Source organism: Caballeronia sp. GAFFF1, from assembly GCF_023630705.1.
Lineage (GTDB): Bacteria > Pseudomonadota > Gammaproteobacteria > Burkholderiales > Burkholderiaceae > Caballeronia.
This window is the reverse complement of record NZ_JALQEM010000030.1, coordinates 56,171-112,560: the sequence shown is the minus strand read 5'-3', so window position 1 is coordinate 112,560 and position 56,390 is coordinate 56,171. Positions and strand designations below refer to the sequence as shown.

General features: G+C 62.2%; 54 protein-coding genes (2 of these 54 running past the window's edge). 34 read left to right on the top strand and 20 right to left on the bottom strand.

Annotated features, from left to right (window positions below; all coding sequences use genetic code 11):
• Positions 1-1,320: the 3' portion of a peptidase domain-containing ABC transporter gene (locus tag NCR37_RS16665; protein WP_250473960.1), read on the top strand. Its footprint begins 1,740 nt before the window's first position; only the last 1,320 of its 3,060 coding nucleotides appear in the window; its start codon lies beyond the left edge, outside the window; its stop codon occupies positions 1,318-1,320.
• Positions 1,317-2,618 (top strand): sigma-54 interaction domain-containing protein, encoded by a 1,302-nt coding sequence (locus tag NCR37_RS16660; protein WP_250473959.1) that lies wholly within the window; start codon positions 1,317-1,319, stop codon positions 2,616-2,618. The genes NCR37_RS16665 and NCR37_RS16660 overlap by 4 nt, the downstream gene beginning before the upstream one ends.
• Positions 2,619-2,629: 11 nt before the next feature.
• Here the strand turns inward: NCR37_RS16660 and NCR37_RS16655 are convergent, their stop codons facing one another.
• Positions 2,630-3,400: a PP2C family protein-serine/threonine phosphatase gene (locus NCR37_RS16655; protein ID WP_250473958.1), complete on the bottom strand. Its 771-nt coding sequence runs from the start codon at positions 3,398-3,400 to the stop codon at positions 2,630-2,632.
• A 52-nt stretch (positions 3,401-3,452) separates the two neighbouring features.
• On the bottom strand, positions 3,453-3,743 hold the full coding sequence (locus NCR37_RS16650) for a hypothetical protein (RefSeq protein ID WP_250473957.1): 291 nt from the start codon (positions 3,741-3,743) through the stop codon (positions 3,453-3,455).
• A 383-nt stretch (positions 3,744-4,126) separates the two neighbouring features.
• Between NCR37_RS16650 and NCR37_RS16645 the strand changes: the two genes are divergently transcribed.
• The 3 genes from NCR37_RS16645 to NCR37_RS16635 all read left to right on the top strand — a co-directional run bounded on the left by NCR37_RS16645 (position 4,127) and on the right by NCR37_RS16635 (position 6,165).
• Positions 4,127-4,657 carry a lecithin retinol acyltransferase family protein gene (locus NCR37_RS16645; RefSeq protein ID WP_250473956.1) on the top strand — a complete coding sequence of 177 codons (531 nt, stop codon included), beginning with the start codon at positions 4,127-4,129 and terminating at the stop codon, positions 4,655-4,657.
• Between the two features lie 11 nt (positions 4,658-4,668).
• Positions 4,669-4,917: a hypothetical protein gene (locus NCR37_RS16640; RefSeq protein WP_250473955.1), complete on the top strand. Its 249-nt coding sequence runs from the start codon at positions 4,669-4,671 to the stop codon at positions 4,915-4,917.
• Between the two features lie 144 nt (positions 4,918-5,061).
• Complete coding sequence (locus NCR37_RS16635) at positions 5,062-6,165, top strand: 4-hydroxyphenylpyruvate dioxygenase family protein (protein WP_250473954.1); 1,104 nt, start codon at positions 5,062-5,064, stop codon at positions 6,163-6,165.
• A 27-nt stretch (positions 6,166-6,192) separates the two neighbouring features.
• Here NCR37_RS16635 and NCR37_RS16630 read toward each other — a convergent pair whose 3' ends face one another.
• A complete protein-coding gene (locus tag NCR37_RS16630; protein ID WP_250473953.1) occupies positions 6,193-6,564 on the bottom strand; it encodes a cupredoxin domain-containing protein in 372 nt (123 codons plus the stop codon).
• Positions 6,561-7,460 (bottom strand): metallophosphoesterase family protein, encoded by a 900-nt coding sequence (locus NCR37_RS16625; RefSeq protein WP_250474001.1) that lies wholly within the window; start codon positions 7,458-7,460, stop codon positions 6,561-6,563. The genes NCR37_RS16630 and NCR37_RS16625 overlap by 4 nt, the downstream gene beginning before the upstream one ends.
• Before the next feature lie 267 nt (positions 7,461-7,727).
• On the opposite strand from NCR37_RS16625, the gene NCR37_RS16620 reads away from it, so the two are divergent.
• From NCR37_RS16620 to NCR37_RS16610, 3 genes are all read left to right on the top strand, one after another.
• Positions 7,728-8,363, top strand: a complete 636-nt coding sequence (locus tag NCR37_RS16620) for an RNA polymerase sigma factor (RefSeq protein WP_206468310.1) — start codon at positions 7,728-7,730, stop codon at positions 8,361-8,363.
• A complete protein-coding gene (locus NCR37_RS16615) occupies positions 8,353-9,072 on the top strand; it encodes an anti-sigma factor (protein ID WP_250473952.1) in 720 nt (239 codons plus the stop codon). Before NCR37_RS16620 ends, NCR37_RS16615 begins: the two co-directional genes overlap by 11 nt.
• Before the next feature lie 87 nt (positions 9,073-9,159).
• Positions 9,160-11,190 carry an acyl CoA:acetate/3-ketoacid CoA transferase gene (locus NCR37_RS16610; RefSeq protein ID WP_250473951.1) on the top strand — a complete coding sequence of 677 codons (2,031 nt, stop codon included), beginning with the start codon at positions 9,160-9,162 and terminating at the stop codon, positions 11,188-11,190.
• On the opposite strand, the gene NCR37_RS16605 is transcribed toward NCR37_RS16610, so the two are convergent.
• Positions 11,187-12,695, bottom strand: a complete 1,509-nt coding sequence (locus tag NCR37_RS16605; RefSeq protein WP_250473950.1) for an amino acid permease — start codon at positions 12,693-12,695, stop codon at positions 11,187-11,189. The genes NCR37_RS16610 and NCR37_RS16605 overlap by 4 nt on opposite strands.
• Positions 12,696-13,024: 329 nt before the next feature.
• Here NCR37_RS16605 and NCR37_RS16600 point away from each other — a divergent pair, with 329 nt between their 5' ends.
• Entirely contained in the window at positions 13,025-13,681 is a 657-nt protein-coding gene (locus tag NCR37_RS16600) for a peroxiredoxin (protein WP_206468306.1), read from the top strand.
• Between the two features lie 52 nt (positions 13,682-13,733).
• Here NCR37_RS16600 and NCR37_RS16595 read toward each other — a convergent pair whose 3' ends face one another.
• Positions 13,734-14,207, bottom strand: coding sequence for a ferritin-like domain-containing protein (locus NCR37_RS16595; RefSeq protein ID WP_244849209.1), 474 nt, complete (start codon positions 14,205-14,207; stop codon positions 13,734-13,736).
• 99 nt (positions 14,208-14,306) lie between these two features.
• Positions 14,307-15,197 (bottom strand): FadR/GntR family transcriptional regulator, encoded by an 891-nt coding sequence (locus NCR37_RS16590; protein ID WP_250473949.1) that lies wholly within the window; start codon positions 15,195-15,197, stop codon positions 14,307-14,309.
• A 242-nt stretch (positions 15,198-15,439) separates the two neighbouring features.
• Here NCR37_RS16590 and NCR37_RS16585 point away from each other — a divergent pair, with 242 nt between their 5' ends.
• The 4 genes from NCR37_RS16585 to NCR37_RS16570 all read left to right on the top strand — a co-directional run bounded on the left by NCR37_RS16585 (position 15,440) and on the right by NCR37_RS16570 (position 19,943).
• A complete protein-coding gene (locus tag NCR37_RS16585) occupies positions 15,440-16,333 on the top strand; it encodes a ketopantoate reductase family protein (RefSeq protein ID WP_250473948.1) in 894 nt (297 codons plus the stop codon).
• Between the two features lie 93 nt (positions 16,334-16,426).
• Positions 16,427-16,756 (top strand): DUF4148 domain-containing protein, encoded by a 330-nt coding sequence (locus NCR37_RS16580; protein ID WP_250473947.1) that lies wholly within the window; start codon positions 16,427-16,429, stop codon positions 16,754-16,756.
• Positions 16,757-17,481: 725 nt separating this feature from the next.
• Complete coding sequence (locus NCR37_RS16575; protein WP_250473946.1) at positions 17,482-17,883, top strand: hypothetical protein; 402 nt, start codon at positions 17,482-17,484, stop codon at positions 17,881-17,883.
• A gap of 257 nt (positions 17,884-18,140) precedes the next feature.
• Positions 18,141-19,943, top strand: coding sequence for a serine aminopeptidase domain-containing protein (locus NCR37_RS16570; RefSeq protein ID WP_250473945.1), 1,803 nt, complete (start codon positions 18,141-18,143; stop codon positions 19,941-19,943).
• A gap of 6 nt (positions 19,944-19,949) precedes the next feature.
• Here NCR37_RS16570 and NCR37_RS16565 read toward each other — a convergent pair whose 3' ends face one another.
• Entirely contained in the window at positions 19,950-21,044 is a 1,095-nt protein-coding gene (locus tag NCR37_RS16565) for an aldose epimerase family protein (RefSeq protein WP_250473944.1), read from the bottom strand.
• 21 nt (positions 21,045-21,065) lie between these two features.
• Positions 21,066-22,253 carry a XylR family transcriptional regulator gene (locus tag NCR37_RS16560; protein WP_250473943.1) on the bottom strand — a complete coding sequence of 396 codons (1,188 nt, stop codon included), beginning with the start codon at positions 22,251-22,253 and terminating at the stop codon, positions 21,066-21,068.
• A gap of 222 nt (positions 22,254-22,475) precedes the next feature.
• Here NCR37_RS16560 and xylA point away from each other — a divergent pair, with 222 nt between their 5' ends.
• The 5 genes from xylA to NCR37_RS16535 all read left to right on the top strand — a co-directional run bounded on the left by xylA (position 22,476) and on the right by NCR37_RS16535 (position 29,309).
• The gene (gene xylA, locus NCR37_RS16555) at positions 22,476-23,792 is read left to right on the top strand and encodes a xylose isomerase (RefSeq protein ID WP_250473942.1); all 1,317 of its coding nucleotides are present in this window, start codon (positions 22,476-22,478) and stop codon (positions 23,790-23,792) included.
• Positions 23,793-23,976: 184 nt separating this feature from the next.
• On the top strand, positions 23,977-25,005 hold the full coding sequence (xylF, locus tag NCR37_RS16550) for a D-xylose ABC transporter substrate-binding protein (protein ID WP_175941540.1): 1,029 nt from the start codon (positions 23,977-23,979) through the stop codon (positions 25,003-25,005).
• A gap of 62 nt (positions 25,006-25,067) precedes the next feature.
• The gene (xylG, locus tag NCR37_RS16545) at positions 25,068-26,639 is read left to right on the top strand and encodes a D-xylose ABC transporter ATP-binding protein (protein WP_250473941.1); all 1,572 of its coding nucleotides are present in this window, start codon (positions 25,068-25,070) and stop codon (positions 26,637-26,639) included.
• Complete coding sequence (locus tag NCR37_RS16540) at positions 26,636-27,838, top strand: sugar ABC transporter permease (RefSeq protein ID WP_250473940.1); 1,203 nt, start codon at positions 26,636-26,638, stop codon at positions 27,836-27,838. Before xylG ends, NCR37_RS16540 begins: the two co-directional genes overlap by 4 nt.
• Before the next feature lie 88 nt (positions 27,839-27,926).
• Positions 27,927-29,309, top strand: a complete 1,383-nt coding sequence (locus tag NCR37_RS16535) for a 3-deoxy-D-arabino-heptulosonate 7-phosphate synthase (RefSeq protein ID WP_250473939.1) — start codon at positions 27,927-27,929, stop codon at positions 29,307-29,309.
• 13 nt (positions 29,310-29,322) lie between these two features.
• On the opposite strand, the gene NCR37_RS16530 is transcribed toward NCR37_RS16535, so the two are convergent.
• Entirely contained in the window at positions 29,323-29,865 is a 543-nt protein-coding gene (locus tag NCR37_RS16530) for a cytochrome b (protein ID WP_250473938.1), read from the bottom strand.
• Positions 29,852-30,898, bottom strand: a complete 1,047-nt coding sequence (locus NCR37_RS16525) for a catalase family peroxidase (RefSeq protein WP_250473937.1) — start codon at positions 30,896-30,898, stop codon at positions 29,852-29,854. The genes NCR37_RS16530 and NCR37_RS16525 overlap by 14 nt, the downstream gene beginning before the upstream one ends.
• A gap of 185 nt (positions 30,899-31,083) precedes the next feature.
• On the opposite strand from NCR37_RS16525, the gene NCR37_RS16520 reads away from it, so the two are divergent.
• The 5 genes from NCR37_RS16520 to NCR37_RS16500 all read left to right on the top strand — a co-directional run bounded on the left by NCR37_RS16520 (position 31,084) and on the right by NCR37_RS16500 (position 35,132).
• A complete protein-coding gene (locus tag NCR37_RS16520; protein WP_250473936.1) occupies positions 31,084-31,395 on the top strand; it encodes a DUF4148 domain-containing protein in 312 nt (103 codons plus the stop codon).
• A 100-nt stretch (positions 31,396-31,495) separates the two neighbouring features.
• On the top strand, positions 31,496-32,191 hold the full coding sequence (locus NCR37_RS16515) for an anti-sigma factor family protein (RefSeq protein ID WP_250473935.1): 696 nt from the start codon (positions 31,496-31,498) through the stop codon (positions 32,189-32,191).
• Positions 32,192-32,219: 28 nt separating this feature from the next.
• On the top strand, positions 32,220-32,738 hold the full coding sequence (locus NCR37_RS16510) for a sigma-70 family RNA polymerase sigma factor (protein WP_206469523.1): 519 nt from the start codon (positions 32,220-32,222) through the stop codon (positions 32,736-32,738).
• The gene (locus tag NCR37_RS16505; protein WP_250473934.1) at positions 32,735-33,628 is read left to right on the top strand and encodes an anti-sigma factor family protein; all 894 of its coding nucleotides are present in this window, start codon (positions 32,735-32,737) and stop codon (positions 33,626-33,628) included. The genes NCR37_RS16510 and NCR37_RS16505 overlap by 4 nt, the downstream gene beginning before the upstream one ends.
• 115 nt (positions 33,629-33,743) lie before the next feature.
• Positions 33,744-35,132: an FAD-binding oxidoreductase gene (locus tag NCR37_RS16500; RefSeq protein ID WP_250474000.1), complete on the top strand. Its 1,389-nt coding sequence runs from the start codon at positions 33,744-33,746 to the stop codon at positions 35,130-35,132.
• A 372-nt stretch (positions 35,133-35,504) separates the two neighbouring features.
• Here the strand turns inward: NCR37_RS16500 and NCR37_RS16495 are convergent, their stop codons facing one another.
• The 7 genes from NCR37_RS16495 to NCR37_RS16465 form a co-directional block, all read right to left on the bottom strand.
• Positions 35,505-37,349 (bottom strand): glycoside hydrolase family 15 protein, encoded by a 1,845-nt coding sequence (locus NCR37_RS16495; RefSeq protein ID WP_250473933.1) that lies wholly within the window; start codon positions 37,347-37,349, stop codon positions 35,505-35,507.
• A 99-nt stretch (positions 37,350-37,448) separates the two neighbouring features.
• Complete coding sequence (locus NCR37_RS16490; RefSeq protein ID WP_250473932.1) at positions 37,449-37,679, bottom strand: hypothetical protein; 231 nt, start codon at positions 37,677-37,679, stop codon at positions 37,449-37,451.
• A 195-nt stretch (positions 37,680-37,874) separates the two neighbouring features.
• Entirely contained in the window at positions 37,875-38,192 is a 318-nt protein-coding gene (locus NCR37_RS16485; RefSeq protein WP_250473931.1) for a four-helix bundle copper-binding protein, read from the bottom strand.
• 27 nt (positions 38,193-38,219) lie between these two features.
• The gene (locus NCR37_RS16480; protein WP_250473930.1) at positions 38,220-38,420 is read right to left on the bottom strand and encodes a hypothetical protein; all 201 of its coding nucleotides are present in this window, start codon (positions 38,418-38,420) and stop codon (positions 38,220-38,222) included.
• Positions 38,421-38,494: 74 nt separating this feature from the next.
• The gene (locus NCR37_RS16475; protein WP_250473929.1) at positions 38,495-39,736 is read right to left on the bottom strand and encodes a glycosyltransferase family protein; all 1,242 of its coding nucleotides are present in this window, start codon (positions 39,734-39,736) and stop codon (positions 38,495-38,497) included.
• 289 nt (positions 39,737-40,025) lie between these two features.
• The gene (locus NCR37_RS16470; RefSeq protein WP_250473928.1) at positions 40,026-41,414 is read right to left on the bottom strand and encodes an MFS transporter; all 1,389 of its coding nucleotides are present in this window, start codon (positions 41,412-41,414) and stop codon (positions 40,026-40,028) included.
• Positions 41,415-41,690: 276 nt separating this feature from the next.
• Positions 41,691-41,978 carry a hypothetical protein gene (locus NCR37_RS16465; RefSeq protein ID WP_250473927.1) on the bottom strand — a complete coding sequence of 96 codons (288 nt, stop codon included), beginning with the start codon at positions 41,976-41,978 and terminating at the stop codon, positions 41,691-41,693.
• Positions 41,979-42,196: 218 nt separating this feature from the next.
• Between NCR37_RS16465 and NCR37_RS16460 the strand changes: the two genes are divergently transcribed.
• From NCR37_RS16460 to NCR37_RS16410, 11 genes are all read left to right on the top strand, one after another.
• Positions 42,197-43,201, top strand: coding sequence for a hypothetical protein (locus NCR37_RS16460; RefSeq protein WP_502800538.1), 1,005 nt, complete (start codon positions 42,197-42,199; stop codon positions 43,199-43,201).
• Positions 43,202-43,276: 75 nt separating this feature from the next.
• Positions 43,277-43,996, top strand: a complete 720-nt coding sequence (locus NCR37_RS16455; protein WP_250473925.1) for a PIG-L deacetylase family protein — start codon at positions 43,277-43,279, stop codon at positions 43,994-43,996.
• The gene (locus NCR37_RS16450) at positions 43,993-44,973 is read left to right on the top strand and encodes a glycosyltransferase family 2 protein (protein ID WP_250473924.1); all 981 of its coding nucleotides are present in this window, start codon (positions 43,993-43,995) and stop codon (positions 44,971-44,973) included. Before NCR37_RS16455 ends, NCR37_RS16450 begins: the two co-directional genes overlap by 4 nt.
• A gap of 197 nt (positions 44,974-45,170) precedes the next feature.
• Entirely contained in the window at positions 45,171-46,460 is a 1,290-nt protein-coding gene (locus NCR37_RS16445) for a glycosyltransferase family 4 protein (RefSeq protein WP_250473923.1), read from the top strand.
• Complete coding sequence (locus tag NCR37_RS16440) at positions 46,457-47,035, top strand: D-glycero-alpha-D-manno-heptose-1,7-bisphosphate 7-phosphatase (protein WP_250473922.1); 579 nt, start codon at positions 46,457-46,459, stop codon at positions 47,033-47,035. The genes NCR37_RS16445 and NCR37_RS16440 overlap by 4 nt, the downstream gene beginning before the upstream one ends.
• Positions 47,032-48,216, top strand: coding sequence for a lipopolysaccharide heptosyltransferase II (gene waaF / locus NCR37_RS16435; protein ID WP_250473921.1), 1,185 nt, complete (start codon positions 47,032-47,034; stop codon positions 48,214-48,216). Before NCR37_RS16440 ends, waaF begins: the two co-directional genes overlap by 4 nt.
• A 12-nt stretch (positions 48,217-48,228) precedes the next feature.
• Positions 48,229-49,974: a carbamoyltransferase family protein gene (locus tag NCR37_RS16430; RefSeq protein ID WP_250473920.1), complete on the top strand. Its 1,746-nt coding sequence runs from the start codon at positions 48,229-48,231 to the stop codon at positions 49,972-49,974.
• Positions 49,971-51,026, top strand: coding sequence for a glycosyltransferase family 2 protein (locus NCR37_RS16425; protein WP_250473919.1), 1,056 nt, complete (start codon positions 49,971-49,973; stop codon positions 51,024-51,026). Before NCR37_RS16430 ends, NCR37_RS16425 begins: the two co-directional genes overlap by 4 nt.
• Complete coding sequence (locus NCR37_RS16420; RefSeq protein WP_250473918.1) at positions 51,023-52,087, top strand: glycosyltransferase family 9 protein; 1,065 nt, start codon at positions 51,023-51,025, stop codon at positions 52,085-52,087. Before NCR37_RS16425 ends, NCR37_RS16420 begins: the two co-directional genes overlap by 4 nt.
• Positions 52,074-53,033 carry a glycosyltransferase family 4 protein gene (locus tag NCR37_RS16415; RefSeq protein ID WP_250473917.1) on the top strand — a complete coding sequence of 320 codons (960 nt, stop codon included), beginning with the start codon at positions 52,074-52,076 and terminating at the stop codon, positions 53,031-53,033. The genes NCR37_RS16420 and NCR37_RS16415 overlap by 14 nt, the downstream gene beginning before the upstream one ends.
• A 36-nt stretch (positions 53,034-53,069) precedes the next feature.
• Positions 53,070-54,053, top strand: coding sequence for a UDP-glucuronic acid decarboxylase family protein (locus NCR37_RS16410; protein ID WP_175941718.1), 984 nt, complete (start codon positions 53,070-53,072; stop codon positions 54,051-54,053).
• Here the strand turns inward: NCR37_RS16410 and NCR37_RS16405 are convergent.
• Both NCR37_RS16405 and NCR37_RS16400 read right to left on the bottom strand, forming a co-directional pair.
• Entirely contained in the window at positions 54,043-54,645 is a 603-nt protein-coding gene (locus NCR37_RS16405) for a ParB/Srx family N-terminal domain-containing protein (protein WP_250473916.1), read from the bottom strand. The genes NCR37_RS16410 and NCR37_RS16405 overlap by 11 nt on opposite strands.
• Positions 54,646-54,654: 9 nt before the next feature.
• Positions 54,655-56,390: the 3' portion of an ATP-binding cassette domain-containing protein gene (locus NCR37_RS16400; protein WP_250473999.1), read on the bottom strand. The gene runs 931 nt beyond the window's last position; only the last 1,736 of its 2,667 coding nucleotides appear in the window; its start codon lies off the right edge, out of view; it ends in the stop codon at positions 54,655-54,657.

Below are 56,390 nucleotides of genomic sequence, written 5' to 3'. Positions count from 1 at the left end.
AACCTGTTGATGATCTTCATCTACTTCACCATCATGTTTCTCTACAACGTCAAGCTGACGTTGTTGCTGATTGCGTTCATCGTTCCTCTGATGGCGCTGACCGTACTCGCCACGCCTCGCATCAAGCAAAACGCGCGTGAGACGTTCTCGTCGGGAACGGACGCGCGGTCGTATCTGATGGAAGCGCTGGGCGGCGCCGAGACGGTCAAGGGGATGGGCATCGAGCGGGCCGTTCGCCTGAAGTGGGAGAAGAAGTACGCCAAGTCACTCGAGATTCAATATAAATCTCAACGCTTCAATATTGCGGTCGGCTTCTGTAGTCAATTGTTGAATGCTGCCACGACCATTGCAGTGCTATGGGCAGGCGCCAATCTGGTGCTCGCACGCGAGTTGACCATCGGCCAGCTCATCGCGTTCAACGCATTCATGGGAAGCGTATTGTCGCCGCTCATGGGCCTCATCAATCTCTGGAGCCTGCTCAACGATGCCGGCGTCGCCATGGAGCGTCTCGGCGATGTGCTCGACATCGAGCCCGAGCAGAAGCCAGCGGACATGCAGCAACGCGTGATGCTACCCGACCTTCAGGGCGACATCCGGTTTAACGGGGTCTACTTCCGATACGGCGAGGGGGACGCGCCTTACGTGCTCGAAAACATCAGCTTCGATATCAAGCCGGGCGAACTGATTGCAGTGGTCGGGCGCAGCGGATCAGGAAAGACGACGCTCGCCAAGCTGCTCGTCGGCTTCTATGCGCCGACGGAAGGCAAGATGACGGTGGATGGCTACGACATCAATGTGATCGACAAAGGCTTCTATCGCGCGCAGATCGGTTATGTGATGCAAAGCAACCTGCTCTTCTCCGGCACCATCGCCGACAACATCGCAAGCGGCGACGAAGCGCCGGATCGCAAGCGCATAGAGGAAGTCGCGAAGATGGCCGACGCGCACGGTTTCATCAGCAAGATGCCGCTCGGCTATGAGCAGGTGGTCGGCGAACGCGGCGTGGGGCTATCGGGCGGTCAGATGCAACGTCTGTGCATTGCACGCGCGCTCTATCATGATCCGCGCCTGCTGGTATTCGACGAAGCGACCTCCGCGCTAGATACGCAATCCGAAAGCAATATCCTCGGCAACATGCAGGAGATTTTGAAAGGGCGAACGGCCGTCATCATCGCGCACCGCCTGTCGACGATCATGCGCGCCGACAAGATCCTCGTGCTCTACGAGGGCGGCATCGTGGAGCAGGGCAAGCATGATGAGCTTGTCGCGAGAAAAGGCATGTACTACCAACTCGTGCAGAAGCAATTGAGCGCAGCATGAAGATACTCGACCAACCGGAAAGCGACAGCAACGTACCTGCATCGGCTATTTCGTATGCGGGTCTCATCGAGAAGATCGAGATATTGCGTTCGACGCTACGGTGGACCTCGCGCCTCGAACGTCCCGAGATCGAGAAGCTGTTACGACAGGCGAGCGCGCTGCGCGACGAGGTCATGCAGCTCTCGCACAAAGAACGTTTCGTACAGGCCGCGGCATCGGAGCCGAAGCGGGAGATGTCCGCGGGCGCCAGGCGACAGGCACTCCTGGAACGCAGCTTCATCTTCGAAGGCACATTCGGCGATAACCCGAAGCTGCTCGAGGCACTGGAAATCGCGGAAAAAGCGGCGCCGACCGATCTGCCGGTGCTGATCGACGGTGAGAGCGGGACCGGTAAGGAATTGATGGCCAAGGTCATTCACGCAAACGGCTCGCGTGCCGACAAGCCGTACATTTCCGTGAACTGTGGCGCGATTCCGGAGAATCTCATCGAATCGGAACTGTTCGGCCATCGCAAGGGGGCGTTCACGGGCGCCACGAACGACCGCAAAGGAAAATTCGAGAGCGCGCATACAGGGACCATCTTCCTCGACGAGATCGGCGAGTTGCCGCTGTCAGGCCAAGTCAAGTTGCTGCGCGTGCTAGAAGCGCATGAAATACAGCGCGTCGGCTCTGACGAGCCTATTGCAGTCGATACGCGTATCGTCGCGGCGACGAATCGAAATCTACGGCGCTGGTGCGAGGAAGGCCGGTTTCGCGAAGACTTGTTCTATCGCTTGAGTGTCATTCATTTGACGCTGCCGCCATTGCGTGAACGTCGCGATGAGATTCCGCTGCTGCTCGCCTATTTCGGCGACGAAGCGGCGGCTGCGCTCAAGCGCCGTCCGGTGAAAATGTCTCCGCGGTTGCGGGACTTCCTGCGCAGTTACGACTACCCGGGCAACATCCGCGAGTTGCGCAACATGGTGTATCGGCTTGCTTGCCTCGCAGGCGATATGGCGGATATCGAGCATCTGCCGGTGGACATACGCCCGAAGTCATCGCTCGCCATTGCAATGGGAGCGCCTTCGGCAAGCGGCGAAGGTGTCGCCATGGCCGGCTCGCTGAGCGAAGCGAAGCGTGTAGCAAGCGACGAAGCAGAGCGGGCGTTTCTCGAACGCGGCTTGCAGGAAGTGGGCGGCACGGTAGCGGAACTTGCGCGGCGCTACGACATGAACCGCTCTCACTTGCAAATGCTCCTGAAGAAGCACGGGCTTCATTCGAAAGACTTCAGGCTCGCAGCGCAGCGAAACAAACAGTAAGCAAGCGCGGCTCACAGAGTGGGATTCACTTGCGTTCTGTCCGACCCGAGAACGTCTTCAGCGTGAGCGACGACGAGTGAAATGTTATCTCGTCCACCGCGCTCCAGCGCCATCTCCAGCAGCCGCTGCGCCGCAGCCTCGCAATTGCCCGGCGCCAGTTCGCTCGCCATTTCGGCTTCGGTCACTTCGTTGGACAAGCCATCGCTGCATAGCAGGAACGTATCGCCGTCGGCCAGCGCGACGCTGCTTTCGTCGAGTTCCAGTGTGTCGAGCGCGCCTACGGCACGCGTAATCAGATGCTGCGCGGGATGATGCAATGCTTCTTCCGCCGTCAACTGGCCGCGTGCCTTGAGTTCTTCCACATGACTATGATCGCGCGTCAACTGCGCGAGGCGGCCGTTCCGGAATAGATAGATGCGGCTATCGCCCGCCCACAGATAAGCGCACGCGCCGCCGCGCGCCGCGAGCAATACCACGGTACTGCCTATGCGCGATACCTGTCGCCGTGCTGCCTCTGCACGCAGTTCATCGTTCACTCGCAGAAGCTGATCTCGTGCTTCTGCGATGACGTGTCCCAATGCGCCGCCTGTCGATAAGCTAGCGAGACGCTCGATCACCATGCGGCTTGCGAGATCGCCCACTGCGTGTCCGCCCATGCCGTCGGCCACGGCCCATAGACCCTGCTCGGGCGAGTTGAGCACCGCGTCTTCGTTGACTAAGCGGACGCACCCCACGTCCGAGCGCGCGGCGGATGTCCATCCGAACTCTGTTGAGAAGGTCACGCCAGTCTCCTTGAACGGACGCTAGAGCAGTGCAATCTTGCTGCGCGCGACGTCAGCCTGCGCGATTCGCCGATATTGCGTTGGGCGTCACCGTGAGGCTCGCTCCATCGCCGGAATTCTGCACGTCGACGGACTGAAACTGATTGATCATTTGGCCGGCTGTGAAGTTGTTCGTAATGTCGTAGACGTTGACGACCCCGCCGAAGTTCGCGTGACGGTCCGCTATGAACGGCGTGATCCAGCCGTAAACCCATGGCGCGCCGCCCCCTCCGGCAATCGCGGACATTGCCGTGTGGTCGAGCCGGCGGTCGAAGGCGAGATCGGTGATGGTGAGCGTGGCCATTGTGCCTCTCCAGGCTGAGTCTTAGGAACGCACGAAGTAAATGCAAGGCTCGTGCCGATTCAGTGCGCCTCGCGAGCGGGCGAATCGACGGACTTCCGCGCTCTTACACCAGCGGCGATGTTAGCGGCTCGCCAACATTGTCTGCCGAAGAGAACGCTATAAACCAACACCGCCTCAGAGCCCTAACTGACGCTGGACACCCAACAAACTGTCCACACAGCGTTGGCTTAGCCTCAACACATCTGGCTGGAAGAAGGCATCGCACGCTTCGCTGAAGCCCGCAAATCGAGGCTCCGCAACGACTGGCAAGAAAGCTGCAAACGACATGGCAAACAGGCGCGAAACGAACACATCGCGCCAAGCCTGCGAGACTGGAGCGAGCCATGTCAATCACGTCAACGTCGATAAGGACCGATCAGGCGCCCGTAACGCGCGTGCTTCCGTTCGATGACGAACCGCCGGTCGGCAGCGAACTGATCACGCGCCGCTGCGGCTATGAACACCATGGCATCTATGCGGGCAACGGCAAGGTCATTCACTATGCGGGCTTCGCCAAGTCGTTGCACCGCGGTCCCGTCGAAGAAGTGACAGTCGCGCAGTTCGCAGACGGCTACGGCGTGATCGTTCGTCAACACGCTTCAGCGTACTTCGTCGGCGTCGAAGCGGTGCGTCGCGCGCGCAGCCGTCTTGGCGAGAACCGCTATCGCCTCCTGACCAACAACTGCGAGCACTTCGTCTCGTGGTGTCTGTTCGGCGAGGCGCGCAGCACGCAAGTGCGCGCCTGCCTCGTTCATCCTCGCGTCGCCATTCACGCGGTGAGAGGGCTCGTTCGAGCCTATATCGCCGCACAGCGTCGCCGTCGCGCGAATTCACTGCCTGCCTGCGCCACGGATTGCGCCGCACTGGCCATGTAAAGGAGACCATCATGCACGCTTCGGCAAACTCATTGCACAGCGCCGTCGACAAATGGCTCGCGCCGACGGTCGCCCATCCCGCGCGCGTCGCGCAACTGTGCCGCTCGCAAGTCACCGGTATCCGCTACGTGCGCATCGAGGGCTGGCATGGCGGGACGTTGATCGACATCATTTTCTTTCGTCACGACGACGGCACATGGAACGTGTTTCCGCCTCAGGCACGCCGTCCCTCGATGAATGCTCAGAGGCTTGCAGCTTGAGCCGAGCAATGCCTCGCTTTGACACGGGCGACGTGCTGCCGCTACGCTTGGCACGACCGCCCGCGTCCGTTGTGGCGTACGATGGGGCAGTCATGGTACTTTTTACGTCCGTGAACCAGCTCGTACATTTTCGAGGTATTGTCGATGACCCAGCCGCAATCCGCTGACCTTTCCACGGCCGCCGGCGCGATCCCCGATTCCGAAGCCGGGAACAACCCGCTCGGTATTGCGGGGCTGGAATTCGTGGAGTTCTCGAGCCCGGATCCGCAGGGCCTTGCCGCGCTGTTCGAACGGCTAGGCTTCGTGCCAGTGGCGCAGCACGTAAGCAAGGCCGTGACGCTTTATCGTCAGGCCAGCATGAATTTCCTGCTCAACGCCGAGCCCGATTCCTTCGCCACGCGTTTCGCAGAGACACATGGGGTGGGCATTGCGGCCATCGGCATTCGCGTGGTGAACGCGCAAATCGCTCATGAACGCGCGGTGGACTACGGCGCGTGGGACTTCGAGGGAGAGAAGATCGGCCCTAACGAACTCGCCATTCCCGCTATTCAGGGTATCGGCGATTCGCATATCTATTTCGTCGATCACTGGCCCGGCAAGAACAGCGGCGAAGCCTCGATTTATGACATCGACTTTCGGCCGCTCGATCATGAGCCCACTGGGCTCGGCGGTACGGGCCTGCTGGAAGTCGATCACTTTACGCAGACCGTCGGCGCGGGCCGCATTCGAGAGTGGCTCGACTTCTACCGGGAAGTACTGCATTTCGAAGAGATTCACGAGGTGCATCCTGACTGGCATGTGTCGCAAGATTCGGCTGTCACGGTTTCGCCGTGCGGCTCCATTCGCATTCCCGTGTATGAAGAGGGCACGTATCGCACGGATCTCATGCAGCAGTATCTGCCGGACCATGAAGGCGAGGGCGTGCAGCATATCGCGCTTGCGTCATCGGATATCTTTGCTTCTGTCGATGCGCTGCGCGCACGCGGAGTGCGCTTTCTCACGCCCCCGCCGCGCTATTACCACGAAATCGACACCCGTTTGCCGGGACATGGCCTCGATATCGAGCAACTGCGTACACGCGGCATTCTCGTCGACGGAGAAATACTTCCGGACGGCACGCCGCAACTCTTTCTTCAAACGTTTCTCGAACGCCGGCCCGGCGACATGTTCTTCGAGATTGTCGAGAGACGCGGGCATCATGGCTTCGGTGAAGGCAATCTGGATGCGATAGCAAAGGCGCAACGCTGAGAGCGCGCGTCTTTGCCTTGTCTGCAATCACCGCACGACGATGGTTCCCGTCATATGCGGATGCAACGAGCAGAAGTACTTGTACGTGCCCGGCCGATCGAACTCATGCGAGAAAGTGTCGCCGCTATCAAGCGGGTCCGATTTGAACGACTTCGCTTCATCCACGACGGTATGCAGCATGTCGTCGCGATTGATCCACGTCACCTTCGTTCCCGCCGGGACCGTGAGCGTCGGCTGGCTGAACGCGAAGTTGTCGATGGTGATGGTCGGCGCGGCCACCGCGGCGACTTGTTGTGCTGGCTCTTCGGCGCAAGCCGAGGGCATCATGCCGAAGAGTCCCTTGACGATGACCGCGACCGCTAGCTGACGCACGCATCGTCCTGCGAAAGATGCATTCATGCGCGTGCTCCTTCGAGTGACGTATCGACGATTGCCAACTGCTCGCGTCCCGGTATGTGCGTGACGGCTCGCAGGCCCAGCATGGACCGCAACTGTTCTGCGCCGACTTTCATGGGACCGGGGCCGGCTGCCGAACCGGGCGCAGGTTGAGGAAACGCAGTCGACATCGCGGAATAGAATCGCATGTCGCCTTCCACTTTTTGCGCGACCTGATGGACGTGTCCGTTCAACACTGTCACGGAACCGAAGCGCTTCAGAAGCGCGAGTGCTTGCGCGCTGTCGTCGGTGCCCCAGCCCCATTGCGGGTAGAGCGCCCAAAGCGGAATATGCGCGAAGACGACAATCGGCGTGCTGCTGGTTCTTGCCTGCAAGTCCTGTTTGAGCCACGCGAGTTGCGCGTCGCCGAGATAGCCGAGGCCGCCGCCCTTCAGGTCGAGGACATTCGTCAGGCCGATAAAATGCACACCGCCTTCATCGAAGCTATACCAGTGACGCACGCCGCCTTTGCCATACTGGCCCGCGAAGCCCGCGAAAAACGGATCGCCGTTTTCGACGAGCACGTCATGCTCGCCGGGCACGTAATGCACCGGCATGCCGGCTTCGTTGATGATCTGCGTGGCCGTGTCGAATTGAGCGGGCTTCGACAAGTGCGTGATATCGCCTGTGTGGATCATGAATGCGGGACGCTGTGGCATCGCGCGGACATGACTGATGGCTTCCTGCAGCGTCGCTGTCGGCTCCGTATTCGGATCTTTGTTGAATCCGATATGACTATCGCTGATTTGCACGAAACTGAAAGAGCGAGTGGCTTCGGCCGCATGAGCCGACGAGATCAGTTGCGAGCGCGGCACGCCGCCGCTGATCGTCCATAGCACGCCCGCACCGGCCCACGCCATGCACGAGAGAGCCGTGCGCCGGCGTTTGCCGTGATCGTCGAGTTCGGACGAACAAGATGAAGGATTGAGTTCGGTTTGCACGGCGGCTCCTTGATGAAATGACGTATCCAGCGTCCATCCAACCAGTGCAGCGCCTCCGATATTCCCAAGTAAAACTTTTTTGCCCGCGGCCGAAATACCAAGGAATAAATCGGCGAGACGAGCGGTAACAGCGAGTGTGGGCGCAATCAATAGGTTCGATTTCGGTGGCTTAGGGAGATCCGCGCAATGTGGCCAAGCAGGTCGAAGGTAGACGAGTCCCCGCATGCGCGCTTCGAAGCGACGGTCATGCCGCACCTCGATGCCGCCTATAACCTTGCGCGCTGGCTCTCGGGCAGCCCGAGCGATGCCGATGACGTCGTGCAGGAAGCCTATCTGCGCGCGTTCCGTTTCTTCTCGGGCTTCGAAGACGGCGATGAGTCGAACGCGCGGGGATGGCTGCTCGCCATCGTGCGTAATACGTGGTTCACGGAGTGGCGTCGTCGCGTGCAGTTGGCGGACGCGACGCCGTATGACGAGGAGATCGCCGGCGATCAGGCACTGCCGGGATGGTCTGACGATGCCGGCGTGAGTCCGGAGACGCTCGCGGTGCGCAAGGACGAGGTACAACTGGTGCATCGCGCGCTGGAGTCACTGCCGCTGGTCTTTCGGGAGGTGCTGGTGCTGCGTGAGTTGGAAGACATGAGTTATAAGGAAGTGGCCGCCATTACGGGCGTGCCGATAGGAACCGTGATGTCGAGACTCGCGCGCGGCCGGAAAATGCTGGCGGCAGCAGTGCGCGCAGCCCAGGGCGACAGACCGAACGTGCGGCTCGTGCGCAAGTCAGAACCGGGTCATTCCGAGGAATCGGGCAATGGACAATAACGAAACCGCCTCGCTCGAAACGAGGTTGACCGATGGCTCCCTCTATCACCGCGCGCCGGCGCACCTGCGTGCGCAAGTGCTGGCGCGCGTGCGGGACGAAGCGGCTAGCGAAGCACGCCGGCAATCGCCAACGCCTCGCACGCGCAACACATGGCGGCTGCCTTTCTCCGCGCCGTGGCCCTTCTTCGGCGGGGCATTTGCGGGCGCGACCTTATCGGCAGTCGTATTGGGCGCCGTGCTCTGGGTTCAGACCGCGGCCCGCATGCCGGCCGAATCGCCGATCGCGCAAGAGATCGTATCGAGCCATGTGCGGGCGCTCATGTCGGATCGACCAATAGACGTTCTATCCAGTGATAAACATACGGTAAAGCCGTGGTTCAACGGCCGCATCGACTATGCGCCGCCCGTCATTGACCCGGCAGGACCGGGCTATGCCCTGGTCGGCGGACGGCTCGATTACATCGGGCATCGCCCGGTAGCGGTGGTCGTTTATCGCTATCTGAAGCATCCGATCGACGTGTACGTGTTACCCGAAAAAGCATCGGCCGGAACGCAAAAGGACACGAAAGCAGTCGTCACGCGCTCGGACGACGGCTATGCGCTTGCCCGCTGGAACCAGGATGGCATGACCTTCTGGGCCGTGACCGATGCGTCGGGCGCCGTGCTGCATCAGTTCATACAGGCGATCGAGGCCGGCGCGCCTCGCTAAAGCACATAGCGCGGCGCTTCTGGACGACGCGCATTTCTCGCTGCGCCCATTTGGTGTTACCTTGCCCGAAACGGACAAGGAGACGCCATGAACAGCAGCAGCGCCCCGCCTCGTCACCACGCCTATTCGTCATCGGCACGGCTTGTCGAGCGCGGCAAGATCGTGTCGGCACGCGAGGCCGTGCGACTCATCCGCTCGGGCGACACCATCGCGACGAGCGGCTTCGTTGGTGTCGGCTTCGCGGAAGAAGTGGCAATTGCGCTCGAGGCGCGCTTTCTCGAAGGCAATACAGCCGGTGACGCCGAAGCAGACGAGCCGATCGCGGATCTCACTATCGTCTATGCCGCCGGCCAAGGCGATGGCCGTGCGAAAGGCCTCAATCATTTCGCGCATGAAGGACTCGTGAAGCGCGTGATTGGCGGCCACTGGGGACTCGTTCCCGGCTTGCAAAAGCTCGCCATCGAGAACCGCATCGAAGCGTATAACCTGCCGCAAGGCGTGATTTCCCAACTCTTTCGCGATATCGCGGCACATCGTCCCGGGCAGCTATCGACCGTCGGTCTCGGCACATTCGTCGATCCACGCAATGGCGGAGGAAAACTCAATGCCCGCACGACCGAGGATATCGTGCGTCTCATGCAGATAGACGGCACCGACTATCTGTACTACAAGTCCTTTCCCATCGACGTTGCAATCGTGCGCGGAACGACGGCCGATCTGAACGGCAACATCACGATGGAAAAGGAAGCACTGACGCTGGAAGCACTCTCTATTGCAATGGCCGCGCGCAACTCCGGCGGCATCGTCATCGCGCAAGTAGAACGGCTCGCCGAGTCGAACACGCTCAACGCGCGGCAAGTAAAAGTGCCGGGCGTCATGGTGGATTGCGTCGTTGTCGCGCGCCCGGAGAATCACTGGCAGACCTTCGGCGAGCAATACAGCGCCGCGTTTTCCAGCGAATTGCGGGTCGCCGCGGGTTCGCTGCCGCCCATGCCGCTCAACGAACGCAAGGTGATCGCGCGTCGCGCCGCGTTCGAACTGATGGCCAATAGCGTGGTGAATCTCGGCATCGGCATGCCGGAAGGCATTGCGAGCGTGGCCAACGAAGAACAGGTGATCGACCTCTTTACGATGACGACCGAACCGGGCGTGATAGGCGGCATCCCGGCTGGCGGCCTGAATTTCGGCGCCGCGACGAACACGCAGGCAATCATCGACCAGCCTTACCAGTTCGATTTCTACGATGGCGGAGGGCTGGATATCGCCTTCCTCGGGCTTGCGCAAGCCGACCGCGAAGGCAATCTCAATGTCAGCAAGTTCGGCCCCAAGCTCGCCGGCGCGGGCGGGTTCATCAACATTAGTCAGTCGGCCAAGAAGGTGGTTTTCGTCGGAACGTTCAACGCGGGCAAGCTCGATATTGTTATCGAAGACAGCAAGCTCATCATTCGCCGAGACGGGAATTGCCGCAAATTCGTGGATGCCGTCGAGCATCGCACGTTCAGCGGACCCTATGCGGTGGAGCGCGGTCAGACGGTGATTTACATTACCGAACGCTGTGTGTTCGAACTGACTAGCGAGGGATTGGCACTGAAGGAAGTGGCACCCGGCATCGATGTCGAGCGCGATATCGTGGCTCAGATGGACTTCCGGCCCGTGATTGCGTCCGCTCCGAGCCTGATGGATCCGCGCATATTCACGGAAGAGCCGATGGGCCTGCGCAAGATCCTGCTAGGCCTCGATCTCTCGGAGCGATTCAGCTACGACGCGGATAAGAATCTTTTCTTCATCAACTTCGAAGGCTTTGAAGTGGCGAGCCTGCACGACGTCGAAGCGATTCGCCTCGAAGTCGAGAAGCAACTCGCCGGCGTAAGCGTCAAGCCGCACGCTATCGTCAACTATGATAATTTTTCCATTCGCCCCAGCATGCTCGACGCTTATTCGGAGATGGTCACGGGGCTAGTCAGTCAGTTCTATGGCGGCGTGACGCGCTATACGACGAGCAGCTTCCTACGCATGAAACTCGGCGATGCGCTGAAACGACGGGGCGTCGCGCCTTATATCTACGAAAGTCCGCAGGAAGCGCGCGAACATGGCACCCGGCGGCCACGTCGACCTTAGCTTCTTGCTGTCTGAGCCGGGGGCGTTTGCTTGTCCACCCGCAAGCGGCTATGGCGTATGCCGTATGTGAAGTAGATGACGATGCCGATCGCCATCCATATGATGAGTCGTATCCATGTATCGGCAGGCAAGCCGGACATGAGGAAGACCGACGAGATCGCCCCTAACGGAGCCACGATGAACACGGCGGGCGTTTTGAAGGCCCGCTTCAACTCGGGTTGCTTGATGCGCAAGACCAGCACGCCGACGCAGACAACGGCGAATGCGAACAGCGTGCCGATGCTGACGAGTTCGCCTACGAGGCCGATCGGAAGCAGGCCTGCAAGGACCATCACGATCAGGCCGGTGATGATCGTCGTGATGTACGGCGTATGGAAGCGCGGATGAATCTTCGAGGCGAAGGGCGGCAGCAACCCGTCTCGCGCCATCGAATAGAAAATACGCGGCTGACTCAGCAACAGAACGAGAATGACCGATGTCAGGCCGAAGATCGCGCCCAGCTTTACGATAGGCGAGAGCCAGCGCATGCCGATGGCATCCACGCCGACCGCGATCGGGTCGGACACGTTCAGCTTGTCGTACGACACGATGCCCGTCAGCACGTACGAGACGAGGACATACAAGATCGTGCAGATGGTGAGCGAGCCGAGCAGGCCGATCGGCATGTCGCGGCGTGGATTACGCGTCTCCTGCGCGACGCACGACACTGAATCGAAGCCGATATAAGCGAAAAAGACGACCGCCGCTCCGCGCAGTACGCCGCTCATGCCGTACACGCCGGATTCGCCGGTATTGGGTGGAATGAACGCGCCTGTGGGATTCTTTGCGGTGACCCAATGACTCGTATCGACATACGCAATGCCTGCCGCGATGAACGCGAGCACGATAAGCACTTTGATGACGACGATGAAGCTGTTCACCCGCGCCGATTCGCGAATGCCTATCACCAGCAGGATGGTGATGAGCCCGACGATGACCATGGCGGGCACGTTCAGGATAGCGCCTGCGTGACTCCATCCCTTGCCGGGGTCATAGGCGAAGGGCGCTTGTGAGAGCTGCGCAGGAATATCGATATGCAGTGAGTGCAGGAAGCTGACGACATAGCCCGACCAGCCGATCGCCACCGTCGTTGCGCCGACGGCATATTCCAGTATCAAGTCCCAGCCGATGAGCCATGCGATCAGCTCGCCCATCGTCGCGTAAGCGTACGTGTAAGCGCTTCCTGAGACGGGTACGGTCGAAGCCATTTCCGCATAACAAAGGCCGGCAAGCGCGCATACGATTGCGCCCAGCACAAACGATATGACGATGGCAGGGCCCGCATTCGAAGCCGCCGCGTGTCCCGTGAGCACGAATATACCCGCCCCGATAATGCAGCCGATGCCGAGCATGGTGACATCGAGCGCGGTAAGCGAGCGTTTCAACGCGTGGCCGCCTTGCTCCTGCAAACCCTCGTCTGTCTCCGATGCTTCTTTTTGCAGTGCAGCGACGGTCTTTCTCTGCATGACGGCCACGATCACCTCCGGTCCCTTGGCAGGACAGTTGCAGGGCGACGAGTCATCGCCGGCCTGGGTTGCAGTTTCGTAATAGCAGATTTTGCCGAGGAATACGAGAACGAAGCCACGCATGCCCGCGCGCATGGGCCAAGAAGCGCCCGGTCGCTGTTAGCATTCTCCGTGCCGAAGACCGCATGCGCAGCGGGGTGATTCATGGCGGTGGTCCGCTCTCGCGCGGAGCGGCACTATAATCGGCTTGTCGGTTTCGCTTTGACCAAGGGGACCTGTTGCACGAAGGCGCAACGCTCTCTGATTATTCCTTGACGTGGAGATCAAATATGTCCATCCGCATTGGCGATGAAGCCCCCGATTTCACCGCAGAAACCACCGAAGGCCCGATTCGCTTTCACGAGTGGATCGGCGACAAGTGGGCGATCCTTTTCTCGCATCCCAAGGACTTCACGCCCGTCTGCACCACCGAGCTCGGCTATATGGCGAAGCTGAAGCCCGAGTTTGACAAGCGCAACACCAAGATCATCGGTTTGTCGATCGATCCGGTCGACAATCATGCCAAGTGGGCGAAAGACATCGAGGAAACACAGGGCACGGCCGTCAATTACCCGATGATCGGCGATGCGGATCTGACCGTCGCCAAGCTCTACGACATGATTCATCCGAATGCGAGCGGCGGCGGTCCGCGCACGGCCGTCGACAACGCCACCATTCGGGCCGTATTCATCATCGGTCCGGACAAGAAGATGAAAGCGACCTTCACGTATCCGATGAGCGCGGGCCGCAATTTCGACGAAGTGCTCAGGTTGCTGGACGCGCTGCAACTGAACGCGAAGCATACCGTTGCCACGCCGGTGAACTGGAAGCCGGGCGATGACGTCATCATCCCGACCTCGGTTTCCGACGAAGACGCCAAGAAGAAGTATCCGGAAGGCTTCAAGACGCTCAAGCCTTATCTGCGTACGGTTGCGCAGCCGAAATAAGCGGTTGCCGGACCTTCGATGCGCTGTGCGGTGTCCCGCGCAGCGCACGTTCTCAGACGTGCCCCGTGCGTCTTTCCGGAGACGTGTCGACTTCTCCGGGACGGCGCAGCATCTTGTCCACTTCGCCTGCGTGCAGTTCTTCGGTCTGAATCATCTGCCGCGCATACTCCTCCAGCGCAACCGAGCGGTCTTCCACGAGCCTCAAAAGATCGCGATAAAGGTCGAGCGCGACTTTTTCTGCTTGCAGCGACTCGCGAAGAATGGTCGCGATATCGAACGTGTGATTGTCCAGCAGCGGGCCGATTTCCAGCGATGGATACGCGCCGAGTGTGGTGATCCATTCGCCCGCCTGATGCGCGTGCATCAGCGATTCATCCGCCTGTGCGCGCAGCCATGAAACGATCGGTATGCGGCCGAACCCGAAGACGAGAAACGAATAGTGCGTGTAGCGCACGACGCCGGCGAGTTCGGATTCGAGAATCCGGTTCAATACGGCGACGACCTCTTCCTTGTCGAGTTCTGCCATCTCTGCCTCCGAGTCTCAATGCCGAGCGGCTGGCACACCGAATCATTGACCCATTGTAGTCATTGATTCCTGCACTCGCATTGGAAAAGGCAGAGGCGATCACACCGCTTCTTCGATCCACATGGAAGAAGTACGCTCGAGCATGTGCGACATGATCGAGCGCGCGCCTTCTGAATCGCCCGCGTCGATGGCGCGGACCACTTTCCCGTAATCGCTGATCTCCGACTCGGGCATGCGCGAAAGCCCCTGAGAGGGATTGCGCAACGTAGCTTTGATCGTCCTCATAGCCACACGCACCACGCTACCCATCTGGCGCAGAATCTCGTCGCCGCTGGCATCGAGAATAGCGGTCAACAACGCTTCCTCCGTGGTCGCGTGGGTGTTCTCTTCGGGACTCGCATGCACGAGGCGCTGAAAGGCGGCATTGATACCGATGCGCTGATGCCTGTTTGCACGCGCCGCCGCAAGCGCGGCCGCCGGTGGATCGACGAGCGACCGAAACTCGACGAGACGTCGCAGACAGTCCGGATCCGGCAGGGCGCGCAAGCGCCACTCGGCCACTTCAGAATCGATGATGAGCCACTCGTGCGCAGGCCGAATGCGGGTGCCTGTCTTCGGCCGCACATCCAGCATGCGCCGCGAGATGAGAACGCTCAATGCCTCGCGCATGATGGTGCGGGAGACACCATGCTTCTGCGAGAGAAGGATTTGAGGCGGCAGAATGTTGTCCTTGTATTCTCCGTTGATAATGCCCGCGACGAGTTGGTTCACCACGCGCTTGACGAGCGATGCTTCATATCCATGGTTCATTTTTTGTTCTCGTGAAAACACCCCACGCTCCGGCTGCGCGTCGCCCGTTGCCGGGCCGCTACCGCTTTCCCTGCCATGCGGCGCCTCGGCGCGCCGTGTATTGGTCTCCCTACATTGCCTGCCTTCCCGGCACCCTTCGCCGGGAAGGCGTGCAGCACATACCCCATAGCGGTCGGTCATGGTCTGGAAACGCGCCGTCTATCCGCTGCAGCAAGCGTATCGTCCCTCGGCATGCTTTAACAATATGGTTCATTGGGAATTCGACTGACTATCGTGCGTCGTCCCACAAAGTTGCGCCGGCATGCAGAGCGCAAGCGTTTGCGGGTCGAAGCCCGTGCCGGAAGCCCTTAGCGGTGTTGTGATATTTTCCCGTTGCAAAGCGAACGGACTTCGCGTGATGCAGTGACCAGGAGAAAGGAAACATGAAGATTGCTGTCATGGGTGCGGGTGCAGTGGGCTGTTATTACGGCGGCATGCTCGCTCGCGCAGGACATGAAGTCGCGTTTATTGCCCGGCCCCAGCACGTCGAAGCAATCCAGCGAGAAGGCTTGAGGCTCGACACGCAGACTTTCGATGAGCACGTCCGCGTGTTGGCCAGTACAGACGCGAGCGCGGCGAAGGGCGCGCAGTTGGTGCTGTTCTGCGTCAAGTCGACGGATACGGACAGCGCCGCACAGGCACTCAAACCATGTCTCGATGCAGGCGCGCTGGTCTTGTCGCTGCAAAACGGCGTGGAAAACGCCGAGCGTTTGCGCCAGTTGCTGCCGCAAGAAGTTGCGGCGGCCGTAGTCTATGTCGCGGCGGAAATGGCGGGTCCGGGGCATATTCGTCATCATGGGCGTGGCGAACTGGTCATCGAACCTTCGAGCATGAGCGAAGACGTCGCGCATATGTTCGCCGCCGCGAGCGTGCCTACCGAGATATCGGACAACGTGCGTGGCGCGTTATGGGCGAAGCTTGTTCTCAACTGTGCGTACAACGCGCTTTCGGCGATTGCACAGGTGCCTTATGGGCGACTGGTTCAGGGCGAGGGCGTCACGCGCGCGATGCGCGACGTCATCGACGAGTGCGTTGCAGTCGCCAAGGCCGATGGCGTGATGCTTCCCGGCGATGTGGATGCCGCCGTGCGCCGCATTGCCGAGACCATGCCCAACCAATATTCGTCTACGGCCCAGGATCTCGCGCGCGGCAAGCACAGCGAGATCGACCACCTCAACGGTTTGATCGTTCGACGCGGGGAAGCGCTGGGGGTGCCCACGGCCGCTAACCGCATGCTCCATGTGCTGGTCAAACTGGTCGAAGCCAGGGCGAAATGAGAAGGCGGCGGGCAGCGCAGGAACGGCCGATGCTGAATGTTGGGAGCAGGCGCAGAAATGCTGTCGCGCCGTCTAACAACTGGAGGATCTGTCATGAAGTCGATCGTTAAAGCAGTCGCTGCTGCCGCTATGCTCGCTGCCCCGGCGCTTAGCTTCGCGCAAACCGGCTCCGCCGTCGATCGCGGTCAGGTGCAGCAGGATTTGCGGCAGGTAGAAGCCGCAGGCTATAACCCTGGACAGTCGGATCGCACGACCTATCCGAGCGATGTCCAGAATGCAGAGAGCCGCGTCTCGGGCCAGAATGGTGCAATGCGGGGCGCCAGCAGCGCATATGGTGGCGTCCACAGCGGGACATCTGCAGCGGGCATGCGCGCATTGCGACCGATGAACGATGCAAACAAGCCGGTTTATTTCGGGCACTGATTTTCGGCGAATTACGTCGTTGACGGCGGGCTGCCCCGAGGGTGTCGGATGGCGCCTTCGCGCAGCCCCTCGTGCCTGTGCGTGGCGCTCTGGCACTCGAGCCTGATTGCGCCAGTCTATGACTATTTCAATCCGCGACTCATTAAACGACCATTGAGATCGCACGCGTCGATAGTGTGCAATTGATGCGGTTCTCGACAACCTTTGTTCAATGAGCGGTGCTTAGTCCACGCGAATAATAAAGTTAATCTTCAGCGACTACGTATGACTTCGCTTATCCGGTGCCGGCCAATGGCTCATGCGGACGCACCAGAAGGAAGAACTACCGGTTGACAGTTTGATGAAAAACACGGGGCTGCAAAAACAGCATTCTGTTCTTGGTTAGGCGCGATATGTTTGCTAGCATGTAAACACCATCGAGCTGAACCAACACTGGCTCTCGCCCGGTGGCACAAGATTCATCGTTAATGATTGTCTCGCACTGACAGTCGCTTGCCGAACGTTGACGCAATGCTAACGGAATCTCTCACTATTTGACTGCGTTCCAATCTTCGCATCGAGCGAATCGACGCTAATTTGCCGTGCCAGTCATGTCGAACATGACTGTGAGTATCGGCATTTCTCTTTGCTTTAACAGTTGAAAGCAGGCCAGTTTTAGCCGCCATCGGCTTTAGCGGATGGTGTGCGGTCGCGCGCCTGCAATCCGTGATATGGCGGGAGGGAAAGTGGAAACCGAACTGAGTCTCAAACTGGCAAAGGCATTACGACGCTGTGCCTCGCATCGGCAATTGCTGACCTATCAGCGTTTCCATGCGTTGTGCGACAAGAGCGTCCCGCTTACACAGCGTTACGCCGCTTTGGAGTCCGCAGTCAGGACGCTTGGCGACGTCGAGGATATCGACTATGGCGTGCTTTTGGCGCTCGACAGCGGCTTGCCCGGGGCCGAGTTCTTTCAGCGTTACTTGCGCTACCGCCGCGGCGAATACGTCGCAATGATGGGCGACCCGAGATTTCATCGTCAAACAGTGGCCTCGAAGAAGGCCCTTGTCGCCCGAGAGCGCGACCGTGTCTACGCCCATGCGCGCCTTGCTGCACAAGAAGCCGTGAATCCCGCAATGGCCGCCTGAAGCGGAGAGGGAATACGGGCGGTGCCTTCGTCTACCACACCACAATGACTCAGGCGCTGCCATAGCCGCCAATCGTTAGCTTATTCAAACGAAATGTCGGAAGCCGACATTGCGAAGTCGACTTGCTCAATATAATCGCGACAACCAGCACACCGACGCTGCGGATCTCGCACGACGAATCCCGCGGCAAAAGGCGAGCAAAGGGAGCGGGGGCATCCCTTGGGATTCGTGTACGTCGCCAGAGCGAGGACAGAACAATGAGACCGGTCGTATTCGGTGGGCGATTGGGGTGGCTGCATGCAGGAACGGGTAAGCGGGGCGTCGTGCTTTGCAATACCTATGGCCATGAGTATGTCTGGACGTATAGCGGCTTGCGTCTGCTTGCGGAGTTGCTCGCGGCTCGCGGCCTTTGGGTCTTGCGTTTCGACTACATGGGCACAGGCGATTCCATCGGAGACGACGCCGCGCCGGGTCAGTTCGAGTCGGCGGTCGATGACATCGGCGCCGCCGTCGATTTTCTGAAAGAGCAGACGGGCGTCGAACACGTTGCGCTCTGCGGCTTCCGAGTGGGCGCCGCATTCGCGTTGCATGCCGCACTGCGCCGCCCCGTGGACGAACTCATGCTTCTCGCGCCAGTCGTGAGCGGGCGCACGTACATGCGCGAACTGAGCGTGACGCGCAAGACCTGGCTAGAGAAGCTCGCAGCGCCGTTGCGGGAAGCGCAGCCACAGGACGGACCGCTCAACGTTCTGGGTCAAACTTATGCTGAAGACTTCAGGCGTGCTCTCGAAGCCGTTGATCTGACGGCCAGCGTCAAACAATCGGGCATTGCACCCGCGCCCCGCGTGCTGTTGATGCACGGACGTGCCGGTTCGAAAGACGCCTTGCGCGATGCGCTTGCTTCGCTCGATGTCGATGTACAGGTTCAGACCTTCGACGACCTCACCGGATTCATTCAGGAATCGGCCTTCACGGTCATCCCGCATGCAGCGTTCGGACAGGCGGTGCAGTGGCTTGCCGCCGGGACGCACGAGCGTTGCACCGAACCGTCGATGTCGTCTGAATGGCCTGAAGACCTGAGCATCGAAACGCCCGAAGCCATCGAGCGGCCCGTGATAATAGGCGATGACGGACTCATCGGCATCATGTGCGAACCGCGCCGTCCCGTGTCGCGTGGGTCTGCATTCCTGCTTGCCAATACATCGGCCAGTTCGCGTGTAGGCGATAGCCGGCTCTCCGTGCGCATTGCGCGCGATCTCGCTAGACGTGGCATCGCCTCGTTGCGTTTCGATGCGCGTGGCCGCGGCGATAGTCCCGCTGCACCCGGCGTGGGTCAGACGGATACGCCCTATAGCCGCATCTATCATCCGGTCGCGACGCGCGATACGGCGGCGGCCGCACGGTGGCTCTCGCAACGCGGCTATGCGTCGATTTTCTCGTTCGGCATATGTTCCGGCGCCTATCACGCACTCAAGGCGGCCGCGTCCGAGCCCGCTATTACAGGCGTGGTCGCCGTGAACATTCCGACATTCAAACAGCCCGAGGACAAGTCAGCGGACGAGATGCGTCAATCGACACGCAATTCGATGGCGGGCTACGCAGCGTCCATGTTCGAGTTGCAGAAATGGAAAGCGATATTGCGCGGCGATAAAAACCTGCTGCGCGTGCTCGGCTTCATTGCGGGCTATGCGGGGACGCGCATGCGTTCGCGCATCGCGGACACGTTCCGCCTCGACAGCTCGACTGTTGCATCTGTCGAGCAAGCGACGACGCCTCAAGCGATTGCCCGCGTGCTCGATGCGAAGGGCGTCAAGACCTTGCTCGTCTATGGCAGCTATGACGCGGGGCTCGATCTGCTGGCTGCGCATTGCGGCAAGCTGGGCATGCGCTTGTCGCGATACCCGAACGTCCGAGTAATGACGTTTCCGGACATCGACCATTCGCTATTCAATCCGGCGAGCGCGGCGCAGGTCATTGCGCTGTGCGAAAGCGTCATCAAGGAAACGAACGCGCCGCTACGAGAGGGGACATTGGGCGTGCGCGCGCCCGCTGTCTCCTGAGCGAATCTATCGCACGCCGACGCGATAGCGCGTGGTCTGGCTGTAGCGCTCTCCCGGCCTCAGCACCACGCGCGACGCATCCGGCATATTGATCTGGTTCGGGAACGCACCGGCTTCGAGGCACAGTCCCGCATGAATGCGATACGGCTTGCCGTCGCGGCCGGGCACGCCTTGCAGATAGTTGCCGGTATAAAACTGCAAGCCGGGCGCGTCCGTCGATACGGTGAGCTCTCTTCCGCTCGCAGGGTCGTACAGCACTGCGACCTTGCGCACGCCGGCCTCGTTCGTATCCGGCAGGATATAGCAATGATCGAAGCCGCCGGCGTGTGCAAGACGAGCATCCGGCCAGTCCAGCCGCGCGCCGCTCGGCGCGCCCGCGCGAAAGTCGAACGCATTGCCGACCACGCTTGCGCGAGCGACGGGAATCATGGCGTCGTCTATGTCGAAGAAGCTTTCGGCGTCTATCGCAATGACGTGGCCGCGTATGTCGCATGCGCCGGGCGAACCGTCGCCGGACAAGTTGAAATACGCATGATTCGTCAGATTGATGGGCGTGGGTGCGTCCGCGACGGCATCGTACTGAATCGTGAGCGTGCCATCGTCGTCGAGCGCATAGCGCACTGTCGTTACGACGTTGCCCGGAAAGCCCGCATCGCCTTCCGGCGACTCGTGCGCGAGCACCAATGCGCCGTCGCTCTCTCGCGCGCTCCAGATCGCTCGATGAAACCCGGCTGCGCCGCCATGAAGATGTTGCGAGCCTTCGTTGCGATCGAGCGAATAAGTCACGCCGTCCAGCGTGAAGCGCGCATCGCGAATGCGATTGGCCCATCGCCCGATGATGCCGCCCAGATACGCGCGACCCTTGAAATAGGCTTCGGGCGTGTCGTGTCCGAGCAGAACATCGGCCACGCGGCCCGCGCGATCCGCTGTATGCCATGAGACGAGCGTCGCGCCGAGATCGCTGATCGCGACTCTCATGCCGTGTGCGTTGCGCAGCGTAAAGAGACGCACGCTGTCTCCGCCTGGCAGGCTGCCCCAGCGCTCGGCGGAGATTCGGTCGGCGTTCGTTCGGGCAGCGCCCTCGGTGTCGGCGATATTCATAAGTCGATACCCTTCGTGGCGTCAGGCGGTGTGCGAAGACGTGGCCTGAAGCCGTTCCTGATATTCGCGCGGTGTGCAATCGAGCTCGCGCCTGAAGACGGCGTACATGTATTGCAGCGATGTGAAGCCACAGCGTATCGCCACTTCCGCGCTGGGTATGTCCTGTTTCGCAAGCAATTGCTTGGCCACCTGTAGCTTGTGGCTGAGGATCTCCTGATGCACGGTGCAACCGAGTTCGCGCCGGAAGTGATCTTCGAGTGACGAACGCGATACACCGACGTAATCCGCCACCTGGTCGGTCTTGATGCCCTGGCATCCGTATTGGCGAATGTAATGGCGCGCGCGCATCACGTAAGGGCTCGCCACGGGTTGATGGCGCGTGGATTCCAGCACCTTGATGCCGACCGGCGGCACCAGTATTCGCCGCCCTGCAAAGCGCGCCCCGCCGAGCATCTGATGCAGCAGGTGGGCGGCCGTTCGTCCCATCTCCTCTGTTCCCTGGATCACCGACGAAAGCTCGATGCGCGTGAGCGAGCGCGTGAGCGGATCGTTGTCGATACCGATGATCGCGACTTCCTCGGGCACCGCAATGCCTGAAATGAGGCACGCTTGCAGCAGATGCCGCGCGCGCGCATCGGTGACGGCGATGATGCCGACGGGCTTTGGCAGACTTTGCAGCCACGATGTGAGTTCGGCGCTCGCCTGGCTCCATACCGGAGCGCTCGTCGGCAAGCCGCGATGGATCTCCGCTTCGAGTCCGTCCGCCTCGACCAGCGCCTGAAACGCGTGTTCGCGCTCTTGAGCCCAGCGGTTCTCGCTGGACTCCGGCAGGCTGTACAGCGCAAAGCGTTGCAGCCCTGCGCTGATGAGATGCGTATAGGCGAGCGATACGAGCTTGGCGTTGTCTGTGGCGATATAGGGCAACGATGAGGGGTAGCAGGCCGCATCGTGATACGAGCCGCCTACGGCGACGACCGGAAGCGGACAATCGGCGAGCGCGTCGCAGACGGCGGGGTCATCGAAATCCGCGATGATGCCGTCGCCGTCGAAACGTTCGATGCCGGTCAGCCGCGCCCTGAAATCCTCTTCCAGGAAGAGGTCCCACGCGACGCGCGTGGAGAGCAGGTATTGGCCGATGCCCGTGATGATCTCGCGGTCGTACACCTTGTTGGCGTTGAAGAGCAACGCGATGCGATGCGGACGATTCATGAAAATCTCTTAGCGGACTTAAGGGTTTTCCATATGTGAAGCGTGACTGCCGACTATGCAGCCGCTTCATTCTAATGGCATGCGTCAATCAACTCCGGCCATTGCCAAGAATCGCTAGTCGCGCTGGCGAATTTCGCAATTGAAGCACCGGGCGCACGGCTGGCAGCATGGCGTCACTCTAAAGCGCGACTCGAATGCGCGCATTCGAAAACAGGAGACGCGATGCCTTCGCTCGAACATCTTCCAAGCGCCCGTTTCGAGGGTGCAGGTTCAGACAATCCGTTCGCTTATCGTCATTACGATGCCGACAAGATGGTCCTCGGCAAGCGTATGGCCGATCATCTGCGGCTTGCCGTATGTTACTGGCATTCGTTCGTGTGGCCGGGCGTAGATGTGTTCGGCGCCGGCACGTTCGATCGGCCGTGGCACAAGCAGGGCGATGCGATGGAAATGGCGCGCATGAAAGCCGATGCCGCGTTCGAATTCTTCGACAAACTGGGCACGCCGTTCTATACGTTTCACGATACCGACGTCGCGCCCGAAGGCGCGAGCATTCGCGAATACGTCGACAATTTCAAGCGCATGCGTGAGTACCTCGCGGCCAAACAAGACGTAAGCGGCGTCAAGTTGCTTTGGGGCACGGCTAACCTGTTCTCCAATCCGCGCTATGCAGCGGGCGCCGCCACGAACCCGAACCCGGACGTATTCGCCTTCGCCGCCACGCAAGTGCGCGAGGCGCTGCAAGCCACGCTCGATCTCGGCGGAGAGAACTACGTGCTGTGGGGCGGCCGCGAGGGCTACGAGACGCTTCTGAACACGGATCTCAAACGCGAGCGCGAACAGCTCGCGCGCTTTCTTGCCATGGTCGCCGAACACAAGCACAAGATCGGCTTCAAGGGCGCACTGTTGATCGAGCCCAAGCCGCAAGAGCCGACCAAGCATCAATATGATTACGACGTCGCCACGGTGCATGGCTTTCTCACGCAATTCGGCCTGCAAGACGAGTTCCGCGTGAACATCGAGGCCAATCATGCAACGCTCGCCGGGCATTCGTTTCACCACGAGATTGCGACGGCCTTCGCGCTCGGCATTTTCGGCAGCATCGACGCGAATCGCGGCGATCCGCAAAACGGCTGGGATACGGACCAATTTCCGAATAGCGTGGAAGAACTCACGCTCGCGCTTTACGAAATACTGCGCAACGGCGGCTTCACGACGGGCGGCATGAATTTCGATTCCAAGGTACGCCGGCAGAGCATCAATGCGGAGGATCTGCTGCATGGTCACATCGGCGCAATCGACGTCATTGCGATAGCGCTCGAACGCGCAGCGACGCTCGTCGAGAACGATCGGCTCGCCGAGCTGAAGGCAGACCGCTATGCCGGTTGGGAGTCCGAATTCGGGCGCAAGGTGTTCGCGGGCGGCTATTCGCTCGACGCACTGGCGAACGATGCCATCGCTCGCGGAATCGATCCCCGGCACGTAAGCGGTCAGCAGGAGCGCCTGGAGAATTGGGTCAATCGCGCGATCTACGGTTGAGCGACGCCAAAAAACGTTAGCGCCAGCGGTCGATTTCGCAATTGCAGCGCGGGCGAATAGCGGCCACTCTTCGAGTCGAAACAATCATAGCGACGCCTGCGGACACGTATTCGCGGCGCACTGTATGTAACGCCGGGCGCTCTCGCACGACTACGCCCGCGGCCATCCAAAACAGGAGTGAGACATGAAATCATCCATTCGCCGTTCGGTATTGAGTTCGCTCGTCTGCGCCGCCATGTGCGCAGGCTTTTCACTGGCGGCGCCGCTCGCGCACGCAAGCAAGGACAAGCCCGAGATCGGCTTTTGCATCGACGATCTGCGTGTGGAGCGCTGGTCGCGCGATCGCGACTATTTCGTAGCGGCTGCCACGAAGCTCGGCGCGAAAGTGTCGGTGCAGTCCGCCGACGCAAGCGAAGCGCGTCAGATATCGCAGATCGAAAACCTCATTTCGCGCGGCGTCGATGTCATCGTGATCGTGCCGTTCAATTCGAAGACGCTCGGCAACGTCGTGGCGGAAGCGCACAAGGCGGGCATCAAGGTGGTGTCGTATGACCGCCTGGTGCTCGATGCCGACATCGATGCCTATATCTCGTTCGACAACGAAAAGGTCGGCGAATTGCAGGCGCAAGGCGTCTATAACGCGCAACCCAAGGGCAATTACTTCCTGCTCGGCGGCGCACCCACCGACAACAACGCGAAGATGCTGCGAGAAGGGCAGATGAAAGTGCTGAAGCCCGCTGTCGATCGCGGCGATATCAAGATCGTGGGGCAGCAGTGGGTGCCGGAATGGAGCGCATCCACGGCGCTGCGAATTACCGAGGATGCATTGACCGCGAACAACAACAAGATCGATGCGATCGTCGCATCCAACGATGGCACGGCGGGCGGCGCCATTCAGGCGCTAGCCGCGCAGAAGCTCGCGGGCAAGGTGCCGGTGTCGGGGCAGGACGCCGACCTCGCCGCGGTCAAGCGCCTTGTGGCCGGCACGCAGACCATGACGGTTTACAAGCCTCTGAAACTCATTGCAGGCGATGCCGCCAAGCTTGCCGTCGATCTCGCCAAGGGCGACAAGCCCGCGTTCAACGCGAAATACGACAACGGCAAGAAACAAGTCGACACGGTACTGCTACAGCCGACATTGCTGACCAAGTCCAACGTCGATGTCGTCATCAAGGACGGCTTCTATTCGCAAGCGCAACTGGCCGGCAATTAATGGTCCTGCGGGCGTTGCCTTCGGCGATGCCCGCTTCGTTCAGCACAGTCAGGACACCAAGCATGGCACAGGCGCTATTGGAAATGCGCGGCATCGCCAAGTCGTTCGGGGGCGTCAAGGCGCTCGACGGCATCGACCTCATCGTGAATCAAGGCGAATGCGTGGGACTTTGCGGTGAAAACGGCGCAGGCAAGTCGACACTCATGAAGGTGCTGTCAGGCGTCTATCCCCATGGAACGTGGCAGGGCGAAATCATCTGGGATGGCAAGCCGCTTCGAGCGGCCGGCATTCGCGACACCGAGCAAGCGGGCATCATCATCATTCACCAGGAACTCATGCTGGTGCCGCAACTGTCGGTGGCCGAAAACATCTTCCTGGGTAATGAAATCACGCTGCCTGGCGGGCGCATGAATTACCCGGCGATGTATCAGCGCGCAAGCGAACTGCTAGGCGAGCTGAACATACAGGGCATCAACGTGGCGCAGCCGGTGATGAATTACGGCGGCGGCCATCAGCAATTGATCGAGATAGCGAAGGCGCTCAACAAGAAGGCGCGGCTGCTCATTCTCGACGAACCTTCTTCATCGCTTACGGCGTCGGAAACGCAGATCCTTTTGGACATCGTGCGAGACCTCAAGCGGCGCGGCGTCGCCTGCGTGTATATCTCGCACAAGCTCGACGAAGTCGAAGCCGTGTGCGACACCGTGACGGTCATTCGCGACGGCAAGCACGTCGCGACGCATCCCATGCGTAACGTGACCACCGACCGCGTCATCGCGATGATGGTCGGACGTGAAATCACGAATCTCTTTCCGCGTCCGGCAAAGGAAGACCGGCAGCCGATCGGCGAAGTCGTGTTCGAAGCGCGTCATGTCACCTGCTTCGACATCAACAATCCGAACCGCAAACGTGTGGACGACGTGTCATTCGCGCTGAGAAAAGGCGAGATTCTCGGCGTCGCGGGGCTCGTCGGCGCGGGGCGCACCGAACTCATGCAGGCAGTGTTCGGCGCATACGCGGGTGAGAGCGCTGCGCAGGTCATCGTGAAAGGCAAGCCCGTTGCCATTCGCACGCCCGGCGACGCAATTGCGGCGGGTATCGCCATGGTGCCCGAAGATCGCAAGCGTCATGGCATCGTTCCGCAACTGGGCGTCGGGCATAACATCACGCTCGCGGTGCTCAGGCGTTTTGCCAAAGGCGGACGTATCGATACCGCTGCGGAACTCGATACCATCCACACCGAGATGAAGCGGCTCTCCGTGCGCGCGGCGCATCCGATGTTGTCCATCGCGAGTCTGTCCGGCGGCAATCAGCAAAAGGCAGTACTCACGCGCATGCTGTTGACGAATCCCGATGTGCTGATTCTCGATGAACCCACGCGCGGCGTCGACGTAGGCGCGAAGTACGAAATCTACAAGCTGATGTTCGAACTCGCGCAACGCGGCGTATCCATCATCATGGTGTCGTCGGAATTGCCGGAAGTGCTCGGTGTCTCGGACCGTGTGCTCGTCATCGGCGAAGGCCAGTTACGAGGCGATTTCATCAACGACGGCCTCACGCAGGAAGACATTCTTTCGGCCGCCATCGCAACGCGGCAGGAAACCGACTCAATCGATTCAGCGAGCCTCGCATGACTCCCGATCTCATTTCGACGCCTAAGCCCAGCAAGGACGAGCAGGGCGCGCCGCAGCCCGCCGGCCAGCGCATGAAGCAGCTATTCACGCGCTACAAGCTCTTAGCGCTGCTGCTCGCAGTCGCCGTCATCTGGCTGTTCTTCTCGTTCCTGACCAATGGCGCGTTCGTCACGCCGCGCAATCTCTCGAACCTGTTGCGGCAGATGTCGATTACCGGCATGCTTGCCTGCGGCATGGTATTCGTCATCATCTCCGGCGAAATCGACTTGTCCGTGGGCTCGCTGCTCGGGCTGCTCGGCGGCGTGGCCGCGATTCTCGATGTCACGTATCACTGGCCTATTGCCGCGACCTTGCCGGTGGTGATGGTGCTCGGCGTTGCCATTGGTCTCTTCAACGGCTGGTGGTCGACGTATCGAAGAGTGCCCTCGTTCATCGTCGGGCTAGGCGGCATGCTGGCCTATCGCGGCGTTCTGCTGGGTATAACCGGCGGTTCGACGATTGCGCCGGTGTCCGATTCACTCGTGTTCATCGGGCAAGGCTACTTGCCGCGCGTGGCCGGCGATACGCTCGCCATCGCGCTCTTCGCCTTGCTCGCAGTGTTGACCCTGCGTCAGCGACGCAGCCGTCAGCGTTACGGCTTGCCGGTTGTCGCGCCGTGGCAGGAAGGCGTGAAGATCATCGCCGCGGGCGTGATTCTCTTCGCTTTCGTCGCGACGCTCAACCGTTACGGTGGCATTCCGGTCCCGGTGCTCGTGCTGCTCGCGCTGCTCGGCATCTTCACCTATATCGCGACGCAAACGGTCTTCGGCCGGCGCATCTATGCGGTCGGCTCCAATCTGGAGGCGACGCGCTTGTCCGGCATCAACACCGACCGCGTGAAGCTCGCTATCTTCGCGCTCATGGGTTTGATGTGCGCGTTCGGCGGACTCGTCAATACGGCGCGTCTCGCGGCGGGCTCGCCCTCTGCCGGATCGATGGGCGAGCTCGACGCCATCGCGGCATGCTTCATCGGCGGAACGTCGATGCGTGGCGGCTCCGGCACCGTGTATGGCGCGATCATCGGCGCGCTCGTGATGGCGAGCCTCGACAACGGCATGTCGATGCTGGATGTGGACTCGTATTGGCAGATGATCGTCAAGGGCGCGATTCTCGTGCTCGCCGTGTGGATCGATGTCGTGTCGGGAACTGCGCGTCGATAAGCGCACGCAGCGAGGCGCCGGGCGGCAGGCGGCCGCCCGCGCATCGACGAGGTAAAGTACGAGGCTACGTTTCATCCCTCGTGCTCTCATGTCTCCTCCGCTCCTGCTTCGAGAAATATTGCGCGTCGTGGCGCGCAGGTACCGTTTGCCCGCGTTCGCTGCCTTGTCCGATGGATCGTCGATACCGTCACCCGCCACGGCGCTTGCAATCGTCATCGAAGAGACACGCTGCGCGATCTCGCGAGACGAAGCGCCGACCATATCGATGAAGCAGGCTTTCCTCGAAGGGCTCGCACGCCTGATCGAAGAAGCACTGCACGACGAATCCGGCGACCCGGTCTTCAAGGCCACGTTGCTCCGGCACCGCGTGGCGGAAGTGCGTGAATACGTGTCGCTGTCGGCGCACGCGAAACAGGATCGTCGATCCATTCGCGCCAGTGTGAACGCCATCGCTCATCCCGGCAAACAACGCGCGTCGTCGGATGCGCAACGCGAGGCGCTCGCGCAATTGCACGCCTATGCGTCATCGCCGTACTTGTCCGGCCTTGCCGATATCGCACGACGCTTGCTGGCCATCCCCGAAATCGCCGGCGAATCTCAGTCCCGTGATGCCCTGACGCGGCTGATCGAGAATCCTTCCTTGCTTCGGCTGCAACGTCTCGAAACCCTGCTTCGGGAAGAACGCGTGCAGGCGTATCTGTCGCTATGGGACCGGCATGGTCCGCGCTCCGGCAGCGCGCAAGCCGCCGCGGAAGGTAACGCATCGCAGAAGCGCGGGGCAGCGGCCGAGGGGCGCGCCAGTCACGCGCTGCAAGCTTTGGCAGACCGTCTTGGAGACGAAGACGGCGATCGTGCGGCGTATCGCGTCGTGACCTCCATGCACGTTCCCGCGTCCATTCCGGGTCGCGCCGAACGCGCCAAGAGCGAGTGGGATGCCGTGCTGCTCAAACGGGCCAACAACGCCGATGAAGCCCCGGAATGGGATGTCTGTCTGCTCGTCGAATCAAAGGCCTCCGTCGATGCGGCGACGACCGATCTTTCCCGGCTGCTTCGTGGAATCGAACTTCTTGCGCATGCCGAGGAAAACGTCTCGTACGCATTCGAAACGGCCCAGGGCGCCGTGCGTCTGCGCGGTTCGTCACTACACCGCCTGACCACCGACGAGGACAGCTTGCAAGGCACCGTTCTCTACTGCTGCAATGCGCCTGCCGACACGGCGCAGCGCGTTCTCGGCGCGGGCAGCCGCATGCAACTACTGTCGGCGCAAGCCAGCCTCGATTTCGCCTGCATGCGGCAAGATCATCGACCAGCCGATGTCCGAACCCTCGAACCCGTGTGGGATGATCTGCTCGCGTCGCCTCGCTGGCGCGGCGTGCTGGACCAATATCCGATGCTGCGGCGAGTGCGCGAACTCATGGTCCATACGGAAGACTTGATGGTTGCAATCGAACAGGTCTCGCCGAATGAATGAACGCGCACGTCCGTCATCGGCCGCTGCGCGCCATGCTCGAGAGCACGCCGTCGCGACGAATCAGCCCATGGAACAGGGCCGCGGCGAAGTGCATCACGAAGGTCGCGAATAACAGCAGAGCGAGATACGTGTGCGCGCTTCTCAGGAACGCATAGAGACGCACGCTCACCGGTGCGATTGGCGGCAGATGCACGCCGCCCAGCATGACAATCGGAAATCCGCCTGCGGATAGCATCGACCATCCGACGAGCGGCATCGCGAAGAGCAGCGCATAGAAGAGCCAGTGCGAGCCATGCGCGATGCGTCGCTGCCAACGCGGCATGTCGTCGGGGAGGGCGGGCGTATGGTGCGTCATGCGTACGGCGAGACGCAGCACCGTGAGCACAAGAATCACGATGCCGGGAGGGCGATGTATGGCGATCAGCGTCTGATGCCACGACGAAAGCGTCGCGACCATGCCGACGCCGATGAACAGCATGGCGATCACGAGGACCGCCATGAGCCAGTGAATCCAGCGCGCCGCCGGACTGAAGTGGTTCGCGTCAGTGCGCTTCATGATGCGCCTCCTCATGCGTTCTGCGGTTGAACGAAACGGAATACGCGGACGAACGGGCCGCGAGCAAGGGATCGTCCGAGACCATGAGCCCAGCGGGCAACACGGTCGGGTCGAAGTTGATGTCGCGGCAAGCGCCGTCGGCTTGCGGACCCTCGCGGGTAATCACGAGCGTGCCGGCGTCAATATGCTTCCGGTCGTCGGGCCATGCTTTGGTGGCGTCGTTGGTGGCGTCGCCCGGTTGCGCGACGGTCAGGATCAGGTGCCACCGTTGCGGGCCGTGAGCGAGGCGGCCTCTCAGTTCCTCGTCGAGGAAGTCGTGACGCGAGGCGTCACTTTGCGATACGGCCACGTAGTTGGCTTCGGGAACGAGGGACCAGCGCACGCCATGCGTGACGCCCGAAGCGTCAGTCGCTCGGAACGCGTTGATGCCGTAATACGCGGCATTAGCGAAGCTCGAAGAGGGCGCGTGCGTCTTGACCCAATCGCGAAAGGGCCGGGTCTCAGGATGCGCCGCAAAAAACGCGGCAAGCTTCGAGGGATCGGGCTTGCCGGTCTTCGGATCGGGACGCGATGCGATCAGTTGCTCATAAAATCCCTGCGCGCTGTTCACGATGAATACAGGAGTACTATTCATCGCAGTGCGCCACTGCTCGCCATCGCGCAGGCGGAATTCGAGGGCAAGGCTGCGCACGGGGTTGCCTGAATCGCTGACGAACGGATTGGGGCCGGGTATCGCGAAGCGGCCTGTCACCGGCGTGCGCTCCCGCGTGAACACTTCGGCACGGGAAAGCGATGACGCGTTGCCATTGCCGTCGAACCAGCCTTCGACGCATACGCCTTTGGCATGATTGCGCCGGTATCCCGCATGCACGCCGCTCACGCTTTCGAGCGTGTCGACGATCTTGGTCGAAGTCAGCCTGTGCGTGTCGCCGATGCCCGCCACGTAGGCGAACGCAGTGCCGATCGCGAGCACGCTGCCGCCGATGACCGCCAGTTTTGCGAGTTCGCGTGCATGTCGCCTCGGACTACGCAAGAGTCTCATTAGTGAGAAGGGTGCCCGTTTCATGGTGTTCGCTCGCTGTTCGATGGATCAGTGACGCGAACACAAATGCTTGCGGCGTTATTCCAACAAGTCGTCGATTTAAATTCTTTGGAATAGATCGGCTCCGCGGACGGTTTGCCTTCATGCAAGCCCAATGAATTCTCAAGGAGTCGAACATGAACATCGCCAAAGTATTCACCGTATCCGCCGCACTCGTCGTCTCAACGGGCGCATTCGCGCAAGGTCTCACGCGCGACGACGTGCGCGCGCAACTCGTGCAGGCCGAGCAGAGCGGCTCGCGTCTCGTGACGGATGCCTCGTATCCGGACATCAGCCCCATCTATCAGAACCAGACAGCGCGCATGAAGACGCCCGAGAGCGGCGCTTATGGCGGCATGAAGACCGCGTCGGGGGCGGGGAGTGCGTCGATGACCCCGGCGGACTGCGTGGGTCCTTACAGCTTCTGCCATATCTATGCAGGCTCGTGATCGCCGCCCAAAAAATTAGACGCTTGCGGGAATAAACGCCTCGCAATGTTGTTAGCACTCGAGAAACGACTCGCCCAAGCGCAGGACAACGATCGTGGACGTGGACCCGCATTCCGACACTCGCCTTTCCGAAGCCGACGTACAGGCCTTCGCCGACGGCCTGCTCGCGTCGGAACGGGCCGCGTCGCTGCATGCCTATCTCGCTCGCCGGCCCGAGGAAGCGCGCAGAGTGGTGTTCTATGATCGGCTCAATGCGCAGTTGCGGGAGATGTTCAGCGACGAACGCAGCGCGCGGAAAACGAGTCATCGGCGGCCCGGCGCGCGGTTGCGGCTGTGGACAGCCATCGCTGGTTGTCTTTTGCTCGTGATCGGCGCGATCTGGGCCACGGTGCGCCTACCAGACGCAGCATTGGAACGCGCTGCCCTGTCCGCCTTGGCGATTCAGTCGACGGCGCCTGCACGCGCGGCGAGCATCGCGGACGCGCCCGATCTTTCATCGGCGGGCTTTTACGCCGTCGATGCTTCGAACGTCACGCTCGGGGCATTCTCGACCGTTAAGGTGTTCTCGTATCGCAACGGGAGCAATCAGTCGCTCGTGCTGCTCTCGACTTGCGCGCCGCCGTCGTTCATGCGCGCAACGTGGCGCGCGCATAGAATCGGAACAGCGCGTCTTGTCGAATGGATATCGACGTCGGGCGTTCGCACGGTGGTCGGAGCTCGCGCCGGTACGCCGGGGCTCATGCGTGCCGCCGAAGTGTCGATGGCTCGTCAGAACATGCAATGGAATGAACGATGAACGCAAGATTGCCCCGCGAGGTGCGCCGATGAGCGTGCGCGAACAACTCATGGATCATCTGCCGCGCTTGCGTCGTTATGCTCGCGCGTTGATACGCAATCAGGAACTCGCCGACGATCTCGTGCAGGACACGCTGGAACGCGCGCTCAGGCACACGGACAAGTTTCAGTCGGGCACCGATCTGCGCGCGTGGCTCTTCACGATCATGCATAACGTCTTCGCCAATCAGACGCGGCGCGCGGATGCACGCGCGGTGCACGTCTCGGTCGACGACGACCCGCTCGACGAAAGCCAGTTCGCGGTGGCAAGCCGGGACACGCAATCGCTCGAAATGCGAGACCTCGATTACGCGCTGCAACGGCTGCCTGTCGAACAGCGTCAGGTGGTGCTGCTCGTCGGACTCGAAGAGATGTCGTATGCGGAAGTGGCACTCGCGCTGGAGATTCCGCTCGGCACGGTCATGTCGCGGCTATCGCGTGGACGAGAAAGGTTACGCGCGCTCATGGCAGGCAAGCAGGAAGGCGTGCAACTGAAGGTGGTGCGATGAACAAACAAACGACTCCCATCAGCGAAGAGGAAATCCAGGCCTATGTGGATGGCGTGCTCGGCGAGCACCGGCGCGAGGAGATCGATCGGCTGCTGGAGACCGACCCTGCGCTCGCGAGCCGCGTCAGCGATTACTTCGCGTTGAGCGGCATGCTTCACGATCGCTTCGATCGCGTATTGCAAGAACCGTTGCCGGAGCGTCTGACGCGCGTGCTGGACACACTGGACGCGCCCGATGCCAGCACCACGCCCGCCGCAAAGGTGAACGCCGGACGCGGTCCCGCGGCGAACTGGCCGAAGTATGCGGGCATGGCGGCGGCGCTCGTGCTCGGCATAGGCATTGGCGTGGCCGGCATGATGAGTCCGCCTGCGCGCGACATGCTCGCGTCCGGCGATGAGAACGCGTCGCTTCGTCACGCTAGCCTGACGAAGGACGAGTCGTTCGCTCGGCAATCCGCGATTGCGTACGTCACGTATGCGCCGATGGTGACGCGCCCGGTCGAGGTCGGCGCGGACCAGGAAGAGGAGCTCGTCAAGTGGCTGTCGAACCGGCTCGGCACCGACGTGCATGCGCCCGTGCTCACGCGCGTCGGGTTCAATCTGATGGGCGGACGGCTCTTGCCCGGCGACGAAGGCCCGATTGCGCAGTTCATGTATCACGACGCCAAGGGCGAGCGCATTACGCTCAACGTGTCGCATCGCAAGGTGAGCACCGACGTGACTGCGTTCAAGCTCTATCAGGACGGCTCCGTCAACGTGTTCTATTGGGTCGATGGCGATTTCGGCTATGCGGTGTCGGGTGCGATCGCGCGTCCGCAATTGCTCGCCGTGTCGCATGACGTGTACGAACAATTGACGGCGAGGAACGGGCAGGGCGCGGCTGCGCGATGACCGCATGAAGGCGCATACGCTCGTGCGCTTGCCGTCGCCGCCCGGTGCGGTATATGGTGACGAAGGCGCGCATTCGATCAAGCGACGCCGCAACGCACACGGAGACACGCAGCACATGACGGCAACAGAAGCAATACGCGCATTGCGCGAGACCCTCGGCGCGGAAGTGGTCGCGCTTCCGGACGAATTCGGCGACCGGCGCGTCGTGGACTGGAGCGGACTGCCGGGCGAGATTCCGCTTGCGCTCATTCGCCCGCGCACGACGGAAGAAGTGGCACAGGCGCTCACGATTTGCTCGCGCTTCCAGCAGCCCGTGGTCACGCAGGGCGGATTGACGGGACTCGTCGGCGGCGCGAATGCGCGCGGCGGCGAAGTGGCGCTGAGCCTGGATCGCATGAGTCGCATCGTAGAGATCGACGAAGTATCCGGCACGATGACAGTCGAAGCCGGCACCGCGTTGCAAACCGTGCAGGAAGCGGCGAGCGCGGCGGGCTTCTACTTTCCGCTCGATCTCGGCGCACGCGGCAGTTGTTCGATCGGCGGCAACCTCGCGACCAACGCGGGCGGCAATCGCGTCATCAAGTACGGCATGATGCGCGATCAGGTGCTCGGACTGGAGGCGGTGCTGGCAAGCGGTGCCATCGTCGGAGATCTCAACAAGATGATCAAGAACAACAGCGGCTACGACTTGCGGCATCTTCTGATCGGAAGCGAGGGCACGCTTGCGGTTATCACGCGCGTCGTGCTGCGTTTGCGTCCGAAGCCCACTGCGACCGCGACTGCATGGTGCGGCTTGCCGGACTTCAACGCGGTGACCACGCTGCTTGCGCGTTCGCAGGCGAGGCTGGCGTCGGGTGTGTCCGCATTCGAGGTGATGTGGGCCGGCTATCACGATGCGGTACTCGCCAACTTGCCGCAGCTGCGCGCGCCGCTCGGTTCAGCGCATCCGTTCTATGTCTTGCTGGAAAGCGTCGGGACCGATCCGGCGCGCCACGGCGAAGCCTTCGAGGAATTTCTCGGCGCGATGCTGGAAGAAGGCATCGTGACGGACGCGGCGATTGCGTCGTCGGAAGCGCATGCGCTCGCGTTCTGGGCGATCCGCGATGCGCCCGGCGAGTATCAGCGGTTCATCCCGAACCACGCTGCCTATGACGTGAGCTTCTCCATCGCGCAAGTCGGGGAGGCTGCCGCGCGCTGCGAGGCACGTCTGCGCGAGCACTGGCCGCAGTCGCTCGTCATGATTTACGGGCATCTGGGCGACGGGAACATTCATATCGTCGTGGACGTGCCGGGCATGGGCAAGCATGATCATGACGATATCGACCGCGTCATTTACGACGTCACGCGCGAGTTGAACGGGTCGATCTCGGCGGAGCACGGCATCGGCGTCAAGAAGCGAGCGTTCCTTTCGCAAAGCCGTCGCGAGACGGACATCGACGCGATGCGTGCGATCAAGAGCGCGCTCGATCCGCTCGGGCTTTTGAATCCGGGCAAAGTGGTCTAGGCGTTGGTCCGCTGGCGGGCATAGCGAATACCGGCGTTAGCTTCGTTATGTAGAAAGCTGGAGCACGCCATGCCTTCCGATGCGAATCGTCGCCCGCCGCGGATCCGTCTAATGAACCGGTCGCGCCGCCCGAGCGCAAACCGAGCCCGACGCTCGGCACGCCGCCGGATGTGAATCCGGCGGGACCGGGCGCGTCGCCGGCGCAAGAGAGTTCGCTCGGCGCGTCGGAGCCGATGCCGCCAGCGGAATGAGCCGGCCGTGTTCCGCAGAATGCTTTGGGGGCGGCGAAATCTGTTTTGGGTGCTTACCGAAACATCGCTAATTTGTGTTATGTCAAGTGACGCATGGCGCCGAAGCGCTCACGTTCCGCCCTTAGGTCCACGGCACATGCGTACGATCCAGATCCCGGTCCAACTGATACGCCGCGCTGATCAGCGCCAGATGCGTGAGCGCTTGCGGGAAATTGCCGAGGGCCGCGCCGTTGGTCGCAACCTCTTCCGAAAACAGCCCGAGATGGTTGGCATAGGCGAGCATCTTCTCGAACACGAGCCGCCCTTCGTCCACGCGGCCCGAGCGCGCGAGCGCCTCCGCATACCAGAACGAGCACGCGCTGAAGCCGCCTTCCATGCCGGGAAGACCGTCCAGCGTCGTGCCGCGCGTGTATCGGAACACCAGCGGATCCACGCGCAGATCGCGGCCGATCGCATCCAACGTGCCGGTCCAGCGCGGATCTTTCGGGCCGATGAAGCGCACGAGCGGCATCATCAACGCGGACGCATCGAGCGTCGATGAACCCGGCGTCTGCACGAACGACTGAAGCTCTTCGTTGAAGAAATGCTCGTGTATGTCGCGATGAATGTCGTCGCGCGTCTGAAACCATGTCGCAAGCGGCGCGGGAAGCGAGCGCTTCTGCGCAAGACGCAGCGCGCGATCCACCGTCACCCAGCACATCAGCCGCGAATGCAGCAGCGGCCGCTTGCCGTTGCGAAACTCCCATATGCCGTGATCGGCTTCGCGCCAGTGCTGCACCACATAGTCGACCGTGCGGGTGACATGCTGCCAGCCTTGATACGAGATCGCCGCGCCGTATTTGTTGTAGAGATAAACGGAATCAAGCAGCGCGCCATAGACATCGAGCTGGGTTTGTCCACGCGCGCCGTTGCCCACGACGAGCGTGCCCGGCGTCGATTCGCCCAGCGTCGAGAGCTGCGTTTCGTCGGGCGCGGGCTTGCCGTCCACTGCATACATGACGGCAAGCGATCCGTCGGAACTGCAATTGCGATTGCGCTCGGCAATCCAGTGCATGAAGCGCTCGGCCTCGCCGGTGTAGCCGAGACGCAAGAGCGCATAAACGGAGAATGCGGCGTCGCGAATCCATGTATAGCGATAGTCCCACCGGCGCGAGCCGTCCTGCGCTTCCGGCAAGCCGAACGTCGGAGCCGCGACGATCGCGCCGTGTTCGTCCGAACTCAGCAGCTTGAGCGTCAGCGCGGAACGCAGCACGACTTCGCGATATCGTCCGCGATAGATCGAGCGAGACGACCACTCTTTCCAGAAAGCGATGGTCTCCTGCAACATGCCGTCGAACTTCTCTTTGGTGTCGAGCTTCGGCATGGCGTCGACCGCGCCTAGCGCGAAGCAGGCCGAGTCGCCTTCTTTCATCTCGAGTGTCGCGCGTACACCATCACGCTCGATGGAAAGCGGCACGCTCGCGCGCAGTTCCAGCGGCGTGCCGTTGTCGGCTCTCGTGAATTGCACGCCCTTCTCTACCGCATGTGCCGTGTGCGGAACACGCGCATAGTCGAAGCGCGGATCGCAGCGGACATCCAGCGTCATGCGACCGTAGACGATGCGCACGATGCGCATCACGCAATTGGGCACGGCGTCGACGCGCGCGTCGGAAGACGGCACGGGCATCAGGTCCAGCAACTCGCAGACACCCTCGCCCGTCATGAAGCGCGTGAGCAGCACGTTCGTCTCGGGCAGATACATCTGCTTGACGTTGGCGTTCGAATCGCGCGGGGAGATCGAGAACGAGCCACCGTGCTCGTCGTCCAGAAGCGCCGCGAACAGCGTGGGCGAATCGACGCGCGGAAAGCACATGAAGTCGATCGTGCCGCGCACCGACACCAGCGCCGCCGTCTTCATGTTGCCGATGATGCCGCGCGCATCGACAGGCAGGACGGGGGACGGGATCTGCTGCGATGGATGGCCCAAGGGAATGTGCTCCAGCTTGACGTTCCAAGCCGTTCAGCAAGGGGCATTCCCGTGATGCGCCGCGTCGAGGACAAAGAATGGACGCGACGATGTCCGAGCTTACCGTGCCGCGGTTGTGTGGCTAGGATCGGAAATGGGCTGCATCGGCGCTGCCGTGAAGGCCGCTTCGCTCGCGTGCATGTCTTGCGTCGCGATAGCGTCGTGCGTCGTCGGCATGTCGATGCTCGCGCGATGCGACGACCTGCCGTAGCTCGCGATATAGAGCGTCACCGCGACAGCCACGCCCACGAGCACCGCGACCACGGCCACGCCCGAAGACTTGCGCTTCATCTCATCCCCATTTCGTGTTGACGGGCCAAGGTAGCATCGATGAGCGACGCGCACCGTGTGGCGACGCGCATTCGCTCGCCCGGAGATTTGTTCGTCGCGTCAAATGGATAGCGAGCGGGTCCCCGGCTTGTCCACAGGGTTGAGCACAGAAAGTGTGGATAAGGTCGGCGCGACGTGCCGGCTCGCTGCCGTGTCCTATATCGCCCGGCACGCCTCGGCGCACTTCCGGCACGCGTCACTACACGCCTGACAATGGCTCGCAGTATGACGGCTGCACTCGTCGGCGCATGCATCGCTGATTCGCGCGCACAGGTCCAGAAAATCGCGCATGAACTGCGTGTCGCGCGCCAGCGATTCCGACGTGAAGCGGCACAGCGCCGCGCAGTCGAGGTCGAGACGAATGCACTTCTCCATGTCCGGCAGGTGGCCTTCCGCAATGCACGCCGAGGCGCAGTTGTCGCAAGCGGCGGCGCATCGGTCCAGCGCGGCGATGCAGTCGATATAGTCGCTCATTCGGCGAATCCTCGTCAGATAGTTGGACTAGCCGCGCGTCGATTGCGGCGGCACGGGGTTGTTGTCCTGCGCGGTCGGCAGCGCGTTCTCGCTCGCGGGATGCTTCTGCTTTTCGCGGGCATCGAGTTTCTCTTGCCGCGTATCGCCAGTGGCGGGGGCGCCCACCGGTTCGTCCATGTCGTCGGCCGTTGCGCGCGTGCCGTCGTTGTCGCCTGAGACCTGAGTCATGCTGCCCTCCTTTGACGGGGTCATCGTTCAAAGACGTTGCAGCAAGCCGCGGTCCCGTCGTGCTACGCAAGGGACTACCTCTCGATCGATTCGTATCCGCCTTCCGGAACCTTATCCATCGACATGAACAGCATGCGCAGCTCCGTGCTCAAGCCGTGAAAATGGCACATGAACGTATCCGGGTTCGCGTAGTACCACGGCGTGTTGAGTTCGTTGAAGCTCACGAGGTCCGCAGAGTCCGGCTCGGGACACAGGCCGTGCGAGATCATCTGCTCCATGAAATAGAACTGGTCGCCCTGGCTCGAAAACGTGTACTTGATGTCCTCTGTTTCGAGCACGCGCCCAAGCACGCTTTTAAGCACGTTCGCATTCGCCTCCGTGTTGCGAAAGCCCATCACGCCCGAATTGAAGCGCCAGCCGCAGATATCGGCGGTCAACACCCGATCGCGGCCCTCGGTGAATCGTTCGAGTTTCACGGAAGGATTCATGACGAGGATATCGGCATCGATCCAGAAGACCCATTCGTGATTCGGCAGATATCTGGCGAGCAAGAACGGCTTCGACCAGTTACCGCATGCTTCGCGCTGGAAGTCGGCTGGCACCGCGCGATGTTGATACAGCGTGTAGCCGTGGCGCTCGCAGAACGCGCGCAGGCTCGCTTCGCCGAAGCGCGCATAGCCCGCAATGTTCGGCGTGTACAACATGACGACCGCGATCGCCCGGCCCGGCTGATAGACGGTCAGCGGCTCATCCGTATCGCATTGAGGCGGCGGCGGGGCGTCGAAGAACGCGCTGTGTCCGGCCGCATGGCACGCGTTCAGATGACGCGCGAACACGGCTCGCCAGCGTGGACCGTACTTGCTGTAGAGACGCGGCGTGAACACGAGCGACACCGCCACCACCGGCGCGCCGCGCAGGTCCGGGTGCTGCCCCGACCACATGGATGCAATCGGTATCACGCCGTTCAATACGTCCCAGTCGGCAACAGTCGGAAACGCCTCCAGCAATTCTTCTTCAGTAACGAACTTCCCGTACTCGTAAAAGGCCCGGCATCGCGCAGCCATGCCACGCGCGATGCGGCGGTTCTCCTCGGTATTTCGGATAACGAACATTTCCGTGTTGATGCCGAAGAAGCCTTTGGTCACGAGGCTGTCTCGTCCTTCCATGATCCGGCCGAAATCTTCGAAGCGAACGAAAAGCGCATTCTCCGTCGCAAAGATGACGACCTCGCCTTCGGCCGCGCGCGCAAGCCGGTCGCTGATCATCTGGTATTTGAAGAGGACACCGAGTTCGAGCGAATCGACGCTGCTCGACATCGACTCGTCGTATTGAGCCGCTTGGGTTCGGCGACAGAACTCGGCGTGGTTGTCGCGTGACGATGTCGCGCGGCGGTCGGAAAAGCAGCTAACCAGTGTGACCATGTTGTACCGGCAAGTGAATAGCGTGGACGCAGGAAGCGCGGCGCAAGAAGCCGCGCGCGAGGGGCCGTAGCATATCCGTTGCGGTCAACGAACTTGCAAATTATTGCGTCAACCGAACTATCGCTGCGCGCAGCGAAGAGCGACCCGCGCTCAATTGTAGGACGCGCGCGGAAGCATGAAAGCCCTAACGACCCATCGCGCGCTCGCGTGTTCGCATCACGCGCACGATGCCCACCGCGACGCCAATTGCCGCCGCTGCCGCCGCTCCGACGAGCGACACCTGTGCGCCGTGCTGTCCATACATGCCGAAAGCAGCGGCGGCCAGCGCCGCGCCTAGCGAAAGGCCGATCATGCGCGCCATCGTCATGAGGCCGCCCGCTGCTCCGCTGCGTTCATGCGGCGCCGACGTCAGCATGATGCGATTGTTCGGCGTCTGAAAAAAGCCGAATCCGATGCCGCACACCGCGACGCGCCACGCGATGTCCACATTCGAAGGCGATGCCGGCAGTCCGATCAAGAAGCATAGGCCGATCGCCATGATGCCCAGTCCCATGCCGCCGATCAGCCCCGGCGCGTGCCGGTCCGAGAGGCGACCGGCGAGCGGCGCGACGAAGACGATCACGAGCGGCCACGGCGTGACGAGCAGTCCGGTCGTCGTCGCGCTGCGGGCAAACTGGTGCTGGAGCATGAACGGCAGAGCGAGATAGGCGAGCGTCTGCGCGACATAGGAGCAAATGGACGTCAGCGAGGACAGCGAGAGGATCGGAATGCGCAGCAGATCCAGCGGCACGAGCGGCGCGGGCCGTCCGCGTTGATGGCGGATGAGCGCGAAAGCGGCGATGCACGCGCACGCGATCTCGACAAGAGGCAGCGCCCGCAGTTGCAAAGGGCGCGCGCCCTCGCCTGCGCCGAGCCCGCCCACGCCCAGAATGAAGAGCGCGATGGCGAGCGCGCTGAGCGTCGCGCCCGCGAAGTCAAAGCGGCGCGCGGCGTTCGGCGTGCCGGGCGGCAGCATCGTGCTGGCGAGACCCAGGCCGATGATGCCGAGCGGCACGTTCACCGCGAAGAGCCAGCGCCATCCCGCAACCGAGAGAATCCCTGCCGCGACTGTCGGCCCGAGCGCCGCCGAGAGCGCCACGGTCAAGCCGAGCAGCGCGACGCCGCGCCCGACGAGCTTCGGCGGATAAACCTGCCGCAGAAGCGCGGGCACGATGGTCGACATGCACGCGCCCCCTATGCCCTGAATCGCGCGGGCAGCGACCAGGAGCGGCAGCGTCGGCGCGAGCGCGCAGCCTATCGACGCCAGCGTGAAGACCACGAAGCCCCACAAGAACACGCGCCGGAAGCCGAGCATTTCGCCGAGCGCGGCGAGCGGCAGCACCGAGACGGCGACCGCGAGCTGATACGCGGTGACGACCCAGACGGTATCGGCTGCGCTGCGCGAGAGGTTGTGCGCGATGGTCGGCAAGGCGACATTTGCGATGGACGAGTCGAGGTTGCCGAGAAACGTTCCGAGCAGCACGGAGACGACTGCCCAGTAGTTGACGCGGGTGGCGGGGATGGCGCTAGTCATTCGTTGGTTTGGAATGCCCGCAGGAGACGGATCCGCGCGGCGCCCGCATGGTAATGGATACTGCCGTGCGTGTGCAAAAGCGTGCTGTGCGCGACTGCGCGTGATGGTGGGCGCGAACGATCGTTCGTCTTATCGGCGCACAGATGCCCGTGAGCATGCTCGCTCGTCTGTCGGTGCTCCGTGCTTCGCGGCGTCCACGTCGAGCATGGCCCGCTGCCCGCGAACTTCACGATGGATTCAGCCGACCTCAGAGCGGCCAAGCCGTCGAGCGCGTGACTATAGACGGCGCTCGGGCGCACTTGCAGTCGAGCGCCCAACGGCCGGATCGTCGCACGTCGTCATGTGAACGCCGCGCGGCGAATGGCGTCCATCCAGTTCATCCCTGCCATATTGAATGGCGAACTGCTCGGCTGCCCGGGCCGTGGCGAACGGTCGAAACGGGCCGATCGCGCGCCGCACGCCGTCTGGCCGCTCGATCAAGACCGTCGCGATGAACTCGCCGGCCGCCCGCACGACGACCGCCGACAACTCACACCCGCGGTACTCCATTGGAATGGCGTCCATCTTATCCTCGCTTCGGAAAGGCTGAAGTGCCCAGCCGTCTCTTGCATGGCGACGGCGTTCGGAACGAACGCCTTATTTGTAACGCCGAAACAAGAAACAGGACGTGCGTCGACGAACATTATCTCCGCGCCAGACAGGCATGATTCTTATTTAGCCGGTATGCTTCTTCGGAGCTTTCATTTGAGAGCGTCCGCATTTCCGCTCCTGACTTGCTTTCAATGCTCTCTCTTAGCCTACGACGACAGTACCGAAACGCTGCCTTGGCGCTCTTTGCCGTCGCGCTGAGCGCCACGGCTCATGTGGCCAGCGCGCAAGAATTTTCGATTCTCGCCGGCCCGCTTCAAAGCGGCAGCCAGAACACGTATTCCTGGGAAGCAAGCTATCGCGAGGGCCTCGGTCCGTACGCGGCCTGGAGCTTCTCGTGGATCAATGAAGGTCATATTCCGAATCATCACCGCGACGGTCAGGCGGCGCAGTTGTGGGCGCGGATGCCGCTCTGGAACAACCGCGTCGAAGTGTCGGCGGGCGCGGGTCCGTACCGGTACTTCGACACCAGCGAGGCGCAAGCCGGCGGTGACTATGCCAACACGCACGGCTGGGGCGGCCTCTTCACGCTGCGCGCCGCGTATTACTTCGATAACCGCTGGATCGCGGAGATGAAACTCAATCGCGTGCAGGCGTTCGGCGGCCCGGACACGACCGCCCTGCTCTTCGGCATCGGTTATCAGCTCGACGCCCCGAACGGCCACGGCCCGCGCGACTCGGCGCCCTCGCGCACCACGAACGTCACCGGCAACGAGGTCGCGGTGCTGGTCGGCACGACGATCCTGAACAGCTTAGATTCCGAATCGAACGTGGCGGAAAGCATCGAATATCGACGCGGGCTGTGGAAGTACGTCGACTTCACCGCGTCGTATCTGCACGAGGGCGGCCACGTGCAGTCGCGGCGCGACGGCGTCGCCGCTCAATTGTGGGCCACGCGCGCGTTCTTCGACGACCGGCTGACGCTCGGCGTCGGCGCCGGACCGTATCTGTCGATCACGCAGAACGACGATCTGCCGCAAAACCGCACGGGCGATGGCCGCTTCGCGGGCCTCGTCTCCTTGTCTGCAAGCTACCGCTTCACGAATCGCTGGCTCGTGCGCGCGACGTGGAACCGCATGGTGACGCGCTACGACCGCGATGCGGACATCATCGAAGCGGGCATCGGCATACGTTTCTGACCGCGCCGTTACGTTTCGGCGCTGGCGCGGTACTTGCGTTTGGACGAGCCGTCATTCGCTCTCAACGGCTCCTCCATGATCGACGTCCCTCGCAAAACGCTGTTCATCTCTCCTCATCTCGACGACGCCGTGCTCGGCTGCGGCGCGTCACTCGCAGGCGCCCCTGACGTGCTCGTGTGCACGGTCTTCACGGGCTGCCCCCCTGCCGACGCCAGCACGGACTGGGACGCCCAGTGCGGCTTTTCAGACGCGAAGCAGGCGATGGTCGCGCGCATCGAAGAAGACAACCGCGCGCTCGAGCTGCTCGGCGTGACGCCGCTGCATCTCGGCTTTCTCGACTCGCAATACGTGCCTTTCGCGCCCGAGGCCGACAAGCCGACGCGCGCGACGTTGACGCAGGCGTTTCTCGACGCGATAGACGAGCACCGTCCCGAAGCGCTGCTGATCCCGCTCGGGCTCTTTCATTCGGATCACGCGCTCGTGCACGAGGCCGCGTGCGATGCATGGTTGCGCCATCCCGAACTGCCGTGCATCGCGTACGAAGAGGCGCTTTATCGATGCAAGCGCGCGCTCTTGCAGCAGCGGCTCGCGGACTTGATGGAACGCGGCATCGACGCCACGCCGCTGAATGCGCGCCTTCCCGAGCATGCGGAAGCCGCGCGCCGCGAAGCGTTGAAGCGCGAAGCCGTGAACGCCTATCCGAGCCAGTTGAAGGCGTTCGGTCCGAACGGATACGACGACGTATTCCTGCCCGAGCGCTTCTGGACGCTCGAACCCGCGGAGAAGCGCGCATGAGCGCCGTCCCGCAACCTCTGAAGCAACCCTTGGCGCGCCCGCGTCACGACGCCGCCGCGCGCCTGAGCGTGGTCGTGCTGACCTACAACCGCGCCGACCAGGTGCTCGACACGCTCGAAAGACTCGCGGCGCTGCCGGATCGCATCGACATTGTCGTGGTCGATAACGCCTCGTCCGACGATACCGCTGCACGCATCGCGCAAGCCTTTCCGTTTGTCGAACTCGTCGTCGCACCGTCGAACATGGGCGCGGCGGGGCGCAATCTCGGCGTGGAGAAGGTCCGCACGGAGTACGTCGCCTTCTGCGACGACGACACCTGGTGGAGCCCCGGCTCGCTCACGCGCGCAGTCGAGATGCTCGACGCCGCGCCGCGCGTCGCGGTGCTGAGCGCGCGCGTGGTCGTCGGCGAAAACGGCGATGCCGACGAAACCTGCGAACGCATGCGCGTAAGCCCGCTCGGCGCGAACGGTCTGCCGGGGCCGGCGCTCGTCGGCTACATGGCCGGCGCGAGCGTGTTTCGCACGAGCGTCTATCGAAAGATGGGCGGCTATGAGCCGCGGCTTTTCATAGGCGGCGAAGAATCGCTGCTCGCGCTCGACATGCTCGATCACGGCCACGCGCTCGTCTATGCAGACGAACTCGTGCTGCATCACCATCCTTCTCCGATACGCGACAGCGCCTTGCGCAGACGTCTGCTCGCGCGTAATGCGGCGTGGGTCGCGTGGCTGCGATTGCCGCTGCGCGAAGCCTTGCACGCGAGCATGCAGGCGCTCGCCGTCATGCGGCGCGAAGGCGCGTTCTGGCGAGATGCGATTCAGATGTTGCGCGGATTGCCTTGGGCGCTCGCACATCGGCGCGTGGTAGGCGCTCACGTGCAAGTCATGCGATCGATCGTGCGCGAAGACGATCGCCGCCATGCGCGAGCAGAGACGAGCAAACCCGCTGCGATACCGGCAGACGCTACACACACCGTGTAAAACCGCGCCGCTGCTGTCGAAGCTACGTCTAACGAAATTTTGTTCGTCCTGCAACGAACCAACGATTCTGCGCAATTTTGCGCTGGTGGCACAACGAATGCTCACAGGCCATCAAGCTTCGAAAGACGCGGCAATCCCTGTGCGCGCTCAACGGCTCGAAGCCCATTTCGAACAACGCGAATCGAGGGGGCCTACACGTGAAGATCGCACTTATCAGTGAGCATGCGTCGCCTCTCGCGGTAGCGGGCGGTGTCGATAGCGGCGGGCAGAATATTTATGTCGCGCACGTCGCGCGGCAGCTCGCGCGCAACGGCCATCAAGTGGATGTCTTCACGCGCCGCGACCGTTCTCTTTTGCCGCTGGTGTCGCGCTTCGAACGCATACGCGGCATTCGCGTCATCAATGTGCCGGCGGGTCCGCCGGTGCAACTGGCAAAGGAACAACTGCTTCCGCACATGGACGAGTTCGCTCGCTTCATGATCGGCTTTTTCAAGAAGCAGGCGACGCCTTATCACGTCGTGCATGCGAACTTCTTCATGTCGGGACTCGTCGGCATGCGCATCAAGGAAGCGCTGGGCGTGCCGCTCGTCACGACGTTTCATGCGCTCGGCCGCGTGCGGCGCATTCATCAAGGCGCGGGCGATGGCTTTCCCGATGAACGCTTCGAGATCGAAGACGCGCTCGTGCGCGAATCGGATTCGGTGATCGCGGAATGCCCGCAAGACGAAGCGGACCTCGTGTCGCTGTATCACGCCGAGCGCGAACGCATCGACCTCGTGCCGTGCGGCTTCGACAGCACGGAGTTCCATCCGATGAAGAAGGCCGAAGCGCGTGAACGTCTCGGCTGGCCGCAGGACCGCTTCATCGTGCTCCAACTAGGACGCATGGTGCCGCGCAAGGGCATCGACAATGTGGTGCGCGGCATCGGCCTTTGCAATCGCGAACTGAACGAAGACGCGCATCTGTATGTGATCGGCGGCAACTCCGATGAAGCGAACGAGATTGCGACGCCGGAAATCGGCCGTTTGCGCGGCATCGCGCAGGAATGCGGCGTGGCCGACAAGGTGAACTTTCTCGGCCGTCATGGAAGGCAACGCCTCAAGACCTTCTATAACGCAGCCGATGTGTTCGTGACGACGCCGTGGTATGAGCCTTTCGGCATCACGCCGCTCGAAGCCATGGCATGCGGCAGGCCGGTCGTCGGCGCGGATGTGGGCGGGATTCGCTATTCCGTGGCGCACGAAGAAACGGGCATGCTCGTGCCGCCAAAGGATCCACGCGCGCTCGCCGATGCCCTCGCCACGCTGAAGCGCGATCCCGCGCGCGCAGAACGCATGGGCGCAGCGGGCCTCGAACGCGCGCGCGCGATGTTCACATGGTCCGGCGTCGCGCAGTCGCTCGAACGCGTCTATGCGCGCGTGGCGGGCGTGGACATCGCGCAGGACCTCGACAGCCGGCGCGCCGCTTACGGCAGCGCCACCGCATGAAGCCCGCCGTTTTCCTCGATAAAGACGGCACGCTCCTCGACGACGTGCCCTATAACGTCGATCCCGCCAAGATGCGTCTTGCGCCGGGCGCACGCGATGCGCTTGCCATCTTCGCGCGCGCGAATGTGCCGATTGTCGTCATCAGCAACCAGAGCGGTGTCGCGCTCGGCAAGTTCGATGAGTCCGCGCTTCGGCACGTCGAACGCAAGTTGCACGAGCTCGCTGCCGAAGCCGGCGCGCGGCTTGCGGGCATTTACTGGTGTCCGCATCATCCGCAAGGCACGGTCGCAGCTTATGCACGCGCATGCGACTGCCGCAAGCCCGCGCCGGGCATGATCCAGCGGGCCGCGCGCGAACTCGACCTCGACCTGGCGCGAAGCTGGTTCGTCGGCGACATTCTCGACGATATCGAAGCAGGCCATCGCGCAGGCTGCCGCGCGGTGCTGATCGACAACGGCAACGAGACGCTTTGGCAGCGCGGTCCGTTGCGTGAACCCGATGCCACTTCTAAGGATATGGGCGAAGCCGCGCGCATTATTGAGCGTGCGTGGCATGCGACGGAGCTCGCGACATGAAGCGCGATCCGTCACGGGCGAACGATATCGCCATCCCTATCCAGCCCGCGAACGCGCACGCCCGCGCGCCGGCCATCGCGCCTCAGCGCGTGTGGGGCGCGGACGTGCGGCGCATTCTCTGCATTCGCCTCGACAATCTCGGCGACGTGCTGATGACGACGCCCGCGCTTCATGCGCTCAAACACGCGTATCCGGAGCGACATCTCACGTTGCTTGCATCGCGCTCGGGAGCGCAGGCGGCGCGCTTCATCGACGATATCGACGACGTGATCGAATACGACGCGCCGTGGGTCAAGCATGACAAGCCCATCGATGCGAGCGGAGACATCGCGATGTGCGAGCGGCTTGCATCGCTCGGCTTCGATGCCGCCGTCATCTTCACGGTCTATAGCCAGAATCCGCTTCCCGCAGCGATGTTTTGCCATCTGGCGAAGATTCCCCGGCGCCTCGCGCATTGCCGCGAAAATCCATACGGGCTGCTAACGGATTGGGTCGCGGAGTGCGAGCCACAACAGGGCACGCGTCACGAAGTCGAGCGGCAGCTTGCGCTCGTAGAAAGCGTCGGCGCAACGAACGCGGATACGCGCATGCGCTTCGCGTTGCGCGCCGAAGACGAGGCATCGCTTGCGCGCAAGCTCGACGAACGCGGCGTCGATCTCGAAGCGCCCTTCTTTGTCATGCATCCCGGCGCAACCGCTGCATCGCGGCGCTATCCGCCCGAGCGATTCGCGCAGGCAGCGCGCGTGCTCGCGGATCGGACCGGCTGGCCCGCGCTCGTAACCGGCTCGGCGAGCGAAGCCCCATTGTGCGAGACCGTCAGCGCCGGCGATACGCGCGTCGCGAGTCTCGCGGGCGCGCTCGAACTGGGCGAGCTCGCGGCCTTGATCGCCCATGCGCGCGTGCTGATCTCCAACAACAGCGGTCCTGTGCATATCGCGTCGGCGCTCGGCGCGCCGGTCGTCGATCTGTATGCGCTCACCAATCCGCAGCATATGCCGTGGCAAACGCCGCATCGCGTGCTGTACCGCGATGTGCCCTGCCGCTGGTGCTATCGCAGCGTGTGTCCCGAAGGGCATCACTCGTGTCTGCTCGGCGTGAGCGTCGACGAAGTTGTCGATGCCGCGCTGTCCTTACTCGATGCCCGCACCGAACAACATCCTGCTCATCTGACACTACCCTGAGAGACGCGCCTTATGTACACACTCGGAATCAATGCGGTCTATCACGACAGCGCGGCGGCGCTGGTTCGCGACGGCGTCGTGATCGCGGCGGCGGAAGACGAGCGTTTCACGCATGTGAAGCATGCGAAGCGCCCCGTGCCTTTCTCGACATGGCAGCTTCCTTTCGATGCCATCGACTATTGCCTGAAGGAAGCCGGCATCGAACTCGCGGATATCGATCATGTGGCGTATTCGTACGATCCGCATCTGTTCTCGGGCATGCCCAAGCAGGCGAAGGCGACCATTGCCCTGCCATTCATGCCGTCGGAGCATGTGACCGGTAATCCCTCGGAATCGCCGTGGGACCCGCTTTTCCTGAGCTATATCGTCAATGCGCGCGGCCAGTTGCTCGACGGCGCGCCGCATCATCTGAAGAAGCGTTTCGCCAGCGGCGGACGCGCGCCGCGCTTCGAATGGCACAACGTCGATCACCATCTGTCGCACGAAGCGAGCGCGTTTCTCGCGGCGCCGTATGAGAACACTGCGGTGCTCACGATGGACGGCCGCGGCGAAGGCGTGACGACGAGTCTCGGCCAGTTCGTCGATGGCGAGTACAAGCGCCTCAAACAGGTGGAACTGCCGCATTCGCTAGGCTTGCTCTACGAAGCCGTGACGGACTATCTCGGCTTCCTTCACTCGTCGGATGAGTACAAGGTGATGGCGCTCGCCTCTTTCGGCAAGCCCGCATACGTCGATCAGTTCCGCGAGATCGTGAAGTATCGCAACGACGGCAGCTATACCGTGGATGCGCCGCGTCTTGTCGAGCGCTTCGGCCCGCGACGCGAGCGCGGCGGTCCGCTCACGCAGCATCACTACGACATCGCGCATTCGCTGCAAGTGGTGCTCGAAGAAACGGCGCTGAATCTGGCGCGCTGGCTGCATGAACGCACCGGCCTCTCGCATCTGGCGATGGCAGGCGGCGTCGCGCTGAACTGCGTGATGAATGCGCGTCTGCGCGATCGTGGTCCGTTCGAAGACATTTGGGTTCAACCCGCTGCGGGCGACGCGGGCACCGCGCTCGGCGCGGCGCTGTGGACCGACTATCAGGAACGCGTGAAGCAAGGCGATAGCAGCCGCCGCTGGCACATGAATCACGCGTATCTCGGCCCGCGTTATAAAGACGACGAGATTGAGCAATTCCTCAAGTGGTCGAAGACGCCATATCGCCGGCTGAACGACATCGCCACTGAAACCGCTGAGATTCTCGCGTCCAATCGCGTGATCGGCTGGTATCAGGGACGCACGGAGTTCGGTCCGCGCGCGCTCGGTGCCCGCTCGATTCTCGCTTCGCCGATCGATCCGTCCATGCAGGCGCGCCTGAACGAGATCAAGGACCGTGAAGACTTCCGGCCGGTTGCGCCTGTCGTAATGGAAGAACACGCTGCGGACTGGTTCGTCGATGCACGCGTCGCGCCGTTCATGCTCTTCGTATTCGATGTGCGCGAGGACATGAAGACGCGCATTCCGGCGGTGACGCATATTGACGGCACGGCTCGCGTGCAGACCGTGAACCGCTCGCAGCATGCGCTCTATTACGACCTGCTCGCTGCATTCAAGGCGCGTACGGGCGTGCCGGTGCTCGTGAATACGTCGTTCAATACCCGCGGCGAGCCGATGGTGAATTCCCCGCGCGATGCGCTCGAGTCGTTCTGGACGTCGCCGCTCGATGCGCTCGTGATCGGGCCGTTCCTGATCGAGAAGCCGGGAGTGCGTGCATGAGCACGATGGCAGGCTCGTTTCCCTACGACGGCGCGAAGGACGCGTCCACGCAGCGCAATGCGGGCGCAGCGGGGGGCGCGGCCTTCGACGTGTCGGTGGTCGTGCCGACGTATCGGCGGCCCGACATGTTGGAACGCTGTCTGCGCGCGATTATCGCGCAGTACTACGACAAGACGCGCTTCGAGATCGTCGTGTGCGATGACGGTCCCGATGACGCCACGCGTTCGCGCGTGACCGCGCTCGCACGCGAGTTCGACGGAGCGCCCCGCATCCGCTATGTTCCCGTCACCGCGACGCAAGGCCCGGCAGGCGCTCGCAACGCGGGATGGCGTGCATCGGGCGCGCCGCTGATCGCGTTCACCGACGACGACACGATTCCTGATCCCCACTGGCTCGCGGCAGGCGTCGCCGCGTTGCGAGCGGGCGCGGACGCCGTATCGGGACGTATCGTGGTGCCGCTCGGCCCGCGTCCGACCGACTACGAGCAAGACGCAGCCGGCCTCTCCCGCGCGGAATTCGCGACCGCGAACACGTTCGTGACGCGCTCGGCGCTCGCACGCGTGGACGGCTTCGATGCGCGCTTCACGTCGGCGTGGCGCGAAGACTCCGACCTTCAGTTCGAACTGATGCGCATCGGCGCGCACATCGTGCGCTCGCACGACGCAATGGTCCTGCATCCGGTGCGGCCGGCACGCTGGGGCGTGAGCTTGTCGCAGCAGAAGAAGAGCCAGTTCGATGCGCTGCTCTACAAGAAGCATCGGTCGCTCTTCAAAACACGCATTCGCAGCCTGCCGCCGCTGCTCTATTACGCGATCATCGTCGCCGTACTCGTGGCCGTGTTCGCGCTCGCGAACGGCAACAACAAGCTCGCGGGCGTGTGCCTCGCGGCCTGGCTCGGCATGACCGCATGGTTCTGCTTCAAGCGCCTGAAGTCGACCGCGCTGACACCGTCGCACGTGCTCGAAATGGCGTGGACATCGCTATGGATACCGTTTCTTTCGGTGTACTGGCGAATTTACGGCGCCGTCAAGTTCCGCGTGGTATTCATATGAAACCGGCGAACGTCGAGCGCATTGCGATTTTTCGGGCGCTTCAGCTCGGCGACATGCTGTGTTGCGTGCCCGCGATGCGCGCCCTGCGCCGCGCTTATCCGAATGCACACATCGCACTGATCGGCTTGCCGTGGGCGCATAGTTTCGTCGAACGCTATGCGCATCTCGTCGATGAATTGATCTTGTTTCCGGGCGCCGTCGGCTTTCCGGAGCAGGAAGAAACGGACGCGCACCTCCCCGCCTTTTACGATGCCATGCGTGCACGCAGCTTCGATCTCGCGATCCAGTTGCACGGCAGCGGCGGCGTGGCGAACGATATCGTCGGAGCAATGCACGCGCGAGTCAACGCGGGCTTTCTCAAGCCGGATGAAGCGCCGCGCCCTGGCATCTTCATTTCCTGGCCCGACGCGTTGCAGGAAGTCGCGCGCTATAACGCGCTGATGCAGGCGCTCGGTATCGATGCCCACGACACGCAGCTCGAGATCCCGCTCACGCAACACGACACGCGCGAATGCGATGAACTGATCGAACGTTATGGCCTCGACACTGCGCGGCTTGTGCTCGTGCATGCCGGCGCCCAGTTGCCTTCGCGACGCTGGCCTGCAGAACGCTTCGCGCAAGTGGCAGCCGCGCTTGCGAGCGATGGCTGGCAAGTCGCGTTGACCGGCAGCGCAGGCGAAGCGTCCATTACCGCGAGCATCGCGAACACGCCCGGCGTGAATGCGCTCGACCTGACCGGCAAGACATCCCTCGGCGGGCTGGCGGCGCTCGTCGGGCGTGCGCGACTCATCGTGTGCAACGACACGGGGCTTTCCCACGTGGCGGCCGCGATGCGAACGAAAAGCGTCGTCATCGCATCGGGCAGCGACACGCAACGCTGGGCGCCGCTCGATCACGAAAGGCATCGCGTGCTGGCGGACTATCCGCCGTGTCGTCCGTGTTCTTTCCGCGAATGTCCGTATGGGCATCCTTGCGCGCTCAACGTGAGCGTCGCGCAAGTGCTCGATGTCGCACGACTTCAATTGCCCGTAGAAAAACTGGAAACCGATGCCCACTGCTAATCAACGACGTCTGCGCGTGCTCACGTGGCACGTGCACGGCAACTACCTCTACTACCTGACTCAGGCGAAGCACGATTTCTATCTCGTCACGAAGCCCGGTCATCCGCCCGGCTACGCGGGCAAAGTCGGCGTGCTGCCGTGGGGCGACAACGTCCATGAGGTACACGCAGACGAAGTCGCGTCGAGCGAGTTCGACGTCGTGCTGTTCCAGCATCGCACGCACTGGGACGACGATCGCATCAACCTGCTTTCGGATGCGCAGCGGCGCTTGCCTCGCGTTTATATCGAACATGATCCGCCGCAGGAGAATCCGTTCGAACAACGCCATTGGGTGCAGGACCGCGACACGCTACTCGTGCATGTGACGCACTTCAATCGCCTGATGTGGGACAGCGGCGAGACACCGACGCGCGTGATTGAACATGGCGTGGTCGTGCCCGAAGGCGTGCGCTATACAGGCGAGAAGGAACGCGGCATCGTCGTCATCAATCATTTGCGGCAGCGCGGGCGCAGGCTCGGCAGCGACGTGTTCGCGGATGCCGCGCAACGCGTGCCGCTCGATCTCGTCGGCATGGACGCGGAGTCGGCGGGCGGGTTGGGCGAGATCGGCAATCTGGATCTGGCCGCGTTTTCCGCGCAATACCGCTTCTTCTTCAACCCGATTCGCTGGACGAGCCTCGGCCTCGCAATCGTCGAAGCCATGACGATCGGCATGCCGATCATCGGTCTCGCGACGACGGAGCTCGCCACCGTCGTTCGCAATGGCGAGAGCGGCTTCATTCATACCGACACGAACGCGCTCGTCGATGTCATGCAACAACTGTTGCGCGATCCCGCAGAAGCGCGGCGTCTCGGCGAAGGCGCGCGCCGTCTCGCGCTGGAACGCTTCAACATCGACCGCTTCGCCGCCGAATGGGAAGCGACCTTGCGCCATGTGTGCAGTTGATCGACCGCGACCCAATCACCACAAAAAGGAACCGACATGAAGGAAGCATATCGCAAGCGCATTCTGGTGACGGGCGGCGCGGGCTTTCTCGGCTCGCATCTGTGCGAACGCCTGCTGGCGCAAGGGCACGACGTGTTGTGCGTCGATAACTTTTACACGGGCACGAAGGACAACATCGCGCATCTGCTCGACAGTCCCAACTTCGAACTGATGCGTCATGACGTGACCTTCCCGCTGTACGTGGAGGTCGATGAGATCTACAACCTCGCGTGTCCTGCGTCGCCGGTTCATTATCAGCATGATCCGGTGCAGACCACGAAGACGAGCGTGCACGGCGCGATCAACATGCTCGGGCTCGCCAAGCGCGTGAAGGCCAAGATCTTTCAGGCATCGACGAGCGAAGTGTATGGCGATGCGCGCGTTCATCCGCAACAGGAAGCGTACTGGGGCAACGTGAACCCGATCGGCCCCCGCTCATGCTATGACGAAGGCAAGCGTTGCGCCGAGACGCTCTTCATGGACTATCGCCGCCAGCATGGTCTCAACATCAAGATCGCGCGAATCTTCAATACGTACGGGCCGCGCATGCATCCGAGCGATGGCCGCGTGGTGTCCAACTTCATGATGCAGGCGCTCGCCGGCGAGCCGATCACCGTCTACGGCGAGGGCACGCAGACGCGCTCGTTCTGCTATGTGGACGACATGGTGGACGCCTTCATCCGTTTGATGAACACGCCCGACGACGTGACGGGCCCGGTGAATCTCGGCAATCCGCATGAACTGTCGATGCTGGAGATCGCGCAGCGCATCGTCGCGTTGACGGGCTCGAAGTCGGAGATCGTGTTCCGCCCGCTGCCGATGGACGATCCGTGGCATCGTCAGCCGGATATCACGCAGGCGCGCCAGCTTCTCGGCTGGGAGCCGGTGACTGTACTCGACGAAGGCTTGCGCCGCACCGCCGCGTACTTCCGGCAGATCATCGAGGCGCAGCAGACTCGCTCGGCACTGGCTACGCTTTGACGTTGAATCCCGGCAGTCCGCGCGCTTCGTCCTGGCGAGAAGCGGCGACTGCCTCCGCGAGCGCCTTGGCAAAGCCTGCAATCGACGCGAAATCGCCCTGCACGCGCTCGCGGAAGTACCCGGCCCACGCGAACTTGGCGTTGACCTCGGGCGAATCGGAATAGACACCGGCCATCCGCACAAAGGCTGCAAGGCTCAGATACGGATCGTCGGGCATCACGGCGATGGACGGCGGCAGTGCTTCGACCGGCGTTTCGCGGCCTTGCTCATCGAAGGGATGAAGCCAGCGCCGTTCGCGCAACGCGGCGATGAACGAATCGTGATCGCGGTCGCTGTAGTCGCACGCAATCATGACCGGCACGACCTCGATGCCCAATTCGTACCATGCGCGCGCCCAGTGATGATGATCGGTCACATGCAGCGTGCCGCCCGGCCCGCGCACCACGCGCAGCGCGTGTTCGCGCAGGAATGTCGCGCGTTCCAACTCGGGCGTGCGGCTCGTCAGACGCATTTTCTCGCGCACATGCTCCATGCCGAGCGCGCCTTGCGTCGGCCTCAATTCAACGATGCGCGCCGATAATTCGGTGTCCATATCGTCTCCTCATGCTTCGGTGCGCGCGGCGACCTGCCTGATCGCCGCGATCAGCCGCTCGGCGGGGACGGGCTTCGTCAAGTGCATCTGAAAGCCTGCCATCTGCGCGCGCAGTCGGTCTTCCGTCTGCGTGTGACCGGTCAACGCAATGGCCGGCATGCGTTCCCCGAGCGACACACGCCGGCTGGCTTCCAGTTCGCGCACGCGGCGCAACACCTGATAGCCGTCCTCTTCGCCGAGCACGATGTCGCACAAGAACGCATCGGGCCATTCCTGCGTGGGCGCTTGCGCGAGCCATTCGAGCGCTTCCTTGCCCGACGCCGCCAGTCTCACGCCCGCCCCGGACATCTCCAGCACCGCGCCGAGCGCCTCGCGAGCGGCTTCCTGGTCGTCCAGCACCATGACGCAGAGGCCCTCCAGATTGCCGGTAACGTTTGCGTTCGGCTCCGCGAGGCCCGCAAGACTGTCGGCATCGACCACGGGACGCAACGGCATCATCGCGACATAGGCGAGGTGGCCGTCGACATAGCCGACCGTGAACGTGCCGCCCGTTTCCGCCAGCGCCTGTTCGAGCCGGCGAGCCTGTTCCTGCGAAAGCGGCGCGGGCTGCGCGCGACGGCCCAGCACGCAAACGCGCACTTGATTCGCTTCGCGTTCGACACGCAGCTCGACGCGCTCCCCGCGCTCCGCCGCGCGTATCTCGGTGCGACACAAATCCGCTATCACGAACTGCAACACGCCGGGGTCGCCGGTCACGCGCAAATCGGCATCGGGCATCATGGTGTAAAGCTGCACGCCATGTTCGACGATCTCCTCGTGCAGACCGTCGACCACGCCCGCGATCAACGCGCCGAGGCCGACCGGTTGCGCCGACACCTTGCGCTGCACTTGCGCGAGCTCGCCTTGTTGCGATTGCAACGCCCACATGCGCGAATACACGCCACCGCGCTCGATCAGTTCCGCATGCTGACCTTGCTCGACGATGCGGCCGTGCTCCATCACGAGAATCCAGTCGGCATTCACGACAGTCGAGAGCCGGTGCGCGATCACAATCGACGTGCGGCCTTGCGCGAGCCGGTCGAGCTCGCTTTGAATGGCGCGCTCGGAACGCGTATCGAGCGCCGACGTGGCTTCATCGAACACGATGATGCGTGGATCTTTGAGAATGGCCCGCGCGATCGCGATGCGTTGCCGCTCGCCGCCCGAGAGCCGCACGCCGCGTTCGCCGACGCGCGTGTCGTAATGATCGGGCAATCGTTCGATAAAGCTGTCCAGTTGCGCGGCACGCGCCGCGCGCACGACATCGGCGCGCGTGGCGGACGGCCGGCCATAGGCGATGTTATAGGCGATCGTATCGTTGAATAGCACCGTGTCCTGCGGCACGATGCCGATGGCTTCGCGCAGGCTCCTTTGCGTGACCTGCCGGATGTCCTGACCGTCGATCGTAATGACACCCGCTGTCGGCGAATAAAGCCTGAAGAGCAGCTTCATGAGCGTGGACTTGCCCGAGCCGCTGCCGCCCACCACCGCGAGTTTCTTGCCGGGATGCGCGCGAAAGTCGATATCGCGCAATATTTGTCGCGCCGGATCGTAGCCGAAGTCCACGTGCTCGAATTCGATCTCGCCGGCCGTCACGACGAGCGGCTTCGCATCTGCCTCGTCCACGTCTTCACCACGACGGCCCCGCGCAAGCAGAATCTCGAACATGCGTTCGACATTGACGATGGCATCGTTCGTCTCGCGAA

Excerpts from the sequence above, each read along its gene's own strand:
- NCR37_RS16660 (WP_250473959.1), top strand. The coding sequence starts at position 1,317 with ATGAAGATACTCGACCAACCGGAAAGCGACAGCAACGTACCTGCATCG.
- NCR37_RS16650 (WP_250473957.1), bottom strand. The coding sequence starts at position 3,743 with ATGGCCACGCTCACCATCACCGATCTCGCCTTCGACCGCCGGCTCGAC.
- NCR37_RS16645 (WP_250473956.1), top strand. The coding sequence starts at position 4,127 with ATGTCAATCACGTCAACGTCGATAAGGACCGATCAGGCGCCCGTAACG.
- NCR37_RS16640 (WP_250473955.1), top strand. The coding sequence starts at position 4,669 with ATGCACGCTTCGGCAAACTCATTGCACAGCGCCGTCGACAAATGGCTC.
- NCR37_RS16635 (WP_250473954.1), top strand. The coding sequence starts at position 5,062 with ATGACCCAGCCGCAATCCGCTGACCTTTCCACGGCCGCCGGCGCGATC.
- NCR37_RS16630 (WP_250473953.1), bottom strand. The coding sequence starts at position 6,564 with ATGAATGCATCTTTCGCAGGACGATGCGTGCGTCAGCTAGCGGTCGCG.
- NCR37_RS16625 (WP_250474001.1), bottom strand. The coding sequence starts at position 7,460 with ATGGCGTGGGCCGGTGCGGGCGTGCTATGGACGATCAGCGGCGGCGTG.
- NCR37_RS16620 (WP_206468310.1), top strand. The coding sequence starts at position 7,728 with ATGTGGCCAAGCAGGTCGAAGGTAGACGAGTCCCCGCATGCGCGCTTC.
- NCR37_RS16615 (WP_250473952.1), top strand. The coding sequence starts at position 8,353 with ATGGACAATAACGAAACCGCCTCGCTCGAAACGAGGTTGACCGATGGC.
- NCR37_RS16610 (WP_250473951.1), top strand. The coding sequence starts at position 9,160 with ATGAACAGCAGCAGCGCCCCGCCTCGTCACCACGCCTATTCGTCATCG.
- NCR37_RS16605 (WP_250473950.1), bottom strand. The coding sequence starts at position 12,695 with ATGCAGAGAAAGACCGTCGCTGCACTGCAAAAAGAAGCATCGGAGACA.
- NCR37_RS16600 (WP_206468306.1), top strand. The coding sequence starts at position 13,025 with ATGTCCATCCGCATTGGCGATGAAGCCCCCGATTTCACCGCAGAAACC.
- NCR37_RS16595 (WP_244849209.1), bottom strand. The coding sequence starts at position 14,207 with ATGGCAGAACTCGACAAGGAAGAGGTCGTCGCCGTATTGAACCGGATT.
- NCR37_RS16590 (WP_250473949.1), bottom strand. The coding sequence starts at position 15,197 with ATGACCGACCGCTATGGGGTATGTGCTGCACGCCTTCCCGGCGAAGGG.
- NCR37_RS16585 (WP_250473948.1), top strand. The coding sequence starts at position 15,440 with ATGAAGATTGCTGTCATGGGTGCGGGTGCAGTGGGCTGTTATTACGGC.
- NCR37_RS16580 (WP_250473947.1), top strand. The coding sequence starts at position 16,427 with ATGAAGTCGATCGTTAAAGCAGTCGCTGCTGCCGCTATGCTCGCTGCC.
- NCR37_RS16570 (WP_250473945.1), top strand. The coding sequence starts at position 18,141 with ATGAGACCGGTCGTATTCGGTGGGCGATTGGGGTGGCTGCATGCAGGA.
- NCR37_RS16565 (WP_250473944.1), bottom strand. The coding sequence starts at position 21,044 with ATGAATATCGCCGACACCGAGGGCGCTGCCCGAACGAACGCCGACCGA.
- NCR37_RS16560 (WP_250473943.1), bottom strand. The coding sequence starts at position 22,253 with ATGAATCGTCCGCATCGCATCGCGTTGCTCTTCAACGCCAACAAGGTG.
- xylA (WP_250473942.1), top strand. The coding sequence starts at position 22,476 with ATGCCTTCGCTCGAACATCTTCCAAGCGCCCGTTTCGAGGGTGCAGGT.
- xylF (WP_175941540.1), top strand. The coding sequence starts at position 23,977 with ATGAAATCATCCATTCGCCGTTCGGTATTGAGTTCGCTCGTCTGCGCC.
- xylG (WP_250473941.1), top strand. The coding sequence starts at position 25,068 with ATGGCACAGGCGCTATTGGAAATGCGCGGCATCGCCAAGTCGTTCGGG.
- NCR37_RS16540 (WP_250473940.1), top strand. The coding sequence starts at position 26,636 with ATGACTCCCGATCTCATTTCGACGCCTAAGCCCAGCAAGGACGAGCAG.
- NCR37_RS16535 (WP_250473939.1), top strand. The coding sequence starts at position 27,927 with ATGTCTCCTCCGCTCCTGCTTCGAGAAATATTGCGCGTCGTGGCGCGC.
- NCR37_RS16530 (WP_250473938.1), bottom strand. The coding sequence starts at position 29,865 with ATGAAGCGCACTGACGCGAACCACTTCAGTCCGGCGGCGCGCTGGATT.
- NCR37_RS16520 (WP_250473936.1), top strand. The coding sequence starts at position 31,084 with ATGAACATCGCCAAAGTATTCACCGTATCCGCCGCACTCGTCGTCTCA.
- NCR37_RS16510 (WP_206469523.1), top strand. The coding sequence starts at position 32,220 with ATGAGCGTGCGCGAACAACTCATGGATCATCTGCCGCGCTTGCGTCGT.
- NCR37_RS16505 (WP_250473934.1), top strand. The coding sequence starts at position 32,735 with ATGAACAAACAAACGACTCCCATCAGCGAAGAGGAAATCCAGGCCTAT.
- NCR37_RS16500 (WP_250474000.1), top strand. The coding sequence starts at position 33,744 with ATGACGGCAACAGAAGCAATACGCGCATTGCGCGAGACCCTCGGCGCG.
- NCR37_RS16490 (WP_250473932.1), bottom strand. The coding sequence starts at position 37,679 with ATGAAGCGCAAGTCTTCGGGCGTGGCCGTGGTCGCGGTGCTCGTGGGC.
- NCR37_RS16485 (WP_250473931.1), bottom strand. The coding sequence starts at position 38,192 with ATGAGCGACTATATCGACTGCATCGCCGCGCTGGACCGATGCGCCGCC.
- NCR37_RS16480 (WP_250473930.1), bottom strand. The coding sequence starts at position 38,420 with ATGACTCAGGTCTCAGGCGACAACGACGGCACGCGCGCAACGGCCGAC.
- NCR37_RS16475 (WP_250473929.1), bottom strand. The coding sequence starts at position 39,736 with ATGTCGAGCAGCGTCGATTCGCTCGAACTCGGTGTCCTCTTCAAATAC.
- NCR37_RS16470 (WP_250473928.1), bottom strand. The coding sequence starts at position 41,414 with ATGACTAGCGCCATCCCCGCCACCCGCGTCAACTACTGGGCAGTCGTC.
- NCR37_RS16465 (WP_250473927.1), bottom strand. The coding sequence starts at position 41,978 with ATGGACGCCATTCCAATGGAGTACCGCGGGTGTGAGTTGTCGGCGGTC.
- NCR37_RS16460 (WP_502800538.1), top strand. The coding sequence starts at position 42,197 with ATGCTCTCTCTTAGCCTACGACGACAGTACCGAAACGCTGCCTTGGCG.
- NCR37_RS16455 (WP_250473925.1), top strand. The coding sequence starts at position 43,277 with ATGATCGACGTCCCTCGCAAAACGCTGTTCATCTCTCCTCATCTCGAC.
- NCR37_RS16450 (WP_250473924.1), top strand. The coding sequence starts at position 43,993 with ATGAGCGCCGTCCCGCAACCTCTGAAGCAACCCTTGGCGCGCCCGCGT.
- NCR37_RS16440 (WP_250473922.1), top strand. The coding sequence starts at position 46,457 with ATGAAGCCCGCCGTTTTCCTCGATAAAGACGGCACGCTCCTCGACGAC.
- waaF (WP_250473921.1), top strand. The coding sequence starts at position 47,032 with ATGAAGCGCGATCCGTCACGGGCGAACGATATCGCCATCCCTATCCAG.
- NCR37_RS16430 (WP_250473920.1), top strand. The coding sequence starts at position 48,229 with ATGTACACACTCGGAATCAATGCGGTCTATCACGACAGCGCGGCGGCG.
- NCR37_RS16425 (WP_250473919.1), top strand. The coding sequence starts at position 49,971 with ATGAGCACGATGGCAGGCTCGTTTCCCTACGACGGCGCGAAGGACGCG.
- NCR37_RS16420 (WP_250473918.1), top strand. The coding sequence starts at position 51,023 with ATGAAACCGGCGAACGTCGAGCGCATTGCGATTTTTCGGGCGCTTCAG.
- NCR37_RS16415 (WP_250473917.1), top strand. The coding sequence starts at position 52,074 with ATGCCCACTGCTAATCAACGACGTCTGCGCGTGCTCACGTGGCACGTG.
- NCR37_RS16410 (WP_175941718.1), top strand. The coding sequence starts at position 53,070 with ATGAAGGAAGCATATCGCAAGCGCATTCTGGTGACGGGCGGCGCGGGC.
- NCR37_RS16405 (WP_250473916.1), bottom strand. The coding sequence starts at position 54,645 with ATGGACACCGAATTATCGGCGCGCATCGTTGAATTGAGGCCGACGCAA.